Here is a 57,173-nt window from a genome sequence, read left to right as displayed (position 1 = left end):
ACACCGCCGTCACACCGATCGCCTTCGAGTCCAGCCGCGGACTGTCCCCCGGCAGGTCGTGGACCAGCGTGGCCTTCCCCGCGTCGATCCGCTCCGGGTCGAAGAGGACCAGGTCCGCGTGCCAGCCCTCCTGGATCTGGCCGCGCTCACGCAGTCCGAACAGCCGCGCCGGGTCGTCGGTCAGCATCTTCACCGCCTGTTCCAGCCCCACCAGCTTCCGGCCGCGCAGACAGTCGCCGAGGAACCGGGTGGTGTACGGCGCCCCGCACATCCGGTCCAGGTGTGCTCCGGCGTCCGAGCCGCCCAGCAGGACGTCCTCGTGCTGCCAGGTCTCGGCGCGCAGCGTCCAGGAGTCCGGGTCGTTGTCGGTGGGCATGGGCCACAGGACCGTCCGCAGCCGGTCGTTGGCGCAGATCTCGACGAGGCAGGCGAAGGGCTCCTGGCCGCGTTCGGCGGCGATGTCCCGTACGACCCGGCCGGTCAGGCCCTCGTTCGCGGCGGAGTAGGTGTCGCCGATGACGTACCGGCCGAAGTCGGTGAGGCGCCGGAAGACGCCGGCTTCCTCGCTGGCCGCGCGCCGCAGCATCTGCGCGCGGACCGCGGGGTCACGGAGCCGGGCGATCCGCTCGTCGACCGGCAGCCCGAGGATCTCGCCCCAGCCGGGGATCAGGTTCAGCGCGCAGAAGGTGCCCAGCGACATGTTCATGGGCGTGAGGATCGGCATGGTCAGCGCGACGATCCGGCCGCCCGCCTTGCGGGCCCGCTCGCTCGCGGTCAGCTGCCGGGGCACCCGGTCCGGTACGGCGGCGTCGATGGTCAGGACGTTCCAGTTCAGCGGGCGCCCGGCCGCCGCGCTCATCTCCACCAGCAGGTCGATCTCGGCATCGCTGAACCGGTCGAGGCAGCCGGCCACGATCGCCTCGATCTGGGTGCCCTCGTGCTCGGCGACCGCCCGTGAGAGGGCGAGCAGTTCGTCCGGCCCGGCGTGCCGGGAGGCGACCGGCCGGCCGTCACCGTCGGAGTGGGTGGAGGACTGGGTGGTGGAGAGTCCCCAGGCGCCCGCGTCCATGGCCTCGTGGAAGAGGGCGAGCATCTCGGCCAGCTGCCGGCCGGTGGGCTGCCCGCCCACCGCGTCCGGCCCCATCACATACCGGCGCAGCGCGCAATGTCCCACCATGAAGCCGGCGTTGACGGCGATCCGGCCCTCCAGGGCGTCCAGGTACTCCCCGAAGGAGTGCCAGGTCCACGGCGCGCCCTCCTCCAGTGCCACCAGGGACATGCCCTCCACTTTGGACATCATCCGCCGGGTGTAGTCGGCGTCCTCGGGGCGGGCGGGGTTCAGGGGCGCGAGCGTGAAACCGCAGTTGCCGCCCGCGACGGTCGTCACACCGTGGTTGAGCGAGGGCGTCGCGTACGGGTCCCAGAACAGCTGGGCGTCGTAGTGGGTGTGCGGATCGACGAAGCCGGGGGCGAGGACCAGCCCGGTCGCGTCCTCCGCCGAGCGCGAGTCCTCGCGCACCCCGCCCGGTCCGGTGACGACGGCGATCCGGCCGCCCCGGATGCCGACGTCGGCGCGGTACGCGGGCGCGCCCGTACCGTCGACGACGGTCGCGCCCTTGATCAGGTGGTCGAGCATGGCGGCAGTGCCTCCCCTCATTGCCGGCGCGCTGCCGGTCCCGTCAGTGGCCTGGCAGCGCGCCGGCGTCAGTTCCGGTTCGTGGCCGGCTCAGTTGCCGGCCGCCTGGCGGAATCGGGTCGTCCGGTGCACCGGGTCGGTGTCGATCTTCGGGATGACGTGCTCCCCGATCAGCTTGATCGTGTTCATGGTGTCCTCGTACGAAATGCCGATCGGCAGACCGAAGCTCAGCTGGTCGGCACCGGCCTGCTCCCAGCGCTTGCACTGCCGGAGCACCTCGTCGGGGTCGCCGCAGATCATCAGCTCCTCGGCGATCAGCAGCTCGATGATCTCGGCGGTGTAGTCCGGCAGCAGCTCGGGCCACTCCGGGATGCCGTCCGGCCGCGGGAAGGTGTCGTGGTAGCGGAACACCAGCGACTGCAGGTAGTTGAGCCCGCCGTGGACGGCGATCTGCACCGCCTTCTCGTGCGTCTCGGCGCAGATCGCGGTGGACGTCACCATCACGTTGTCGTTGACGAAGTCGCCCACCGGCTCGGCGTCCCGGATCGCGGTCTTGTACTGCTCCAGCACCCACTCCATGTCGGCGACCTTCTGGACGCTGAAGCCGAGCACGCCCAGCCCCTTCCGGGCCGCCATCGCGTACGAGGGCGGCGACCCGGCCGCGTACCACATCGCGGGGTGCGAGGCCCCGTACGGCTTGGGGAAGACCTTCCGTGGGGGCAGCTGCCAGTGCTTGCCCTGGAATCCGGGGTACTCCTCCTGGAGCCACATTTTGGGGAACTCGGCGATGGTCTCTTCCCAGATCTCCTTGGTGTGGTTCATGTCCGTGATCCCCGGCAGGAAGCCGAGGATCTCGTGCGAACCGGCGCCCCGCCCGCTGCCGAACTCGAAGCGCCCCTCGGAGAGGTGGTCAAGCATCGCGACCTTCTCGGCGACCTTCACGGGGTGGTTGACCTGCGCCAACGGGTTGAAGATCCCGGCCCCGAGGTGGATCCGCTCGGTCGCGTGGGCGAGGTATCCGAGGAAGACGTCGTTGGCGGAGAGGTGGGAGTACTCCTCCAGGAAGTGGTGCTCCGACGCCCAGGCGTACTTGAACCCGGAGGCGTCCGCCTGGATGACGTACTCGGTCTCCTCCATCAGCGCCTTGTGCTCCGCGAGCGGGTCGGTCCTGGCCCGCTTGCCCACGTATCCCTGTACGAAGAGGCCGAATTCCACAGTGGATCACCGTCCCTGTATCCGCCGCCCGGCGTGCCCCGACGCGCGTGCCCGGGCGCCCGCCCGACGACTATCTGACGAACCGTCAGCTCTCGATTGCGCCGACTGTTCCACCACCGCCCAGCACCGTCAAGAGCACCGGACGGCATTACCTGATGCTGCATCAGATGAGCTGCCTCAGAGGACGCTCACCCCGGCCAGCCAGCCCCCGTCCACCACGAACGGCTGGCCCGTGATGTACGCCGAGTCCTCCTCGGACGTCAGGAACAGCGCGAGCCGCGCGACCTCCTCCGGGCGCCCCACCCGCCCCAGCGGCACCAGCTTGCGGTACAGCTCGTCCAGCGCCGCCGCGGCCTCGTCAGCGTCGGCCGTGGGGTCGAGCTGGGCGGGGTTGCTCATGGCGGTGTCGATCGCGCCCGGGCAGACGGCGTTCACCCGGATCCCCTTCGGCGCGAGCTCCAGCGCCGCGACCCGGGTCAGCCCCACGATCGCGTGCTTGGTCGCGGTGTACGCCCCGACGTACGCCATCCCCGTCACGCCCGTGTACGACGCCGTGTTCACGATCGTGCCGCCGCCGGCCGCCGCTATCTCCGGCGCGGCCGTCTTGATCCCGAGGAACGCCCCGACCTGGTTGACCTGCACGATCTGCTGGAACTCGGCCAGCGGGGTGGCGGTCAGCTCGTTGAACCGCAGGATCCCGGCGTTGTTGACCAGCCCGTCGACCTTCCCGTACGCCTGCCGGGCGGCCGCCACCGCCGCCACCCACTGCTCCTCCTGGCTCACGTCCAGATGGACGTAGCGCGCGGCCTCGCCGATCTCCTTCGCGACGGCCTCGCCCTGCTCGTCGAGGACGTCGGCCAGCACGACCCGCGCCCCCTCCGCCGCGAACAGCCGCGCCTCCTGCTCACCCTGCCCACGCGCCGCCCCGGTGATGAGAACGACCCGCCCGTCGAGCTTGCCCATGCCGGTACTCCCTACTGGATGAAAGTGCGGAGCCATGTGTCACTGCCGAAGGTGCGGATGCCATGCCCTTGCCGAAGGTGCGGAGTCACGTCACTACCGAAGGTGCGGAGTCACGTCACTGCCGAAAGCGCGGAAGCCATGCCGCTGCCGAAGGCGCGGAGCCCTGTCCCTGCCGAAGGCGCCTGTCACACGCAGAGGTGCGGGGCGACCTCCGCCCCGAACGCCACCATCTGATCGACGAGTTCGGCCCGACTCCGACTGCGGAACCGCACCTGGAGCTGCCGCACGCCCATCTCCCCGTACGCCCGCAACGACTCGGCGACCGCCTCCGGCTTGCCCCGGACGGTGTGCCGCCCGACGTCCCAGCCCGGCTCCCCCACGTACACCGGCTCGGCGATCGCCCCGATCACCACCGGTTCGGTGACCCCCGCCGCCTCCCGCGCCGCCCGGAGCCGCGCGATCTGCCGGGGCAACCGCTCCCGCCGGTCCCCCTGTGGCAGCCAGCCGTCCCCGCGCTCCGCGGCCCGGCGTACGGCGGCGGGCGAGGAGCCGCCCACCCAGATCGGCGGCCGGGGCGTCTGTACGGGCCGCGGCGCCTGCCCCAGCCCCTCGAACGCGAACCGCTCGCCCGCGAACTCGGGGAACTCCTCCGGCCCGAGCGCCGCCTTCAGCGCATCGATCGTCTCGTCGAGCACCGCGCCCCGCCGCGCGAAGTCCACCCCCAGCGCTTGAAACTCCTCGGCCACATGCCCGGCGCCCACCCCGAGAATCAGCCGCCCGCCCGACAACCGGTCCAGCGTCGCGTACTGCTTCGCCGTGAGCAGCGGATGCCGGAAGGCGACCACCGCCACATGGCTCAGCAGCCGCACCCGCTCCGTCACCGCGGCCAGATGCGCGAGCGTGGCCACCGGGTCGTACCAGACGGTACCCATCGCCTCCGCCAGCCGCCGCGGAATCGCCAGATGCTCGCAACAGGCGACATACGCGAACCCGCACCGGTCCGCGACCCGCGCGATCTCCACCAGGTCCGCCGGCCCCGCCCCGGCCTCCCACTCCTCCGCAAACACCCTGCTCTGCGCCTGCACCGGCAACTGCATCCCATACGCCAGCCGCCCGCCATCCCCAGGCCGCCACACGCCGCCCTCACCCATCGCCGCCTCCGCCCGAATGTCTCCCATAGCTGACACTCCGTCAGTTCGGACTCGCGCGGACATCGTCGTGCCTGGCGCTTCATCAGGCAAGGGAGGGGGACAGTAGGCCGGCAGCCGCGCTCGCCCGGGCACGCAGAACGCGCCGAACGAGCGCGGCAGGACCCCGAAGGGGGTTGATCACTCGCCTACCGTCTCGTTGTCACCGGCCAACCGTTCTCCCCGGCTGACGGCGACACGGTGGACATCGACCAATGTGGCCCGCAACTGGCAGCACAGGAACCGCAGCTCCTTGTCCGTCGCCTCGCTGTCCGCGAGCAGGTCGGCGGCGTGCTCGATCAGCCCCCGTGCCATCTCCAGTTGCACGGCTTCAAAGCGGTCCACCAGGAACGAGAAGGCGCCCCGGGGTCCGCCGTCACTGACGAGAAGGCACGTCTTCCCCTCGGGTGTCGTATGGCAACAACTTTCGTCAGGTTGGCCATGCCCCGGGCCGCCCTGCATGCGGCCGCGGGGGTCCTCATCGGTCGTACGAGGAACGACCGTAGGACCCCGAAGGAGGGTGAAGGGGCACAGTTTGCACCCCTCTGTTCACGCGGCCAATACCCCCGTCTTCACGGCCAGTTCGCTGGCACGACGTCGCTGCGCCGGGCTCTTCGACTCCGTCTCTTCCAGCACGATGCGTCGCGCGTAGCCGTTGTAGCGGACGGTCTCCGGTGCCGCCTCGTGCGCATTGCCGAGAGCGGCGAGGGCGGCCCCCCGCTGGCCGTCGAGCTGATTGCCGCGGGCTTCCTCGATGCGGTGCCGCGCCCGGCGCGGCCGGGACGGAATCGTCGTCGCGTCCGCCGCAGATGCCTGACGTACGCTCTCCGCTCCCGCATGCAGCTCGACCGCGACCGTGACCGCGTGGGCTCCTATGACGGCTCGGGAGAACGAGGTCATGGGGTGGTAGTAGTCGGCGGGGAGCCGCTCCGCCACAGCGCGGGCCGTGTCCCAGTACCGCCAGGCGGTTCCGGTTTCGCCCCGGCGCGCCGCGGTGTACCCCGCTTCGAACTGCAGCGCTCCGGCGATGGCGAGAACGTCGTCGCTCGCCTCGGGCAGGAAGCGTTCGAGATGGCGGAGGGCTTCCAGATTCACTGCATCCGCGGCCTCGAAATGCGCATGCCCGCTGTCGCGGTGCGCCTGTGTCGCCAGCCAGGCGGCCATCCCGATGACGTGCGGGTCCTCCGATTCCTGGGCTGCGATCATTCCGCGCTCCACCACTCTGTGCAGCCGTCCGCCCTCGACCTGCTTGACCCAACTCGGCTACTTCCCCAGCAGGCCGGCCAGGACAGTGCGGCTCATCCCCCTCCGGGTCCGCAGGATCTGCATACGCTGCCCGAAGACCAGCGGCTCGGCGTACGGGTCCGGAGTGGCATCTGACGTCACGGCCTTGCCCCTCTCTGTCCATCTCGTGACTCTCAGAGTACGGGCGGGTCGCCGTGCGTGGTGATCCCTGTGGAAAAACCTGCCGCGCTGCCCGAACCGCTCACCGGCCCGGCCCTCAGCGCGACGGTCTGCGGGGGTGGGTGGCGGGGGTGGACCCCTCCGGTAAGGTCGCTCTCTTCGCCCGGTGGGAGCCGGTGTGCGGAGTCATGAAAGCCGGTTGACGGTGTTCATCAACGGAACCGATTCCTGCCCGCCCCTCCGGCTGGAGGTCGCGCTGGAGCGCCTGACCGGCGCCTTTCGTGGGATGACGGCCCACCCCGACGAGAGCAACTGTGAGTGCCACTGGGGCAGCGCGGAGGAGCTGGCGCAGCTGAAGGTGGCGGATGTGGTGCTGGAGCCGGATCTGCTGCGGCGTACCTGGAAGGCGGTCGACTGGGCGTTTCCCGGGGAGGTGCTGCGGCGGATCCTGCCGCAGTTCGCCGCGGAGATCGTCGCCGGGCGGGCCGAGCCGCTCTTCGGCATGGAAGAGGTCGGCAAGGCGTTCGCCCGCGGCCGGTGGCAGGCGTGGCCGGACGGGCAGGCCGCGGCGGTACGGGAGTTCCTGCGCGCCTGGTGGGCACACACGCTGACCGACCCCCGCGCCGCCGTACCCGCGCACGAGGTCCTCGCCTGCTGTGCCGAGGCGTCCGGCACGCTCACCCCGTGGCTCGCGGCATGGGCGGCGCAGAGTGGCCCGGTGGCCGACCGGCGGCTGGCCGAGGCGGTGGAGGAGTGGGAGTACGACCTGCTCAGGGACGAGCTGCCCTGGCACGCCTGGGAGGGCGAGGACGAGCTGTGCGCCGAACTCGCCGGCTGGCTGGTCCGGCACGCACCGGCCCGGCTGCGGTCGCAGGGCGCTCCCGAGGAGCTGTTGCAGCACGTGCGGCTGCTCGGCCTCACCGGCGAGGACCGCTGGGACGATCCGCACTGGCCTTGGCAGACGTACTGATCCCGGGCCGGTGCCTGGTGTCGTACCGCGGGTCGCGCGAGCAAGCTCAAGCGGCCCCAGGTGCCCGCGCGAGCAAGCCCCAGCGGGCCCAGGTGCCCGAACCCACGGAGTCCGCGCCCCGGCTCAGCCCACCCCACGGCGCCCCGCCCCCGCTCAGCCCACCCCTCGGCTCAGCCCGCCCAGAGGCCCTCCGCCGTGAGGCCCAGCAGGTCGATCGCGTTGCCGCGGACGATGCGTTCCACCACGTCCGGCGGCAGGTGGCCCATCTGGGTCTCGCCGACCTCCCTGGACTTGGGCCAGGTGGAGTCGGAGTGCGGGTAGTCCGTCTCGTACAGGACGTTGCCGACGCCGATCGCGTCCAGGTTGCGCAGGCCGAAGGCGTCGTCGAAGAAGCAGCCGTGGACGTGCTCGGCGAAGAGTTCGGAGGGCGGGCGGAGGACCTTGTCGGCGACGCCGCCCCAGGCGCGGTTCTCCTCCCAGACGACGTCGGCGCGCTCCAGGATGTACGGGATCCAGCCGATCTGCCCCTCGGCGTACATGATCTTCAGTCGGGGGAAGCGGTCGAACTTGCCGCTCATCAGCCAGTCGGTCATGGAGAAGCAGCAGTTGGCGAAGGTGATCGTCGAGCCGACGGCGGGCGGCGCGTCGGCCGAGGTGGACGGCATCTTCGACGACGAGCCGATGTGCATGGCGATGACGGTGCCGGTCTCGTCGCAGGCCCGCAGGAACGGGTCCCAGTAGTCGGTGTGGATGCTGGGCAGCCCCAGGTGGGGCGGGATCTCGCTGAAGCAGACCGCGCGTACGCCGCGGGCCGCGTTGCGCCGTACTTCCGCGGCGGCCAGTTCCGCGTCCCAGAGGGGGACGAGGGTGAGCGGGATCAGCCGGCCCTGCGCCTGCGGGCCGCACCATTCCTCCACCATCCAGTCGTTGTACGCGCGCACCCCCAGCAGCCCGAGCTCGCGGTCCTTGGCCTCGGTGAAGGTCTGGCCACAGAAGCGGGGGAAGGTGGGGAAACACAGGGCGGACTGCACGTGGTTGACGTCCATGTCTGCGAGCCGCTCGGGGACGCTGTAGGAGCCGGGGCGCATCTGCTCGTACGTGATGCCTTCGAGCTTGATGTCGTCGCGGGCGTACCCGACGGCGGTGTCGAGGCGGGTCAGCGGCCGGTGCAGGTCCTCGTAGACCCACCAGTCGGCTATCGGCCCGTCATCGCCCGGGGCGCCCATCCTCGGGGCGAACTTGCCGCCCACGAAGGTCATTTCCGCGAGCGGTGCCCGGACGATGCGGGGGCCGGTGTCCTGGTATTTCGACGGGAGCCGGTCCCGCCAGACGTGAGGGGGCTCCACCGTGTGGTCGTCCACCGAGATGATCCTGGGGAAGGTCTCCATGCGGTCACGGTAGCGTGGAACTGACGACCCGTCAGCTACCCGAAGAGGGCCCGCCTCCCACCAGGGGCGCACGGAAGGCCGCACTCCGCGCCCTCACCGTGCGCCCCCGGCGCCCCCGGCCCCGTCAGCCGGGGAGGCTTTGTGCACGGTCCGGACCCCTACTGACGTAAGGGGCCGCGACAAGGCAGACTGGCCGTTGCGCACAGCGAGAAGGTGCATACAGCGAGATGGCGCATACAGCGCGGACGGATGCCACAGGGCAGGGGGACACCATGGACGACGGTCCGGGGCGGGAGCGGCTCCGCTTCACCGTGCTCGGTCCCGTACGGGCCTGGCGCGGCGCAACGCCGCTGGCGGCGGGCTCCCCGCAGCAGCGAGCGCTGCTGGCCGCACTACTGCTGCGCGGCGGACGGACCGCCACCGCGCCCGAGCTGGTCGACGCCCTGTGGGGCGACGAACCACCGCACGCCGCGCTCGCCGCGCTGCGGACGTACGCGTCCCGGCTCCGCAAGGCCCTGGGCGACGACGCCGAGGCCCTGGTCAGCGAGTCGGGCGGCTATGCGCTGCGGCCGGTGGACGGCCTCCCGCTGGATCTCGACCACGACCACGCGGAGCAGTACGCCTCCGAGGCGGAGAAGGCCAGGGCGGCCGGCGACCGGGCCCGGGCCCGGGAACTCCTCGACAAGGCCCTGACGTTGTGGGACGGCGAGCCGCTGGCCGGCCTGGCCGGCCCGTACGCCGAGACCCAGCGCACCCGCCTCCACGAGTGGCGGCTGTCCCTCAACGAGGCCCGCCTCGAACTGGACCTGGAACTCGGCCACCACGCCGACGCGGTCTCCGAACTCACCGCCCTGACCGCCGCCCACCCGCTGCGCGAGCGCCTGCGCGAACTGCTGATGCTGGCCCTGTACCGCAGCGGCCGCCAGGCGGAGGCACTCGCGGTCTACACCGACACCCGCCAGCTCCTCGACCGCGAACTGGGCGTGGACCCGTGCGCCTCGCTGGCGGAGCTGCAGCAGCGGATTCTGCGGGCCGATCCGGAGCTGGACCTTCCCGTCGTGGTCCAGGACGGCGCCGACCCGGCGGAGCCGGTCTTCGTCCGTCCGCATCAGCTTCCGGCCACGGTGTCGGACTTCACCGGCCGGGCCTCGTTCGTCGCCGAGCTCAGCGACCAACTCGCCACCGCCGAGGGCCGCGTGATGGCGGTGTCCGCCCTCACCGGCATCGGCGGCGTCGGCAAGACGACGCTGGCCGTCCACGTCGCGCACGCCGCGCACCGCCACTTCCCCGACGGACAGCTGTACGTCGACCTCCAGGGAGCCGGGCACGCACCGTCCGACCCCGAGGCGGTCCTCGGCGCCTTCCTCCGCGCCCTGGGGACACCCGACGCCTCCATCCCGAACGGTGTCGAGGAACGCGCCGCCCTGTACCGCTCGTCCCTCGCCGGACGCCGGGTGCTCGCCCTCCTCGACAACGCCCGGGACGCGGCCCAGGTACGTCCCCTGCTGCCCGGCACGGAGGGCTGCGCCGCGCTGATCACCAGCCGTACCCGCATGATCGACCTCGCCGGTGCCCATCTCGTCGACCTCGATGTGATGAGTCCGGAGGAAGCGCTGACGCTCTTCACGCTCATCGTCGGCGAGGAGCGGGTGAACGCCGAACGCGAGGCGTCGATGGACGTCGTCGGTGCCTGCGGCTTCCTCCCGCTCGCCATCCGCATCGCCGCCTCCCGGCTGGCGGCCCGCCGCACCTGGACGGTCTCCGTCCTCGCCCGCAAGCTCGCCGACGAACGCCGCCGGCTGGACGAACTGCGGGCCGGCGACCTCGCCGTCAAGGCCACGTTCGAGCTGGGCTACGGGCAGTTGGAGCCCGAGCAGGCCCGGGCGTTCCGGCTCCTGGGCCTCGCCGACGGACCGGACATCTCGCTGGCCGCGGCCGCCGCGCTGCTCGACATGGACACCGACTCGACGGAGCTGCTGCTGGAGTCCCTCGTGGACACCTCCCTGCTGGAGTCGGCGGCTCCCGGCCGGTACCGCTTCCACGACCTCGTACGCCTCTACGCCCGTTCCTGCGCGGAGCGCGACGAGCAGCCCCCGGAGGAGCGCGACGCGGCGCTCTCCCGGCTGCTGGACTTCTACCTGGCCACGGCGGCCCACATGTACGAGCTGGAGCGGCCCGGCGACCGTCTCGTCGACCAGATGGAGACGCCGCACTACCCGGGGCTGTCCTTCACGGACCGTGCGGAGGCGCTGGGCTGGCTGTTCAGCGAGACCCGGTGCCTGATCGCCTGCGCCTTGCAGAACACCGGCCCGGACACCCTGCGGCGGGCCGTGGACCTGCTGCTGCTCACCCGCGACATGGCCGAGTCCGGTGCCAACAACCGCCAGTACGAACAGGCCAGTCTCGCCCTGCTCGACGCCGCCCTGAAGGCGGACGACAAGCACGCCGCCGGGCGGGCCCACTGGTCGCTGTCGCCGTTCTACACCCAGTCGGGCATGCTCACCGAGGCGGACGAGCACGCCAAGCTCGCCACCCTGCTCGGGCTCGCTTCAGGCGATTCGTTCTCCGCCTCCCAAGGGCCCAACGACCGGGGCATCATCGCCAGCATCCGGCACCAGCACGAGGAGGCGGAGGGCTACCTCAACCAGGCGCTGGTGGCCTTCCGGGAGAACGGGAACAAGCAGTCCGAGGCGAGCGCGCTGTGCAACCTCTCCCGGGTGCACCTCGACACCGGCCGGATCGACAGCGCGATCCAGCTCGCCGAACAGGGCACCGCCTGCTACCGCGAAGCCGGCGCCTCCCGCCGGCTGGGCAACGGCATGTACGCGCTGGGCATGGCGCTCACGCTCGCCAACCGGCTGGACGAGGCGACCGAGCAACTGACCCATGCGCTCACCATCTTCCGGGACAGCCGGCAGCGGTTCTGGGAAGGCATGACCTATCTGCGGCTGGCCGAGGTCGACCTCGCAGCACACCGCCCGGCCAACGCCGCCAACTACGCGGAGCAGGCCCTGACCGCTCTCCGGGGAATCGGCGGCGGCCGCTGGCGGGCGAGCGCGCTGACGACTCTCGGGCACGCGCTGCACCAGATCGGGCACTCCGGGCGCGCGAAGGTGTGCTGGCAGGAGGTCCTCTCCATCCACGAGCAGCTGGGCCTGCCCGTGAACGACGAGCTGCAGCGCCTCCTCTCCCTGGCGGCCATCGCATAACGCCTGGTCAGAGCCCGCAGCGTCGGCGTTTATCGATCGTTCATCGTCGCGGGCCACTCTCTTACGTACCGATCCGCCGCCTCGGGGGGCAAGCGGCTCGGTGACCAGGCCCCACCGTAAGGTGATCGGCCCCGGTCCATCCGTCCGGCGACCCACGGGGGAGTTGCCGGCCGGATGGGCCTTCAGCGCCTAGCCACCAGGAGTTGCCACCGTGAGCACCGAGAACCAGACACGGGTGAGCGATGACAAGGACATCGTCAAGCCGCTCGACAGCAACCGCCCCATCCTTCCCATGGACAGCAACCGTCCCATCATCCCGATGGACAGCAACCGTCCCATCCAGCCGACGGACACCCGCCCGGCCACTCAGCCGGGGCACGACGGCCGTCCGGTTCAGCCGATGGACAGCAACCGCCCGATCGTCGACGGCGCACTGACGCCGAACGACAGCACCCGCCCGGTACAGGGCTCGGGCACGGTGACGGCGAAGGACAGCAACCGCCCGATCACCGACCCGAAGTAAGACGATCTCCGGCCTCACAGCCGGAGGTTACGGGGGTACGGGGGACAACGGGGGAACAGAAAACGGGGGAGCAGGAAACGGGGGAACAGAAAACCGGGGGAACCAGGGGGAATCACAGGGGAACGTCGGGACCGGCTTCGATGACATTCCAAGGGGGGAGTCATCGACGCCGGCCCCTTCGGCCTTTTGCAGCGGAAGTCGTTCCGGGCAACGCCAATTCCCCTCATGCAGCAACCATTTCCGGACACTTGCTCGAACATGCACCCCATGGCGGGCAAGCTTCTCTCGTCACCAGACACCCTCTCAAGGAGTTCGCATGACCCGACGCACCCGTGCGCTCGTCACGGTCGCCCTCGCCGCCGCCGTTGCCGGTATCGCCGCCGCCCCGGCCATGGCGGACAACCACATCCCGACGGCCCCCGGCTTCACCGCCCAGGACAGCCACACCCCGATAACCGGCGCCTTCACGACCGACGACAGCCACATACCGATCGCGCCCGCGGGCGCCACGCAGCACTAAAACCTGCCGACAGGCGAGGCGCGGGACCGAACTCCCGCCCCTCGCCTGTCTGTTGTCTGCTGTCCGCGGCCTGCTGCCCGCAACCCCGCCTCCGTCACACATCTGACGTTCCGTCAGTTCCGCTGCTACAGTGCGCCCCACCCGTCCCCGGTGGTCAGGAGGCGCGTCGTGTTCGAGGTCGGTCGTGTGCGGTCGCTCTGGGAGCTGGTGGAGTATCGGGCGGAGGCGTCACGGGGGGCGCCGATGTTCTTCGACGCGGAGGGGCGGAGCCTCAGCTTCGACGGGGTGCGGGACGAGGCATTGCGGGTGGCCGCCGGATTGCGGCGGCTGGGGATCGGGGCCGGGACGCGGGTGGCGTGGCAGTTGCCGACGCGGATCCGGACGGTGGTCGTCTCGCTGGCACTGGCCCGGCTGGGAGCCGTGCAGGCGCCGGTCATCCCGCTGCACCGGGAACGCGAGGTCGGCTTCATCCTGGCGGAGTCGGCGGCGGAGTACGTGCTCGTACCGGGCGAGTGGCGCGGGTTCGACTACGCGGCGATGGCCCGGAAGGCGGCCGGGGACGGTGTGCGGGTGGTGTCGGTGGAGGGCGGGTTGCCCGTAGGGGATCCGTCCGGGTTGCCGGCCGGGACACCCGATCGCGACGGGACGCGGTGGATCTACTACACCTCCGGTACGACCTCGTCGCCCAAGGGCGTGGAGCACACCGACGCGAGCCTGATCGCCGGCGGGGTCGGGCTGGCGACCGCGCTCGGGATGTCGGCTCAGGACATCGGTTCGATCGCCTTCCCCTACGCGCACATCGCCGGGCCGGACTACGTCATCGCCATGCTGGTCAGCGGATTCCCCGCAGTCGTGCTGGACACCTTCGCACCGGATCGGGCGGCCGCGGTCTACCGGCGGTACGGGGTGACCATGGCCGGCGGCAGCACCGCGTTCTACCAGGCGTTCCTGGACGAGTCACGCCGCTGCCGACGGGCCCGCCCGGACGCCGGGCGGCTGATCCCTTCCCTGCGGCTGCTGTCGGGCGGCGGCGCCCCGATGCCGCCGGAACTGTACGCCGCGGCCGGGCGGGAGCTGGGGTGTGCGGTGGTGCACGGGTACGGGATGACCGAGTGCCCGATGATCGCGATGGGCACGCCGTACGACAGCGACGACCAGCTGGCGCGGACGGTGGGCCGGCCGGTGACGGGCGCCCGGATACGCATCGTCCGGACGGACGGGAGCGAGGCGGCACCCGGGGAGACCGGCGAGGTGACCGTGAAGGGGCCGATGCTCTTCCGGCGGTACACCGACCCGGCACTGACCGCGGAGGCGTTCGACGCCGACGGGTACTTCCGCACCGGCGACCTGGGCCGGCTGCGCCCGGACGGGCACCTCGTGCTCACCGGGCGGCTCAAGGACATCATCATCCGCAAGGGCGAGAACATCTCGGCCCAGGAGGTCGAGGAGCTGGTGCGGACCCATCCGGCGGTCGCCGAGGCGGCCGTCATCGGACTCCCGGACCGGGCACGCGGCGAGCGGGTCTGCGCGGTGATCACGCCCGCCGACCCGGCCGCTCCACCGCTCACCCTCGACGCGCTCACCGCGCATCTGCGGGCGGCCGGGGTGATGGCCCAGAAGCTGCCGGAGCAACTGGAGACCACCGCGGAGCTGCCGCGCGGCGGCCCGCTGAACAAGGTGCTGAAGGCGGCGCTGCGGGAGCGGTACGGGCGGGAGTGAGCCGCTCGACCCGCCGCCGCCCGTACCGCGTGCGGGTCGCCCCGCGTTCGTCCTCGTCGGACGTCCGGTGTGGCGAGGGTCCTTACGGGCGCGGAGTCTGCACTGTGGAGGGGCCGGCGGCACGACGGATACGGCAGCCGGCCGGCAGACGGACGACAAGGGCTCCGCAGGACGGAAGGAACCGCACGATGACCGAGATGATCGACTTCGCGGCGCAGGCCCGGGAGGTGTCGCGGCTGGCCTCGGGGACGGCCGAGCAGCAGCTCGACGCGCCCACGCCGTGCGAGAAGTACGCGGTGCGCCATCTGCTGGGCCATCTCGTCGGTCTGGCCGCCGCCTTCCAGGACGTGGCACGCAAGGACCTCGGACCGGCGACCCGGCTGTCCCCCGACGCGATGCGGCCCGACGTGGACCCCGGCTGGCGTGCGGAGCTGGACCGGAACCTGGCGGGGATGGCGGCGGCCTGGCGGGCCCCGGAGGCGTGGCAGGGCGAGACGCAGGCGGGCGGCTTCACGCTCCCGGGCGCCGTCGCGGGCCGGGTCGCGCTGAACGAGCTGGTACTGCACGGCTGGGACCTGGCCCGCGCCACCGGCCAGGAGTACGTGCCCGACCCGGAGGCCCTCCAGGTGTCGTACGAGCTGCTGTCCTCCTGGGCCGAGGACAGCGCGAACGGCCCGTTGTTCGGCGCGATCGTCCCCGTACCGGACGACGCCCCCCTCCTCGACAAGGTAGTGGGCCTCGCGGGCCGCCGCCCATCCTGGCAGCGGCCCGTTCGTTAGCTCCCCACGTAGTTGGCCGTCCCGCCGCGTACCTGCGGGGGCGCCGCACAGCGCAACGGCGCGCGACAACCGCGGCGGGCCGGCCGGGTACGTGGGAAGCCAGCCTCACCGCAGGTTCCGCTTGCACAGCTTGCCGCTGGCGTTGCGTGGCAGCTCGCTGACGAAGACGACCTCGCGCGGCACCTTGTAATTGGCCATTTCGCGGCGGGACCAGGCGATCAGGTCGTCCGCGGTGAGGGCCGCTCCGGGGCGGCGGACCGCGTACGCCTTGGCGACCTCGCCGAGGCGTGGGTCGGGGATGCCGATGACGGCGACGTCGGTGATGTCCGGGTGGCGGCCGAGGAGTTGCTCTATCTCGGCCGGGTAGGCGTTGAAGCCGCCGACGATGAACATGTCCTTGATGCGGTCGGTGATCCGGAGGTTGCCCGCCGGGTCGAGGACGCCGACGTCGCCGGTGTGCAGCCAGCCGTCCGCGTCCACGGCCTTCGCGGTCTCCTCCGGGTCCTCGAAGTAGCCGCGCATGACGTGGTGGCCGCGCACCAGCACCTCGCCGGGCCGGCCCGGTTCGGCGAAGACCGGCGCCTCGCCGGGCCGGCCCGGCTCCGCGAGGACCCGCACCTCCGTGTCCGGGATCGCGCGGCCCGACGTCGCGGCGATGACCGCCGGGTCGTCGCCGCGCCGGCACATGGTGACGAGGCCGCTCGCCTCGGAGAGGCCGTACGCGGTCAGCACGGTCCGGATGCCCAGTTCGCCGCGCAGCCGCTCGACGAGTTCGAGCGGTACGACGGCCGCGCCGGTCACCACCAGGCGCAGTGCGCTCAGGTCGTGCGCGCCGCGGGCCGGGTGGTCGAGGAGGGACTGGTGCAGGGTGGGCGGGCCGGGCAGCACCGAGATCCGTTCGGCGGCGAGGTTGGCCAGCGTGGTCTCCACGCTGGACACCGGTTGCGGCACCATCACCGCGCCGCGCAGCAGGCAGGCGAGGATGCCCGCCTTGTAGCCGAAGGTGTGGAAGAACGGGTTGACGATCAGGTAGCGGTCGTCCGTGCACAGGCCCGCCAGCTCGCTCCAGACGCCGTAGCAGCGCAGGGATTGCTCGTGGGTGATGACGGCGCCCTTGGGGCGGCCGGTGGTGCCGGAGGTGAAGATGATGTCGGAGGGGGCGTCCGGCCGGATCGTGTCGGCGCGGCGCCGGACTTCCTCGGTCGTGATCCGGTCGCCGTCGGCGAGGAATTGCTTCCAGGTCCGGTACCCCTCGGGGGCGCTGTCCGAGAGCACCACCACCTGGTCCAGGTGCGGGAGTCCGCCCGTGGTCTCCGCGGTCGCGCGGCGCAGGGCGGCCACGTAGGACGTGCCGAGGAAGGTGCCGGTGACGAAGAGCAGCCGGGCGCGGGTGCGGTGCAGGAGGTGGGCGGCCTCGGTGCCCTTGAAGCGGGTGTTGACGGGGACCAGGACCGCGCCGGCGGTGACCGCGCCGAGGGCCGAGACGATCCAGTCGAGGGTGTTGGGTGCCCAGACGGCGACCCGGTCGCCGGGTGCGATCCCGGAGGCGAGGCAGGCGGCGGCCGCCCGCTCGACCCGTTCGCCGAGTTCCGCGTAGGTGACCCGGGTGCGGCCCTCGACCACCGCCTCGCGGGGGCCGTACCGCCGGGCGGCGGCGCGCACCAGGCGGGGCAGGGTGCCGTGCTCCAGGTCCGCCCGCACCGCCGCGTCGTCGCCCATCGTCCTGCCTCCTGCGGAAGAAGATCCGGCCGCCCCAGTAGCTGACTACCCGTCAGATTAGCGGTAGCCTCCTCGGCTGTCAGTACGGACGACGGACTTCGGAGGTGGCCATGGGGGCGACCCTCAAGGACGCGACGGCGATAGCCGGCATCGGACAGACCCCGTTCGCCAAACGTCTCCCGGACTCCGAGAAGACGCTGGCCTGCCGGGCGATCGTCGCCGCACTGGACGACGCCGGGATCGCCCCCTCGGAGGTGGACGCCTTCGCCTCGTACACCATGGAGGAGACCGACGAGGTCGAGACAGCCAAGGCGATCGGCGCCGGGGACGTCACGTTCTTCTCCAAGGTCGGCTACGGCGGCGGCGGTTCCTGTGCGACGGTGGCCCATCTGGCCGCCGCCATCGCCACCGGCCAGGCACACGTCGGCGTCGCCTGGCGCTCCCGCAAGCGCGGCTCGGGACCGCGGCCCTGGAAGAACACCCAGGTGCAGCTGCCGACCCCGGGGCAGTGGACCCGGCCCTTCGGGCTGCTGCGCCCGGCCGACGAGATCGGCATGCTGGCCCGCCGCTACATGCACGAGTACGGCGCCACCCGCGACCACCTCTTCAACGTCGCGCTCGCCTGCCGCAACCGGGCCAACCAGAACCCCGCCGCGATGATGTACGAGCGCCCGCTGACCCGCGACATGTACATGACCTCGCGCTGGATCAGCGAACCGCTCTGCCTCTTCGACAACTGCCTGGAGACCGACGGGGCGTTGGCCCTGGTCCTCGTCTCCGCCGAGCGGGCCCGCGACTGCCGCCACCGGCCCGTGTACGTCCACTCCGTCGCCCAGGGCCTGCCCGCCCAGCACCACGGCATGGTCAACTACTGGAACGACGACCCGCTGACCGGCCCGGCCTGGACCGCCGCCCGGCAACTGTGGAAGCAGGCCGACTTCGGGCCGCAGGACGTGCACGTCGCGCAGATCTACGACGCCTTCACCCCGCTCATCCCGCTCTCCCTGGAGGGCTACGGCTTCTGCGGGCGCGGCGAGGGCGCGGCCTTCACGGAAGGGGGCGCCCTGGAGATCGGCGGACGGCTGCCGCTCAACACCGGCGGCGGCGGCCTCTCCGAGGCGTATGTGCACGGATTCAACCTGATCAACGAGGGCGTCAAGCAGCTGCGCGGCACCAGCACCGCGCAGGTGCCGGACGCCGCGACCTGCCTGGTCACCGCGGGCGAGGGCGTGCCCACCTCCGCCCTTCTGCTGAGGAGTTGAGATGCTGCTGACACCTGTCGTCGACGACGACGGCGCACCCTTCTGGGAGTACGCCGCGCGGGGCGAACTCCGCGTCCAGTGCTGTACCGACTGCGACCAGCTCCGCTTCCCGCCCCGGCCGTGCTGCCCGCACTGCCAGTCCTTCGGCAGCCACTGGCGGAAGATGAGCGGCCGCGGCCGCATCTGGTCGTACGTCGTACCGCACCCGCCGCTGCTGCCCGCGTACGCGGACCTGCCCGGCTACAACGCGGTCGTCGTGGAACTGGCCGAGGCCCCCCGCATCCGCCTCGTCGGCAACCTCGTCACCGCCGCGGACGCCCCGCTCAACTCCGTCGCACCGGAACGGCTGCGGATCGGCGCCCCCGTGAAGGCCGTCTTCCACACCCCGCCCGAGGGCATGACCGTGCCGCGCTGGGTCCTGGAGCGGCCATGACCCTGCGCACCGAGATCAAGGACGGCGTCGCCCTGGTCACCCTGGACCGGCCGGAGCGGCACAACGCGATCGACCTGGCCACCGCGCGTGAACTGGCGTCCGTGTGGCGGGAGTTCCGGTTCGACGACACCGTACGGGCCGCGGTCGTCACCGGCGCCGGCGGCCGCGCCTTCTGCACCGGCATCGACCGCGGTGCCGACGTTCCCCAGCCGCCCTCGCCCTACTCCCTCGACGACCCCCTGCTCACCGTCGGCCCGAAGGCCAACGACCTGTGGAAGCCGGTCATCGCCGCGGTCGACGGCATGGCCTGCGGCGGCGCCTTCTACCTCCTGGGCGAGGCCGAGTTCATCGTCGCTTCCGAGAACTCCACCTTCTTCGACCCGCACACCACCTACGGGATGGTCAGCGCCTACGAGTCGCTCACCATGGCGTCGCGGATGCCCTACGGGGAGGCCGCGCGGCTGGCCCTGATGGGCACCGCCGAACGGCTGGGCGCCCCGCGCGCGTACGCGATCGGCCTGGTCTCCGAGCTGACCGCGCCCGGCGCCGCCGCCGAGGTCGCGCTGCGTCGCGCCGCCGTCCTCGCCGCCCAGCCGACCGAGGCGGTCCAGGGCACCGTACGGGCGCTGTGGGCGGCCCACGAGGCGGGCGGCCGGGCGCAGGCGTGGGCGCACGCGCCGGCGCTGATCGCGCTGGGCAATCTCCCGCCGGACCGCCAGGCGGAACTGTTCGCCGCCCGGAAGGAGCGGGCGCCCGGGAGCGGGCGGAGCAGCGGTCCGGGCGGCGGCCCCGCAGGGGCGGACCCCTGCCCGCTCGTCCGATGACCGTGCGCACGAGGGGTGTGCGTCCGGGCCCGCGTCCCGGCCGGGCCCACCTCTCGGCCCCGGCCTACATCTTGGTCTTGTGCGCCCGGGTGATCTGGCAGGTGAACCAGAACTGCCCGATGGAGGACTGGTTGACCGTGTACTTGGCGGTGTAGGTCTCGGTGGCGCCGGGACCCACGACGATGGACCGCTCGTGCAGCCCGTACGCCTTGCCGTCGGCCGGCTTGGCCTTCATCCAGTTCACGGCCATGTCGTAGGAGTACGAGGAGGTCGTCGACGGGTTGGTGATGGACACCGTGTAGGTGAACTGGCGCAGCGAGCTGGAGAAGTCGCAGTTGCTGCCGGTGGCGTCGGCCCGCCCGTCCGGGTCGTAGGTCTCCTCGGTCGGCGAGGGCGAGTACGACGGCGAGTAGCTGTCCGTCGGGTAGCCCGTGGGGGACGAGCCGTACCCGGTGGGGCTCGCGAAGGACGTCGGCATCGCGACCCGCGGGCGGCTGAAGGCACACCCTCCGACCGTGGCGACCGTGGCCAGTGCCAGCGCGCTCGCCACCGCCACCCTCGTCGCCCTGCGGGCACCGTCGCCGGCCGTGCCCGTACGCATGCGCTGCTTCATGATCGCCGATCCCCCGTGGAAACTTCCTGGCCCGCCGGACTGCGGGTTGACGCGTGCACGGCACCCTAGCAAGAGGCCCGGACACCCCGTAGGGGCCCCGCCCCGCGTCCGGCCCAACCTGTCTAGCGGGTGCCGACGGGCAGGCGTAGCGTCGGTCGCGGAGGATGACCGAACGACCCGAAGCGAGGCGACGCCCGTGGTGCGCAACGTTCTCGGGTCGCTGATCGCCCTCATCGGAGCGACGGCCGCCGTCTGGAGCCCCTTCCGTCCCTGGTACGACGGCCGTCACGGCAGCGACATCCGGATCGAGGACCTCTTCAACGGCATCACACCCAACAGCGCCGCGCTCTTCGGCTCCGTCCTGCTGCCCATGGGCTTCGCGGCGCTGCTGGCGCTGATCGGCGTGGCGCTGCGCTCCCGGGCGCTGGTCGCGGTCGCCGGGGTGGTGGTGCTGGGCTTCACGATCCTGTGGATGGTCCGCCAGGGCCAGGCCGCGAGCGAACTCACCGCCGGCGCCCGCGGGCTGGGCGTGGGCGTGGCCAACGCGCTCGGCGGCGGCGCGCTGCTGCTGCTCGGCGCGCTCGTCATGCGGGGCCGCGACCGGCGGGTCTACGAGCGCGGCTACGACGACCGCCGCTACGACGACCGCCGTTACGACGACGGCTACGGCCCCTACCCGCCCGACGACCGCTACGACGCGCCCTCCGGCTACCCTCCGGGCGCCCGTCCGCCTGCCGCCTACCCGCCCGCGGCCTATCCGCCCGGCCCGCCCGAGCCGTGGGACGCCGGCCGCCCCGGCGCCGAGGAGTGGGACCCCGAGCCGTACACCGGCGGACCGGCGGGCACCGGGGCGCCGCCCCCGCCCCCGGGCCGCTCCGGCGTTCCGTACCCCGCCGAGGACGACACCCCCACCACACCGCTGCCGCCGGTCGCCCCGGCTCCCCCCTCCCGGCAGCAGCCGCCGGCACCCCAGCAGCCCCGTACGCCGCAGCAGGATCCGTACGGGCACGAGCCGCCGCCACCGACCATGCCGTCCCGCCGGCCGCCGCCCACCCCGCCCGTGGAGTGGGGCAGGGAGCAGCGGCAGCCCCGCCCTCCGGAGGACGAGGAGTAGGACGAGCGGCCGGGGCGGGGACCGGGCCTACGAGGACGAGCGGCCCGGGCGGGGACCGGGCCTACGGGGGCCGGACCGGTGGTCAGGACCGCCGGGCCTGGCCCGTTCCCTTCGCCGCGTCCAGCGCGTACACACAGCGGTCCTTGCTGCACGCGTAGACCACGCCGCCGACCGCCACCGGGGAGCCGGTGATCTCCCCGCCGGTCGCCAGTTTCCAGCGCAGCTGGCCGCCCATCGCGTCGAGCGTGTACAGGCAGTGGTCGGCCGATCCGAAGTGCACCCGGCCCTCCGCGACGACCGGGGAGCCGACGACCTCGGCGCCCGCCTGGAACCGCCAGCGCGGGGTGCCGGTCACCGCGTCCAGGGTGTAGAGCGCCTTGCCGCTGCCCAGGTGGACCGCGCCGTGCGCGACCAGGACCGGTTCGGTGGACTGCCGGGCCTCGGTGGCGATCCGCCAGCGGTCGCGGCCGTCCGCCGGGTCCAGCGCGTAGACCGTGCCGAGGTAGTCCGCCAGATAGACCCCGCCGCCGGTGACCGCCGGCCCGGAGGCGAAGGCGGGCGGGCTGAGGAACACCGCGGGCGCCTCGAAGTGCCAGCGGAGGTCGCCGCGCGCGATGTCGAGCGCCAGCACGCGGGTGCCGGCCACGACGTAGACCGCCCCGTCCGGCGCCGGCAGCAGCCGCACCGGCACCCCGCCGCAGGCCGCCGCGTCACCGACCGGGTACGACCAGCGCTCCGCGCCGGTACGGGCCTCCAGTGCCTTCAGCCGGGCGTCGGCCCAGACGAACACCGTGCCCTCGTGGATCACCGGCCCGGCCTCGGCGGTCTCGAAGTCGGTCTGGACGCCGGTGGTCTCCCACAGCAGTTCGCCGGTGGCGGCCTCCCAGGCCTGGACGCCGCCGCCGCGGGTGCTGGTGACGACGGTCCCGCGGTCGACCTTGAGGGCGTAGACCCAGCCGTCGGTGTTCAGCCGCCAGCGGTCGGTGCCGTCGGCGGCGTCCAGCGCGTACAGGCTCGGGCCGTCCGAGGCGTGGATCCGGCCGTCCGCGACCGCCATCGCCCAGGCGACGTCCCGGGTCTTGAACCTGCGCCGCCCGCTGGCCACGTCGAGCGCATGCACCTCGAAGGAGGTGACGTAGAGCAGTTCGCCGTCCACGGCCGGGGTGCCCCAGACGTCGTTGGACATCCGGAACCGCCAGGGGCGCCAGCGGCCCGCGTCGGCGGGCGGTGCCTCGGCCGGAGCCGCGGCGCCCTCGGGCGACGGCGCACCGCCGGGCTGGCCCTGCTGCGGCACTCCGGTGACCGGCCCGCCACCGGGCGGCCGGACCCAGTTGGTCGCGGCGCCGGCCTGCCCGCGGGGCTGCGGTTCCCGGGTGTCGGCGCGCGGACCCGGCCCTATCGGGGCGGACGAGCCAGCGAGGTGGACGGGACCGGCGGCACCCTCCGCGGGCGCCGCGGAGAGCGCGGCGGCCGGGGACGGCGCGGCGGCGGGCGGTGCCGCGGAGACCGGGGTCACCCGGGCCGTGGAGACGTCCGGGCCGGCCGCCGGCGGCATCGGGCCGGGGTGCGCACCGCGCGGATCGCTGCCGCGGTGGGCGCCGGGGCCGGCACCGATCCGGCCGGGCCAGCCGGCGTCCGCGGCGCCGCCCGCGGGCGCGCTCTCCGGCAGCGGCGGGGCCTGGGAGGGCTGCGGCGGGGCCGCCACGGGCGCCCGGGGCGGGGCCGGCGGGGCGGCGGGCGCCGGGCGGGCGGAGCCGCGTCCGGGGGCGGCCTGCCGGCTCTCCTGCGGTACGGCGGTGCGGCCGCCGCGCCGGCTCTCGATGAGCGCCACCGCGCCGGGCGGCAGCCAGGCCGACGCGGTACCGCTGTCGTCGCTGCCGGAGCCGAAGAGGTGCGGGGCGAGCTGGGACTGCAGGTCGGCGGGGGACGGCCGGTGGGCCGCCTCCATCTGCATGCAGGACTCCATGAGCGGACGCAGTTCGTCCGGCAGCCCGGTCAGATCGGGGCCCTCGCGCAGCAGCATGAAGACCGTCTCGACCGGGTTGGCGCCGTGGAAGGGCGCGTGTCCGGTGGCGGCGAAGACCAGCGTCGAGCCGAGGGAGAAGACGTCGCTGGCGCCCGTGACGCTGCGCGAGTCCCGGGCCTGCTCGGGCGACATGTAGGCGGGGGTGCCCACCGCCACGTTGGTCATGGTCAGCCGGGTGTTGGACACCCCGGAGGCGATACCGAAGTCGATCACCCGCGGGCCGTCCTCGACGACCAGCACATTGGACGGCTTCAGGTCGCGGTGGACCAGTCCGGCGCCGTGGATGGACTGCAGCGCCTCGGCGATCCCGGCGGCCAGCCAGCGCACCGCCTGGGCCGGCAGCGGTCCGCACTCATTGACTATTTCCTCCAGGGAGGGCGCGGGGACGTAGGCCGTCGCCAGCCACGGCACCGCCGCGCGCGGATCGGCGTCCACCACCGCCGCGGTGTAGAAGCCGCTGACCGCGCGGGCCGCCTCGACCTCGCGTGTGAAGCGGACCCGGAACAGCTGGTCCTCGGCGAGCTCGGTACGTACCGTCTTGATCGCCACGCGCCGGCCGGACGCCGAACGGGCCAGATAGACCAGTCCCATGCCACCGGCCCCGAGTCGGCCGAGCACTTCGAACGGCCCGATCCGCCGGGGATCGTGCTGCGTCAGCTGCTTCAGCTGCTCCACCACTTGTCTGCCACCTCCCCGTGGGGCGTAAAAAAGAGACTCTCAAAAGCCACGGGCCGCCGAGAGCCACTGCCCCGTGCAGCGTCTCCCCGCCTGCGGCGAGGAGTATCGAAACGGCCGTACGCGTGCTGATTCTTCCTGGCCGCGCCGATGGTTGCGAACCCGGGGCCCGTCCGTCGTGTCACGGCATGCCCCCCGCGTCCCGCCCCGGGCCCGTTACCCGGCGTCACCCCACCCGGCCTGACGTGCGCCGATGCGGCCGCCGGTGCCTGACCGGTCCGCGGGTTACCGACGGGTTGGCCACTCGCTTCGCGGGCGTTCCGGCGACCGGCCAATTCTGCGCCGGCACAGGTCACTTCGGGGCCACACCTCTTCCCGACGGCGATCAACGGTCCGGAAGGAAGTCGTCCGTGCATTCTTCGCACGGCTTTCTCCCCCGGCCGTCGTTGCGGTCCACCGCAGCAGCTATATGTCCACGCTAGTACCGGTTCGTACGTGTGCGGCGAAGGGAATTCAAAATTCCGGTCGACACCCGGCATTTTCTGCACGGAGCGTGACCGCTTATCCACCGAAGTTGTCCACAGGCTGTTGATAAGAGCATTCACCGGTTCGGACCAAGCCGCGTCCCGCACATCTCGACCACGAGCGGGTTCCCCACCGGTGCGGCAACAGGGGCCGCGGAGGCCGAACTCCCGCATCCCCATTTGCAGGCAGCCAAATCGCGCTCCGATCACCCCTCGGTAAGCTGACGGCATGACAGGACAAGTACGAACCGTCGACGGCAGAGTGGCCGGCCGCCGCGGACAGGCGACGCGGCAAAAGCTTCTCGACTGCCTCAGTGAAATGCTCAGTTCGTCCCCCTACCGGGACGTCAAGGTCATCGATGTGGCCCGAAAAGCGGGGACTTCGCCCGCTACGTTCTATCAGTACTTCCCGGACGTCGAAGGTGCCGTCCTTGAAATCGCCGAGGAGATGGCCAAAGAAGGCGCCACTCTGACCGATCTTGTCGCCGAACGCTCCTGGGTGGGCAAGTCCGGCTGGCAGGCGGCGGAGGAGCTGGTCGACGGCTTCCTCTCCTTCTGGCGCAAGAACGATGCGATTCTGCGCGTCGTCGACCTGGGTGCCGCCGAGGGCGACAAGCGGTTTTACAAGATCCGCATGAAGATCCTCAATGCCGTCACCAACTCGCTCACCGACTCCATCCAGGAGCTCCAGAGCAAGAACAAGGTCGACAAGGACGTCAGCCCGGCAGCCATGGCCGGCTCGATCGTCGCGATGCTCGCGGCGGTCGCCAGTCACCAGAAGGGCTTCCAGAGCTGGGGCGTGAAGCAGGCCGAGCTCAAGCCCAACCTGGCACTGCTGGTGCACTTCGGCGTCACCGGCAAGAAGCCGACCAAGTAGACGGAGCACGCCGTCCGAACCATGAGCCGAACCACCGAGCCGAGCGAGCAAGAGCCGAACGAGTAGGCCACCTGAGCCATCCGACCGGGCACCCGGCAACCGGCACCACGTCGAGGAAGCGGCCCGAGAAGCGCCGCGCCTCCAAGCCCCGTTGCACTCCGGCCCGTTCCGCCGTCGGTCCGTTATCCGTCCTGCCATAGCTGTACTGCACACACAGCGGGTGCCGGCCGTCCCCTCCCAGGGGCGCCGAGGCACCCGCTGTGTGCATGCGGGCACGGAACGCGCACACCACGGCCGGGCGCGCGATCCGTCGGTCCCTCAGCGCCGCTCCAGCCGGAACAGCCGGATCTCCCGCTCCACCCGCGCCTGATAGGCGGCGTACGGCGGCCAGAAGTCCAGCGCCGCCCGCCAGGCCCGCGCCCGCTCCGCACCACTCAGCAGCCGGGCCCGTACGGCGATCTCCTCACCACGCCAACTCACCGTCGCCTCCGGGCACTTGAGGAGGTTCCCGGTCCAGGCGGGGTGGCCCGGCCGTCCGAAGTTACTACCGATCAGCAGCCAGCCACCGCCCTCCTCCGGCATGCAGGCCAGTGGCGTCCGCCGCGGCCGTCCGCTCCGGGCGCCGGTCGCCGTCAGGACCAGACCGGGCAGCATCCGGGTGCTGAGCAGCGCCTTGCCCCCGGTCAGCCGGTGCACCGCACGGTCCAGGGCCGGGACGACGTGCGGCGCGATCCGGGCGAACGTCCGGGTCGCGGAGGCCTTCTGCACCAGGCGGCGCATCAGCCGCCCGCCCCCCGCCGTCGCCGGTTCGGCGCTTCTCCCCCGCATCAGGCGTCGACCGCCGTCGGCAGGCCCGTCGCACGGCACACGGCGCGCCCCGCGCCCGCGCACAGTCCCGCTTCCTCGGCGGCCCGGGCCCGCAGCCGGTGCGCCGGGCCCAGCAGCAGTTCGTCACCGGCCGCACGCTGGAAGTACACCTGCGCCGCGCGCTCCCAGGGGAAGCCGATGCCGCCGGACGACTGCACCGCCTCGGCCGCCACCGCGCGCAGCGCCTCCTGCGCCTGCGCAAGCGCCAGCGCCGCCACCCCGGGCCCACCGGCCCCGTTGCCGAGCCGGGCGTCACCGTCCCCGTCCGTACCGGAGGACCCGTCCGCCCCGGAAGGCCCGCGGCCCGCCCTCCAGGCCGCGTAGTACGCCGCCGAGCGGGCCGCCTGGAGGGTCGCGTAGAGGTCGGCGAGCCGGTGCCGCACCGGCTGGAAGGACCCGGCGGACCGGCCGCACCGTTCGCGCTCCCTGACGTGGGCGACGGTACGGGCCAGCGCCGCACCGGCCGCCCCGACCGCCTCGGCGGCCAGCACGGTGGCCGCCACCACACCGGCCGCGGCCAGCGCCGCGCCGACCGCACGCGCCTGCTCCCCCTCCTCCTCACCCAGCAACTCGGCCGGTACGTCGCGCAGTTCGAGCCGGGCCCGCGGCCGGGTCTCGTCCACCACGGCCTGCCGCATCCGCCGCAGCCCGGCCGCACCGGCCGCCCGGACCAGGAAGAGCCGGGTGCTGCTGCGCGCGAACCCGCCGGTGTGCGCGGCCACCACCAGCACCTCGGCGGTGTGCCCGTTCAGCACCTGCCCGGCCTCCCCGTACAGCCGCCAGCCCGCCCCGTCCGCCTCCTGGTGCGCCTGGATGCCGCCGGCCCGGCCGCCGCCCGCCCAGTCGCCGTCGTTCGGCCCGGTCAGGGCCAGCGCGGTGGCGAGCCGGCCGTCCGCTACGGCCAGCGTGCCGGTCAGCTCGCCGGAGGCGAGGGACGGCAGCAGCCCGGTGCGCTGCCGCTCGCTGCCCAGCGCGAGGATCAGCGGGGCGGCCAGCGCGGCGGTGGCGAACAGCGGCGAGGGCAGCACGGTGCGGCCGGTCTCCTCACAGGCCAGGGCGAGTGCGGTGGGTCCGCGGCCGGCCCCGCCGTACGCGGTGGGCAGGGCCAGCCCGGGCAGTCCGAGGCCGGCGAGCTGCCGCCACAGCTCCTCGTCGTAGCCGGGTGGGGTCCGCACCGCCGCCTCGGCCTCGTCCGGGCCGCAGCGTTTCTCCAGCAGGGCGCGCAGTGTGCGGCGGATCGTGTGCTGCTCCTCGGTGAACGCGGCATCCATCGGCGGGCTCCTCCCGGCCGTACGACCCCGCCCGCCGGGGTCCGGCGGGGGGGGCGCCAACGCGATCTGACGGCCCGTCATGGTAGGGAGGGCCGCCGCAGTTTCCCAGAGCCGGGCGAGGCGATTCCCGTGGCGGGCGAGCGGGTTGGGCGAGCGTCGGGCCACGGCCCCGGCCGGACGACCCCTGTGGGCGAGCCGCGGGCCACGGCCCCGGCGCCGGACGACCCCTGCCGCGCGCCCAGATATCTGATGTACCGTCAGATTCATGTCCTCACCAGCTTCCGGCCCCCGCCCTCCCGGGAACCGCAAGGTCGCCGTCGCCGGGGTCGCCCTGTCCGACTGCGGCCGGGTGGACGAGGCCACCCCGTACGCGCTGCACGCCCAGGCCGCCCGCCGGGCGCTCGCCGACAGCGGCCTGGACCGGTCGGTGATCGACGGCTTCGCCTCGGCCGGCCTCGGCACCCTCGCGCCCGTCGAGGTCGCCGAGTACCTGGGACTGCGCCCCACCTGGGTGGACTCGACGTCGGTGGGCGGCGCCACCTGGGAGGTGATGGCCGCGCATGCCGCCGACGCGATCGCCGCGGGCCACGCCGAGGCCGTGCTCCTCGTCTACGGCTCCACCGCCCGCGCCGACATCAAGGCCCGGCGCCGCACCGCCAACCTCTCGTTCGGCGCCCGCGGCCCGCTCCAGTTCGAGGTCCCCTACGGGCACACCCTGATCGCCAAGTACGCCATGGCAGCGCGCCGCCATATGCACCAGTACGGCACGACGGCGGAACAACTGGCCCAGATAGCGGTGCAGGCGCGGGCCAACGCGGCGGCCAACCCGGACGCGCTGTACCGCGACCCGATCACCGTCGACGACGTCCTGGCCGGCCCGATGATCGCCGACCCGTTCACCAAACTGCACTGCTGCATCCGCTCCGACGGCGGCTGCGCGGTCCTGCTGGTCGCCGACGACCACGTCCCCGACCTGGCCAAACCCCCGGTGTGGGTGCTCGGTTCCGGCACCGCGGTCTCGCACACCACCATGTCCGACTGGGACGACTTCACGGTCTCGCCGGCGGCGGTCTCGGGACGGCTGGCCTTCGAGCGGGCGGGCGTCCGGCCGTCCGAGATCGATCTCGCCCAGATCTATGACGCCTTCACGTACATGACCCTGGTGACACTGGAGGACCTGGGCTTCTGCGCCAAGGGGGAGGGCGGCGCGTTCGTCGAGAAGGGCCGGCTGCTGCGGGACGGCGCGCTGCCGGTGAACACCGACGGCGGCGGCCTGGCCGCCTGCCACCCCGGAATGCGCGGACTGTTCCTGCTGGTCGAGGCGGTACGCCAGCTCCGTGGCGAGGCCGGCCCGGACTCCCAGGTCCACCGCCCCGACGGCACCCTCCCGCAGCTCGCGGTTGCCTCCGGCACCGGCGGCTGGTTCTGCTCGTCGGGGACGGTGGTACTGGGGCGGGCATAGCGGCAGCGGGACCGGCCCGGGGGCCCGGCGGCGGTGGGGCGGGGGTGGCCGCCGGGGCCGTCCCCCGCCCCACCGCGTGGCACCCCACGCGGTGGCGCCCCGCCGCGTCAGCCGGCCAGCCGCTCCTCGATCAGGTCGGCGGCCCGGCGGGCGCCGCCCTCCGCGCGGGCCTCGGCCCGTAGCGCGGCCGAGCGGGCCGCCACCCGCGGATCGGCGGTCAGCTCCCGCAGGGCCGTACGCAACGCCTCCGGGGTGGCGTCCGCGGTGTCGATCCGGCGGGCAACACCCAGCTCGACCAGCCGGTCGGCGTTGAGGGGCTGTTCGGCGCCCTGCGGCACCGCGATCATCGGCACACCGGTGTACAGCCCCTCGCTGCTGCCGCCCATCCCGGCGTGCGTCACGAACGCGTCCGCCTGCTCCAGGATCGCCAACTGCGGTACCCACGACCGCACTTCGATGTTCTCCGGCAGGTCCGGGCCCAGCTCCGCCGGATCGACGTACGCGCCGATCTGCAGCACCACGTGCCACCCCGGCAGGTCCCCGAAGGCCGCCACGCAGCGCCGGTAGAACTCGGGCTGCCGGGTGTACGCCGAACCCAGCGACACCAGCAGCACCTTCTCCGCGCCGGCCGGCCGGGCCCAGCCGCCCTGCTCCGCGCGGGAGCCGAGGCACGGACCGACGAAGGTCACCGCGGTGTCGTCCACCAGGTCCGCGTGCGGCTGCATCGCCCGCGGGATCGTCGCCAGCGCCCGGCGCGGGCGGCCGGAGAACTCCGCGACGTCCGTGGTCACCGCCCCGCACCGCGCCAGCCAGGCGGCGAACCGGGCCTGGTACGCCTCGGCCCCCGGCAGCCCGGCGAACGCCGCCCCGCTCTCCTCCTGAGCGCCCTCCCAGGCCACGAAGGTCGGTGACAGCTGGACGACATCGCGGCCCTGCGCCTCGGCCAGCGCACGGGCGGCGTACGCCCCGACGTCGTAGAGGTAGAGGTCGGCGGGGTCGTCCTCGTAGACGGCGCGCAGCTGCGGCAGCACGGCGATCGCGTCGTCGAGGAAGAGCGAGGCCGCGGCGACCGGATCCTGCGGCCAGGCGTTGTCGGCGACCGGCAGGCCGGAGGTGTAGCGGACGAGCGTGGCGCCCGTGGGGGCGATCAGCGCGGCGGCGTGGTCGGTGTTGGCGTACGTGACGCGATGGCCGCGGGAGACCAGCTCCCGGATGATCTCCAGGCTGGGCAGCACATGACTGACCATGGGCGTGCCGACCATGGCGATATGGGCAGAGCGCGACATACCGATACTTCCTTCTTCGCAGAACTACGGCGACAGGGCCGCAAAAGGACAGGGAGAGACCGCGGGACGGGAGACCGTCCGACGTCGCGTCAGCCGTAGATCTGAAGGAAGTGCATGCGAGGAGCGTAATGCGGCCGGCGTCGGGCGGTCGAAGGGTTTTCCCGGGCCGGGGGCCGGACCGCACCCGATCTATACATCCGTCATAGACAAGCGTTTAAGACGCTCGTATAGTCGCGGTGTCGGGTCCTCACCGCCCCGCCCACGCACCGCCAACGCACCGTTCCTGTAGGGGGATCCGCCATGACCAAGACCGTCCTGATCTCCGGCGCGAGCATCGCCGGCCCGGCGCTCGCTTACTGGCTGCACCGCCACGGCTTCGCCGTGACCGTCGTCGAGCGCGCGCCCGCGCTGCGGACCGGCGGCTACAAGGTCGACATCCGCGGCGCGGCGGTCGAGGTCGCCGACCGGATGGGGATCCTGGAGGACATCCAGCGCGCCAGTACGGACATGCAGAACGGCGCCTACGTGAAGGACGACGGCACCCGCATCGCCACTCTGCCCGCCGCGATCTTCGGCGCCCGCACCGGCCGGGACGACGAGATCATGCGCGGCGACCTGGCGCGCATCCTGTACGAACGCACCCGCCCGGACGTCGAGTACGTCTTCGGCGACTCGATCACCTCCCTGACCCCGATCGACTCGACCACCTCGATCAACTCGACCACCCCGACCGACCCGACCACCCCGATCGGCTCGACCACCCCGGCCGCCGACGGTGGCGGGGTCGAGGTGACCTTCGAGCGGGGCGCGCCCCGCCGCTTCGACCTCGTCGTCGGCGCCGACGGACTGCACTCGAACGTCCGACGGCTGGTCTTCGGCCCCGAGGAGCAGTTCCTGCGCCACCTCGGCGCCTACCTCTCGGCGTTCTCCATGCCGAACGAAATCGGTCTGGACCGCGAGGAGTTGTACTACGCGGAGCCCGGCCGGCTGGTCTGTGCGTACAGCTCGGCCGGAGACCCGGCGGCCAAGGGCCTGCTCACCTTCCGCTCGCCCCGGCTCAGCTACGACCACCGGGACCGGGCCCAGCAACTGGCCCTGCTGGAAACCGCCTTCGCCGGCACCGGCTGGCGGACCCCGCGGATGCTGGAAGCGGCCCGCTCGGCGCCGGACCTCTACTTCGACGGGCTCCACCTGATCGAGATGGACCGCTGGTCCCGCGGGCGGGTGGTGCTGCTCGGCGACGCCGCACACTGCGCCTCACCGGCGTCGGGGCAGGGCACGGGGATGGCGCTGGTCGGTGCGTACGTCCTGGCCGGCGAGCTCGCGGCGGCGGGCGGCGCGCCGGAGGTGGCGTTCGCCCGTTACGAGGAGGAGATGCGCGGCTATGTCGCGGTCAACCATGAGCTGGCGCGCAAGTTCGCGCGGGAGATGACCGTGGGCAGCCGGTGGGGCATCCGGCTCCGGCATCTGATGCTGCGGATGCTGCCGCACATGCCGTGGAAGGACGCCGTCGCGAAGAAGATCGCCGAGGACGTCCAGCGGGGCGCGCGGGCGATCACGCTCAAGGACTATGACGCTCCGGCGGCGGAGTCGGCCGGGTCGGTGGCGGCGGCGGTGGCGGAGGAGTCGGCCGGGGCGGCGGCCGGGTCCGCAGCGGCAGCGGCCGGGTCCGCAGCGGCAGCGGCTGGATCGGTCGGCTCGGCGGTGCGCGGATCGGGCGCCGGGGCCCCGTACGCCGCTGCTTGAGTACGCCGTCGCCTGAGTACGCTGCCCGGCATGAGCGAGCACCCGGCCGGTTCCCCGCACGATGACACCTCCAGCGGCGCCGCGGCGTCCGGCGCCGCCGACGGCGCGGACGCAGCCAATGCCGCGGACGCCGCGGGCCGCGCGTTCCGGCAGCTGCTGCGCGGACTGCGGGTCTGGGATGTCGAGCTGCCGTCGTTCGATCCGGACGCGGCGCCGGCCGAACCGCTGCCGCTGTTCCGGCAGTGGCTGCGGGAGGCCGCCGAGGCCGGCCAGCCGGAGCCGCACACCATGGCACTGGCCACGGCGGACGCCACCGGCAATCCCTCCGTACGGACCGTGATGCTGCACGACGCCGATGAGCGGGGCTGGCACTTCGGCTCGCACCGCGGCAGCCGCAAGGGCCGCGAACTGGCCGCGCGGCCCCGGGCGGCACTCGATTTCTACTGGCCTGCGGTGGGCCGCCAGGTACGGGTCGGCGGAGCGGTCACCGAGGCGGGCCCGGAGGAGAGCGCGGCCGACCTGCACCGCCGTTCGACGGGGGCGCTGGCCGCGGCGCTGGTCGGCCGGCAGAGCGAGGTGCTGGGTTCGGTCGAGGAACTGGCGCGCGCCTCCGAGGCCGCATGGGAGCGCGCCCGGCGCGAGCCGACGGCTCCGGTGCCCAGCTGGACGCTGTACGTACTGGAACCCGACGAGGTCGAGTTCTTCCAGGGAGACGCCCGGCGCCGCCACGTACGCCTCAATTACCGGCGAGGCGAAGGCCACGGGGGAAGCGGAGGCCGTGGAGGAAGCGGGGGCCGGGGAACCGGGGGTTGGGAGCGGGAGTTGCTCTGGCCGTAGCCGTATGCCGCGCCACCGCGCGGCGTCCGCCGGCTGGAACTGCTCTGGTATCGGCCTGTTGGAACTGCTGGTACGGCCGGCTAGAACTGCTGGTACATGATGTGCAGCCCCACGTACCCCTTGGTGGGGTGGAGGAAGCCCTCCGGCAGCGTCGTCATGATCTTGAAGCCCAGGGACTGCCAGAGGGCGACGGCCCGGGTGTTGGTCTCCACCACGGCGTTGAACTGCATGGCGCGGTAGCCCTCGGCGCGGGCCCAGGCCAGGACGTGTTCGCCCAGGGCCCGCCCGACACCTCGGCCGGCGTACTGCGGGTCGACCATGAAGCTGGCACTGGCGATGTGCGAGGCGCCGCCCATGTGGTTGGGGTTCATCTTCGCGGTGCCGAGCACCGTCCCGGCGTCGTCCACGGCGACGACCGTGCGGCCGGGCGGCGCCGGCAGCCACATCTCGCGCCCGGTCACCTCGTCGAGGTCGCGCGGATAGCTGTACGTGTCGCCGGCGGCGACGATGGTGTGGAAGAACGGCCAGATGGCGGGCCAGTCGGCCGCGTTCGCCTCACGGATCAGCACCACCCCAGCATGGCGAACGACCGTCTCACCCCGCCACCGAATTTCCAGCAGGCCGGAACACGGGAACGGCGAACCCGGCACGGCCCGCCCCTGCACCACCCGAGGGATCGTCGCCCGGCCTGGCACCACCCGAGGGGCCATCGCCCGGCCCTGCGCCGCCCGGCCCGGAAGGGCCCAGGCCGTCATCGCCCGACCCGGCATCGCCCGGCCTGGCATCGCCCGGCCTGGCATCGCCCGACCCGCCGTCGGCCGGCCCGGCGTCGCCCTCCCGGCGGAAGTCCACGACCAGCGGCATTCCGATCCGCAGGTCTCCCTCCGGGCAGCCGACGATCTCGGTCATCATCCGGGGCCCCTCGACGAGGTCGACCACCGCCGCGACGTACGGGACCCGGCCCCCGAACGGCGGGAGGTCGTTGCGGTGCACGACGGACCAGGTGTAGAGCGTGCCGCGGCCGGCGGCCTGTTCCCAGCCCACGTCCTCGCTCCAGCAGTACGGGCAGAACTCGCGCGGGTAGTGGTGCGCCCGCCCGCACCCCTCGGCCCGGCAACGGCGCAGCAGCAACCGCCCCTCGGCCGCCGCGTCCCAGTACGGCCGCGTAAAGGCATCCACCTCCGGCAGATCCGACCGTGCGACACTCCTCGCCGCACCCCGCACCGTCCCCTCGGTCACCGGACCACCCCCACCAGCTCCGCCCGGCGGGCCTTCTCCCGACCCGCTCATCGCTTACTCGGCCTGCTTACTGACGGTACGTCAGTTCAGCTCAGCACGACAGCCGCAGCCGGCACAAGGGGGCCCGGCACCAGTCCTCGGCGGCCACCCACCCGCCCACTTCTCACAGTCGCCCCATTCCTGACAAGGCGTCAGTTCAGTAATCTGACTATGCGTCAGCTGACTGCCGCCAGGCACCCGACGCTGGTGCAGCAGCCAATGAGAGCCGTCACACAGGAGCGGGCGACTGCGATGCTTGGATCGACTCACGGCACCCTCACCACTCACTCCCGGCCGGCCCGCGTCGTGGCCTGTGGGGAGCAACCACCACACACCGTCCACGGTATGACCGACGCGCACCGCGACAGCGGCGGACCGAGCGGCCAAGGCGGCCAGGGCGGCCAGGGCGGCCGGAACGACCAGGGCGGCCGGGAACCCGGCGGGGCGGTCGCCCGGGACGTCAGCGGCCGCCCGCTGTACGCCCCGGTGCCCGACCTCGACCGGTTCTTCCGGCCCGAGTCGGTGGCGGTGATCGGCGCCTCGGACAGCGAGGGCCGCCCCAACACCGGCATCACCCGCCAGCTGATCGCCTGGGCCGAGCGGGTCGGCGCCCGGCTGCACCCCGTGAACCCCGGACGCACCCGGGTCTTCGGGCTGCCCTGCCACGCCACCGTCGCCGATCTCCCCGAGACCGTCGACCTCGCCGTACTGCTCGTCAGCGACCCCCTTCCGGTCATCGAACAACTTGCCGCTGCCAAGGTGAAGTTCGCGGTGGCGTTCGCCTCCGGCTTCGCCGAGACCGGGGAGGAGGGCGCGGCCGCCCAGGCGCGGCTGGCCGAGGCCGTGGCACGCTCCGGGCTCCGGCTGCTCGGTCCCAACACCAATCTCAACGCCTTCGAGAAGTTCCGTGACGATCTCGACGGCCCGGCCATCGCCCTGATCACACAGTCAGGCCACCAGGGCCGGCCCGTCTTCACCCTCCAGGAACTGGGCATCCGCCTTTCCCACTGGGCCCCCACCGGCAACGAGGCCGATCTGGAAACCGCCGACTTCCTCTCCTACTTCGCCACCCGCCCCGAGGTCGGGGCCATCGCGGCGTATGTGGAAGGGCTCAAGGACGGCCGCAGCTTTCTGCTGGCGGCCGACCGCGCGGCCCGTCACCGGGTGCCCGTCGTCGCCGTCAAGGTCGGCCGCACCGAGACCGGCGCCCGGACGGCCGCCTCGCACACCGGCAAGCTCACCGGCGCGGACGAGGTCGTGGACGCCGCGATGCGCCAGTTCGGGGTGATCCGGGTGGACGGGCTCGACGAGCTGCAGGACACCGCGGCGCTGCTGGCCCGCGCCAGGAAGCCCACCGCCGAGGGCATCGCGGTCTATTCGATCTCGGGCGGCACCGGCGCCCACTTCGCCGACCTGGCGAGCGCCGCCGGCCTGCGGCTGCCCACCCTGGATGCCGCCAAGCAGGCCGAACTGCACCAATGGATACCGGACTACCTCTCCGTCGCCAACCCGATCGACAACGGCGGGCACCCCGTCGGCGACTGGCGCGGCCGCAAGATCATCGACGCGATCCTCGCCGACCCGGCCGTCGGCGTGCTGATCTGCCCGATCACCGGCCCCTTCCCGCCGATGAGCGACAAGCTCGCCCAGGACCTGGTGGACGCGGCGGAGCAGACCGACAAGCTGGTGTGCGTGGTGTGGGGCTCGCCGGTCGGCACGGAGGACGCGTACCGCCGCACGCTGCTCGGCTCCTCGCGCGTGGCGACCTTCCGGACCTTCGGCAACTGCATCACCGCCGTACGCGCCTATCTCGACCACCACCGCTTCACGGCCGACTACCGCTCGCCCTTCGACGACGCCCCGCGCGTACCGTCCCCCTCCGCGCGCAAGGCGCAGGCCCTGCTCCGCCCGGGCCAGCAGCTCAGCGAGCACGCGGCGAAGCAACTGCTGCGCGCCTACGGCATCCGCGTACCCCGCGAACAGCTGGTGACCAGCGCGGCGGCGGCCGTGCGGGCGGCGAGCCTGGTCGGCTATCCCGTGGTCATGAAGGCCTCCGGAGCCCAACTGGCGCACAAGACGGAGCTCGGGCTGGTCAAGGTCGGGCTGACCTCGGCCAGCCAGGTCAGGGACGCCTACCGCGAACTCACCGACATCGCCCGCTACGAGGACGTCCCGCTGGACGGCGTGCTCGTCTGCCAGATGATCGAGCGGGGCGTCGAGATGGTCGTCGGGGTCACCCCCGACCGTCTCTTCGGGCCGACCGTGACCGTGGGGCTGGGCGGGGTGCTCGTCGAGGTGCTGCGGGACGTCGCGGTGGGCGTGCCGCCCTTCGGGGAGGACCAGGCGCGCGCGATGCTCGCCGAACTCCGCGGCCGCGCCCTCCTGGACGGTGTGCGCGGGGGTCCGCCCGCGGACGTCGATGCGCTGGTCGAGGTCGTCCTCCGGGTCCAGCGGATGGCCCTGGAACTGGACGGCGCCCTCGCCGAGCTGGACATCAATCCGCTGGTGGTCCTGGAGCGCGGGCAGGGCGCGGTGGCCCTCGACGCGCTCGCCGTCTGCCACTGACCCCGACCGCACCCCCGGCAGCCGGCCCCACGCCCGCAACCACCGCCGTAATCCGCGCCGCGCACCGCGCCGTAGTCCCCGCCACAGCCACAGCCACAGCCACAGCCCCGACCGCACCCTCTGGAGCCGTTCCCCCATGACAACCTCCGAGCCTTCCCCGTTCCCCCCGCCGTCCTCGTCCGACCGTTCCGCCGATCCCGCCGTTTCCGCCGATCCCGCCGATCCCGCCGATCCGGCCGCCTCCGCAGAACCCGTCGTCGACGCGCTTGATTCATTGGTACTGCACGCCACTGACAACGGCGTCTCGTGGATCACCCTCAACCGCCCCGACGCGCTGAACGCCGTCACCTGGGACCAGCGCGAACGCATCATCGGGCTGCTCGCGGACGCGTCGGCCGACCCGGACGTACGGGCCGTGGTCATCACCGCGACCGGCAAGGGCTTCTGCGCCGGCGCCGACCTGCGCGGCGGCACGGGCTCCGGCGAACGGGCCGGTGGTGAACGGGTCGCCGGTGTACGAGCCGGTGGTGAACGAGCGGCCGGTGAACGAGCCGGGTCCGAACGGACTTCAGGCGACGTGGCGCGGATGATCCGGCGCGGTGCCCAGCGGTTCATCGCCGCGGTGCTGGACTGCGAGAAGCCGGTCATCGCCGCGGTCAACGGCACCGCGGCCGGGCTCGGCGCCCATCTCGCGTTCGCCTGCGATCTCATACTGGCCGCCGAATCGGCCCGTTTCATCGAGGTGTTCGCCCGCCGCGGCCTCGTACCGGACGGTGGCGGCGCCTACCTCCTGCCCCGGCTGATCGGCCCACAGCGGGCGAAGGAGCTGATGTTCTTCGGCGACGCGGTGCCGGCCGCGGAGGCCGAGCGGCTGGGGCTGGTCAACCGGGTCGTCCCCGACGGTGAATTGGCGAAGACCGCCCGGGAGTGGGCGGAGCGGCTGGCGGCCGGCCCGACCCGCGCACTGGCACTGACCAAGCAGCTGGTCAACGCGTCGTTCGAGACCGACCGGGCCGCGGCCTTCGCCGCCGAGGCCACCGCCCAGGAGCTCACCATGTCGACGGCGGACGCCCAGGAAGGGGTCGCTGCCTTCGTAGAGCGCCGCAGCCCGACGTACCGGGGTCGCTGACGCCCCCGGCCCGCCGACCGGCCCCGCCGACCGGCACCGCCGACCGGCCCCCGAACCCTCGCCCCTCTCCGTTACTCCATTACTCCATTACTCCATTACTCCGTCACTCCGTCACTTCACGTCATCGGGGCACACCGGCACCTCATGGGTGTTCCGCGTCCGCACCCCCGGGAGCCATCCGCGCGTCCCCTGCGCGTTCGTCACCAGGTACCAGCGGGTGGAGGTGATGCCCGCCTCGTCACGGACCATCCGTCCGTCGGTCACGACGCAGCGCGCGGCCAGCGCGTCGCCGTGCCAGACCCGGCCCGCGGAGTTGTCGCGCGCGGCGTACGCGGCGTACGGGTCCTTGGCGAGCCGCAGCGCGCACTCCAGGGAGCGGCCCGTACGGCAGGCGCGTTCGCTGTTGTAGACCGTGATCTTCACCGTCGGGGGCGGCCCCGCGGGTTGCAGCGTGACGGGGCCGGGCCGCACCAGCCACCACACCCCCAGCGCCACCGCGGCCACCGCCGCCGCCACCGCGCAGACGATCGCGTACGGCCGCCTCCGGGGCGGCGCGGAGAAATGCGGCCACCTACGAGGCGAACGGGCCTCGGGCGCCTGCTCGTTGTCCGTCTGCCGGATGCGTTCCCACAGGCCGGGTGGTGTCTCGATCTGCTCGTCGGCAAGCCGCAGCCGGGCGCGCAGCAGGGCCTCGGCGTCGTCGCCGGATTGATCGCCCCGGCCCCCGCCGCCGAACGGCCGGCCGCCGCCCGCACCACCGGTACCGCCCGCACCACCGGTACCGCCGGTACCGCCGACATCGCCGACATCGCCGACATCGCCGTCGTAGCGTGGCCCCACGCCCACCGTGCCGCTCACCTCCCGGCCTGCCCGTGCTCCGATTCAACGAGGTACGCGCGCAGCCTGTCCAGGGCGCGGGCCCGATGGCGGGCGGCCGTACCCCGATGCACCTTCATGATCTTGGCGGCCTGGTCGAGGGTGTAGCCGTCGAGGTCGACGAGGATGACGATGCCGGCCTGCCGGTGCGAGAGCCTCCCCAGCAGGCGGACCGCCTCGATCTCGGCCTGCCGCCGTTCCACCCCGCCGTCCCAGCCCCCTGGTTCGGCACCGGGCCCGGCTCCCGCGCCCCGGCCCGCACCGGCCTCCTCGACGCCCTCCATGCCGTCCACGAGGACCTGACGGCGGTCCCTGCGGTAGGCGTCGCGTGCGACGTTGAGCACGGCGGTGAAGGCGTAGGCGTACGGCTCAGGATGGGCGAGGAAGCGCTGCGGACGGGCGGCGAGCTTGAGGTATGCCTCGTGCACCACATCCTCCGCGGACTGTCTCGAACCGGCCAGCATCACCGCCCTGCGGTAGAGGCGGGGCAGCAGGCCGCAGAAAACCTCGTCGAAGGTGGGCGACGCGGCGGACGACGTTGATGACGGTGGCGACGGTGGTGACGGTGTTGCATCGGCCATGTACCGGAACTCTCCCCCGTGCTCGGCTACGGACGCGGCCGACGTGGACGCTACCCGCGCGGGCGGCACACAATCAGGAACCCCTCCGCCAATCTCCTCCCAATCCGCCGCCAATCCGCCGAAGATCATCGTGTACGCCACGAAACCACACGTGCGGGTGGTCGCCGGCCCACACGTCTTCCTATCTGACGGGGCATCAGATTCAATGATGGGGGGCGAAGCCGGGACGCACGCCCACTGAGGAGGCCGAAGCGATGATGGGGCACGCAGGGATGGCAGCCACGGCCGTGCGGTACCTCCGCTCGGTCGGCGCACCGACCACGGCCGCCGCACCCGCCACTCCTGCCGCACCACTCCCGCGGCCTGCCCTGCGCGCCGTACGCGAGGGCGAGCGCGCCCCGCTCGATCCGGCCGCCTTCCGTTCCGTCCTGGGCCACTTCGCCAGCGGCGTCACCGTCATCACGGCACCCGGCGGGTCAGGCCCGGCCGGCTTCGCCTGCCAGTCCTTCGCGTCCCTCTCCCTCGACCCGCCGCTGGTGACGTTCATGGTGGCGCGTACGTCGACGACCTGGCCGCGCATCGCGCGTGCCGGGGTGTTCTGCGTCAACGTCCTTGGCGCGGAACAGGGCGAGCTGTGCCGGGGGTTCGCGGTCAGTGGTGGCGACAAGTTCGCCGGTGTCTCCTACAGGCCCGCGCCGGTGACCGGCTCACCGCGGCTGGCCGATGTCCCCGCCTGGATCGACTGCACGATCCAGGCCGTGCACACCGGAGGCGACCACCTCATCGTCGTCGGCCGCGTCGAGGCCCTGGGCACGGATCCGGCGGCCGCCGAAGCCGGCCCCCTCCTGTTCCACCGGGGCTCCTTCGGCCACTTCACCCCCTGAGCCCGGCCGGGGCAGCAGCCCCGACCGGAGCGGTCAGTCCGGTCGGAGCGGTCGGAGCGGTCGGAGCGGTCCGTACGGTCCGAGCGGTCCGTACGGTCCGAGCGGTCGGTCCGGTCGGTCCGATCGATGCGGCATGCCACTGGACCGCACCGCCGCTCAGGGACCGACCGCAGCCCAGAGACCGACCGCAGCCCAGCGACCACACCGCAGCCCAGGAACCGCACCGCCGCTCACTGTCCGCCTCCCCGCCGGGTCAGTACATGCCGGTGCCAGTCGTCCGGGTCGCCCAGGAAGGAGTAGAGGGTGGGGTGCTTCTCGGTACCGCCCACATACCACTCCTCGCCGCAGCCGCCGGTCACCTCGACCCGCGACTCCCCGTCCGACACGAAGCGGTCCAGCTCCCATCTGCCGACGCCGCTGCAGCTGTCGTCCTCGTCCTTCAGACCGCGCACCGACGCCGTGCCGTCGGCGTGCAGCTCCAGAGTGCCGCCGCTGTCGTCCCGCCAGACCCCGACGAGCCCGGCCAGGTCCGGCTTCGGCGGCTCGTACGCCGGCAACACCCCGGTGGCGAAGGCGCTCACCCCGAGGACGCCCACCGCGAGGGCGAGCAGGAAGCCGCCGCCCGCGACCGTGACGGTCAGCCGCACGGTGCGCCGCTTCCCCGTGCCGCGGGCGGCGACCGCGGCCGACAGGGCGGCCGGTACGGCGGCCGCCGTGAGCGCCGGCCAGCACATCAGGTAGGCCAGGGGCGGCCCCACGGAGCCGGTGAGGAGCGCACCGCAAGCCCCGTAGGCGAGCGTTGCAGCGGCTGCCGAAAAGGGAGCGGCAGCCGCTATGCACCACCACGTCATCCCTCCCCGCCACCCACGACGCCGACCGTCGCGCACATCGCCTCGGCCAGCAGCGCCGCCATCGACACCAGAACGGCCCGCCCGCTCCAGACGTCGCGGAGCCGCCCGGCGGCCGCCCTGCCCCCGGATTCCGCTGTCATCCCCGTCTCCCCGTTGCTCGTATCACGGGGATCATGCACCGTACGGCGGTACGCCCCGCCACCGGGGGCAGCTCACGCGGCGGCCGGCTGTCCCTGGGCCGCCCCGTCCGGCGCTCCCGGATGACCAGGGCCATCAGGGCCGCCAGTGCGCACAGCGCGCCCGAGGTGTACCAGACCGGGTTGTACGTGCCGAAGACGTCGCGGGCCAGGCCGCCCAGGAAGGCGATCAGGGCGGCGCCCACCTGGTGGGCGGCCAGGACCCAGCCGAAGACGATCGCGCCGTCCTCGCCGTAGTGCTCACGGCACAGCGCGATGGTCGGCGGGACCGTGGCCACCCAGTCCAGGCCGTAGAAGACGATGAAGAAGACCATCGGCGGGTGGACGGTGTCGGCGAGCAGCAGCGGCAGGAACATCAGGGACAGACCGCGCAGACCGTAGTAGACGGCCAGCAGCCGGCGGGTGTCGAACCGGTCGGTGAACCAGCCGGAGGCGATCGTTCCGGCGATGTCGAAGACGCCGATCACCGCGAGCAGTGAGGCGGCCGCCGTCATCGGCATGCCGTGGTCGTGCGCCGCGGGCACGAAGTGCGTCTTGACCAGGCCGTTGGTCGTGGCCCCGCAGATCGCGAAGGTGCCGGCCAGCAGCCAGAACGGCCCCGTGCGCGCCGCCGAGAGCAGCGCCCGCAGCGCGCGCCGGGCAGCGCCCCGCTGCGGCGGCGGTTTCGGTACGAACGCGTCCGCCCCGTAGGGCGCCAGGCCCACGTCCGCCGGGTGGTCGCGCAACAGCAGCCAGACCAGCGGGACCACGGCGAGCGCGGCCAGGGCGACGGTCACCGCGGCCGGCCGCCAGTCGTGCCGGTCGACGATCCAGGACAGCACGGGCAGGAAGACCAGCTGGCCGGAGGCGCCGGCCGCGGTGAGGATGCCGGTGACCAGCCCGCGCCGGGCGGTGAACCAGCGGCCGGTGACCGTGGCCGCGAAGGCCAGCGCCATCGACCCGCTGCCCAGCCCCACCAGCACGCCCCAGAGGAGCACCAGTTGCCAGGCGGCCGTCATGAAGACGGTCAGTCCGGCGCCGACCGCGATGACCGTCAGGGCGACCGCGACCACTCGCCGGATCCCGAACCGGTCCATCAGGGCGGCGGCGAACGGCGCGGTCAGCCCGTACAGCCCGAGGTTGACCGACACCGCGAAACCGATGGTGCCGCGCGACCAGTGGAATTCGGCGTGCAGCGGATCGATGAGCAGGCCGGGGAGGGACGCGAAGCCGGCCGCGCCGATGATCGTGAGGAAGGTGACGGCGGCCACCGACCAGGCGCGGTGCGGGCGCCGCCTCGGCCGGGCCTCGGCGGCGACAGGTGCGGGCATGCGGTCGTCCGCCGCGGGCGGGCGGAGTTCGGGGGTCTGTGGCGTCTGGGGCACCCCAGCAGCTTCGTCCCCGCCCCTGTACGGAACGAGTGGCCGGAGGGCCAGGGTTCATCAGGATCGGGCCACGCGGGGCCACCACCCCGGCGAACCCGGCGACTTCGACTACCCGAACGTCAGCACCGCCCGCGCCACCCGCCCGTGATGCGCGTCGTCCGCCGCCTCCGCGAAGTCCTCCACCGGGTACGTCCGGGTCACCAACTCGTCCAGCAGCAGCCGCCCTTCGCGGTACAGCCGGGCGTACAGCGCGATGTCCCGCTGCGGTCGGGACGACCCGTAGCGGCAGCCGAGGATCGACTTGTCCAGGTACATCGCCGACACCGGGAACGACGCCTCCGCGCCGGCCGGCGGAACCCCCAGCAGGACCGCCTGGCCGTGCCGGTCCAGGAGGTCGATCGCCTGCCGGATCAGCCGCGTACTTCCCACGCACTCGAAGGCGTGGTCGGCGCCGGCCGGCAGGACCTCCTTCACCGCCTTGCCGGCGTCCGCCACCGCGGACGCGTCGACGAAGTGCGTGGCCCCGAACTGCCGCGCCACGGCCTCCTTCGCCGGATTGGCGTCCACCGCGACGATCACCGACGCGCCCGCGAGCCGCGCCCCCTGGAGCACGTTGAGCCCGATCCCGCCCGCCCCGATCACCACGACCGAGTCCCCGCGGTCGACCTTCGCGCGGTTGAGCACCGCGCCGACCCCGGTCAGCACCCCGCATCCGATCAGCGCGGCCGACGGCAGCGGAATGTCCCGGTCGACCTTCACCGCCTGCACCGCCTTGACGACCGTACGCTCCGCGAACGACGAGTTCGACGCGAACTGGAACAGCTCCGCTTCACCCCGCCGGAACGGCCTGCCGGGCATCCCGATCGCCTTGCGGCACATCGTCGGCCGCCCCCGGTCGCACTCCGCGCACACCCCGCAGTTGGCCAGCGTCGACAGCGCCACGTGGTCGCCGGGCGCCACATGGCCGACGCCCGCGCCCACCGCCTCCACCACGCCCGCGCCCTCGTGCCCCAGCACCACCGGCACCGGAAACGGAATCGTGCCGTCGATCACGGACAGATCGCTGTGGCACAGCCCCGCCGCCCGGATCCCGACCAGCACCTCACCCGGCCCCGGATCCCGCACGACCAGATCGTCCACGACCCGGGCCTGCTCCCCGTCGAATATGACCCCACGCATCACTTCTCCCTCCCACCCGTCCGCTGCGCTGTGCGGTGCCCCCACGTACGTGGCTTTTCCGCCGCGGGTGTTGCTCGCCGTCGCGCGCTTCGCGGCGCCGCGTACGTACCTGGCCGACCCGTCGCGGGGCTCTCGCCGTTGCGCGCTTCGCGGCGCCGCAGCCGGCTACGCGGGAAGCCACCGGAAATCAACGCTTCGCGCGCCGCGCCGCCGCCGCCATCGCGGAGACCTGCGCCAGCATCGGCATCGGGTCGACGCCCACCGCGCTCGGCACACGTTCCGCCACCCGTTCCGGCGTCCAGCCGCCCTCATCCGCATGTACGGAGCGCAGCTCCGCCGGTTGGGCCCAGACGGCGATCTTGGGGCCGGCCACCGTGTAGACCTGGCCGGTCACCTCGCGGGCGTGCTCGCTCAGGAGGTAGACGACGAAGGCCGCCACGTCCTCCGGTTCGCCGATCTCCGTCAGTTCCATGGGGACGTTCGCCGACATCCGGGTACGGGCCACGGGGGCGACCGCGTTGGCCGTCACGCCGTATTTGTGCAGGCCCAGGGCCGCGCTCCGGACGAGCGAGATGACGCCGCCCTTCGCGGCGGAGTAGTTGGCCTGGGAGACCGAGCCCTGGTGGTTGCCGCTGGTGAAGCCCACCAGCGTGCCGGAGCCCTGGCGGCGCATCACCGCGGCCGCGGCGCGGAAGACCGTGAAGGTGCCCTTGAGGTGGGTGGCGACCACCGGGTCCCACTCCTCCTCGGACATGTTGAAGAGCATCCGTTCCCGCAGGATGCCGGCCACGCAGACGACGCCGTCGATCCGGCCGTACTGCGCCAGGGCGGTGTCGACGATCCGCTGGCCGCCCGCCATCGTGGACACGTCGTCGGCGACCGCGGTCGCGGTGCCGCCGGCCGCCTCGATCTCCTTCACCACCGCCTCGGCGATCTCGCTGCTCGGTCCGTCGCCGTCGATGGCGACCCCGTAGTCGTTGACCACCACTCTGGCGCCCTCTTGTGCGCAGGCCAGTGCCACCGCCCGCCCGATGCCGCGCCCGGCCCCGGTGACGGCGACCACCTTGCCGGCCAAGAAGTTCCCCATGCCGCGCCCCTTCCCGCAGTTTCTGACGGACCGTTAGATTTTTGGGCAGGCGCGAGCCGAACACAAGACCCCGGAGGCCCCATGCCGCTGCCGCAGGAGTTCCACGAGATCGCCCGACGCGTCAACAACTGGGGGCGCTGGGGCGCGGACGACGAGATCGGCACGCTCAACCTGATCACCGAGCAGGTGGTACGGGAGGCCGCCGGCTGCATCCGCAGCGGACGCCGCGTCCCGCTCGCGCTGCCGCTGCGGCAGGACGGGGTGCAGACCGGGATGATCCCGGGCCGGGTCAATCCGCTGCACACCATGACCGCCGTCAATCAGGAGATCTTCGGGCCGGGTACGGTCGCCACCTCCGACGACGCGGTCACCATGGGCCTCCAGGCCGCCACCCACTGGGACGGCCTCACCCACGTCTCGCACTCGGGGCGGCTCTACAACGACCGCCCCGCCGCTTCCGTCACCGCCCACGACGGCGCCGCCGTCCTCGGCATCGAGAAGGCCACCCCGATCACTTCCCGGGGTGTGCTGCTGGACGTGGCCCGGGCGCACGGCACCGAGCGACTACCCGGTGGGCACGCGGTCACCCCGGAGGACCTGGACGCCGCCGAGGAGCTGGCCGGGACGAGGGTCCGGGCCGGGGACGTCGTCCTCGTACGGACCGGGCAGCTGCAGCACTATCTCGCCGGCGACCGGCAGGGCTACGCCTTCCCGTCACCGGGCCTGTCGGTGCGCACCCCGGAGTGGTTCCGGGCCCGCGACGTCGCGGCGGTCGCCAACGACACCCTGACGTTCGAGATCTTCCCGCCGGAGATCGAGGGCCTGTGGATGCCGGTGCATGCGCTCCACCTCGTGGAGATGGGCATGCTGCAGGGGCAGAACTGGAACCTGGAGGAGTTGTCGGCGGCCTGCGCGGAGGCGGGCCGCTACGCCTTCTTCCTGTCCGCGATGGCCGAACCGTTCGTCGGCGGCGCGGGCGCCCCCGTCGCGCCGGTGGCGATCCTCTGACCGCTCCGGCGCCACCGCGACGGGCCGGCCGGGTGGCGGTACGCGCATGCGCGCCCCGAGCACGGCACCGCGGACCGCCACCCCCGGCCCCCACCGGGCCGCGATCCGCACTCGTCGAGGCCGGAACCGGGTGCGCAGACCCGGCCGCGTGCCGCCCTCGGCGTCCCCTCACGGCGCATCGCTCGTCCCAGCGTGATCAATCGGGCACGTTACGTCAACACCGCGCCCCGGCTTGGTGGTGCACTGCGCACCGCACGGTTCATCCCCGGCGCGGTACGGCGCACTGGGCTTCGTAGGCCCCCAGATCGGACCCGGCCGCCATCAGCAGCGGCCGGCTGCGGTCCACCTCGCACCAGATCCGCTTGCCGGCGCCTTCCGGCTGCCAGCCCCAGCGGTCGGCGAGGCCGTCGACCAGTTCCAGGCCGCGCCCGTTGGTGTCGTCCCCGTCGGCGTGCCGCTGGCGCGGCGGACGGGCGCTGGTGTCCGTCACCTCCACCCGGACGGTTCCCACCACGGCGCCGGACCCGGAGAAGCACATCCGCAGCGAGGCCGCGGCGCCGGTGTGAACCACGGCGTTGGTGACGAGTTCGGAGATCAGCAGGATCAGTGTCTCCGCAAGCGGTTCGTCCGCCCCTATACCGGAACCCAGGAGCCGCGACCGGGCCCACCGCCGGGCCCGCCCCACCTCCGCAGGGTCGGGCCGTACGTCCAACTGCACCTGAAGCACCTGCACCGCTCACACCATCCGAACCGGCGGAAACATCGCCTCGCGCCTCCATGGAGTCACAGTGCGTGACCCCAGCGACGCACAGCATGGTTGACGTTCAGTCACCCCAACAAGCGCTTCGGGCATATTCCAGCGCAAGGGAGTATGCGTCCTGCATACTGTGCGACGCACTTTGCGGGGAGTCGAACAAGGGGGGTTGGCCGGCGCTCGGCCAAGGCGGGCGGCGCGCAGTCCGTACGCCGGCACCGTCAGTCCGACGGCACCGGGTTCGTTGCGCCACAGAACCACTCGCACCCAACGGAGCGTACCCGAGCAGGCCGCCGACTCCCGCCTGTGACGAGTCACACCTAGGACACAACCCGATATCGACCCTCCGTGACCGCTTCTGTGTGGTGAGTCCGACGTTTCGCACACGGGTTGCCAGAGTCTGACATCGGCCCTCATCCCTCGTTCCCCCGCCTTCCGGGCCCGCCGGCCGTCAGCCGACCAGGTCCGCCGCCAGCAGTTCTTCCGCCTCGGCCGCGGCACCCCAGGACGCGGCCCGCAACCAGGCCCGCTTGAGGTGCAGATGGACGTCGGCTTCCCAGGTGAAGCCGGTACCGCCGTGAATCTGCAGGCAGTCGCGGGCGTTGCGCACCGCGGCCTCGTCGGCGAGCAGTTTGGCGCCCGCCACATCGAGGGCGCGATCCGTTACTGATGCGGCATATACGGCACTTCTGGCGATTTCTGCCCGTACGAGCATCTGTGCGCACAGATGCTTGACCGCCTGGAAGGAGCCGATGGGCGCGCCGAACTGGGTGCGGGCGCGGGCATGACCGACCGCCATCTCGACGGTACGGAGCGCACTGCCCAGTTGCTGGGCGGCGGTCAGCAGGGCGGCCTCGCGGCGCAGCCGGGTCACGTCCGTGCCGTTGAGCGGAGTCGTCCGGGGGTGGCCGGTGACGCGGGCGAGCGGGGTGAGGGGGTCGACGGAGGCGAAGGGGGCGCGGGAGATCTTTCCGGCAACGCTCCGGTACGCGCCGGCCGCGCGCCCTTGTGCGCCCCCGGCTCCCTTCGCACTGCCCGGGACACCACCTTCCAGCAAGATCAACTCGTCGCAGGCGCCAGGGTGTTCCCACAGCACCGGCGCACCGTCCCCGTCGCACAGCCCGACGATCTTCTCGCCGTCCGCCACGCCGTCCACCGCCCCGGCGAGCAGCTGGCAGGCCACCAGCGGCCCCGGCAGCAGCACCCGCCCGGCCTCCTCGAAGACCAGGACCGCCGCCGGCAGCCCCAGCCCCACGCCGCCGGACTCCTCCGGCAGCCGCAGCGCGAAGAACCCGGCCGCACCCAGCTCCCGCCACAGCGCCCGGTCCGGGGCCGGGTCGCGCGTCGCCGCCCGCAGCCGGTCCCGGTCGAACCGGGCCGCCAGCAGCTCCCGCGTCGCCCTCTGCAACGCCTTCTGGTCATCGGTGAGTTGGAAGCGCACCGGGCCGGTCACCGCCCCTTCGGCAGGCCGAGGATCCGCTCGGCGATGATGTTCTGCTGCACCTGCGACGTACCGGCCGCGATGGTGTACGAGAGGGACGACAGGCGGTCCGCGGTCCACTCCTCGTCCGCGTCCAGCGCACCGGCCCCCAGCACCTCGGCCGCCGCGTCGTACAGCTCCTGACGGGCGTGCGAGTAGCGGAGCTTGAAGACCGAGCCGCCGGCCCCGGGCACGCTGCCCCGTAGTTGCGCCTCACTGACGTTCCACTGGATCAGCCGCCACAGCGCGGCGAACTCCGCGCTCAGCCGGCCCAGTCTGCGGCGCAGCACGGCGTCGTCCCAGCGGCCGTTCGCCCGGGCCCGGCGGGCCACCTCCGTCAGCACCCGCCGGCAGGCCACCACCTCGCCGACGAAGGCGGTGCCGCGCTCGAACGAGAGCGTCACCATCGTCACCCGCCAGCCGTCGTTCTCCGCGCCGACCCGGCAGTCCACCGGCACCCGCACCTCGTCGAGGAACATCTCGGCGAACTCCGCGGATCCGGCGAGGGTGCGCAGCGGCCGGACGGTGATGCCGGGCGCGTCCATGGGCATCGCGAGCCAGGTGATGCCCCGGTGGCGGGGGGCGGCGGGGTCGGTGCGGACGAGCAGTTCGCACCAGTCGGCGACCTCGGCGTGCGAGGTCCAGATCTTGCTGCCGGTCACCACGTACGCGTCCCCGTCGCGCACCGCGCGGGTCCGCAGCGACGCCAGGTCCGAGCCCGCCTCCGGTTCGCTGAAGCCCTGGCACCAGATCTCCTCGCCGCGCAGCACCGGGGGGAGCCAGCGCCGCTTCTGCGCTTCGGTGCCCTCGGCCGCGATGGTCGGCCCGGCGTGCAGCAGCCCGACGAAGTTCGCGCCCACGTAGGGCGCCCCGGCGCGTTCGGTCTCCTCCAGGAAGATCAGCCGCAGGGTGGGGGCGGCCTCCCAGTGCACGTTGGCGTATCCGGCGTCGTGGAGCATCCGCTGCCAGGCGGTGTCGTAGGCGCGGCGCCCCGGCCAGTCGAGCGGGTCGGGGCGCGGGGGCAGGGTGGGGAGGACGCCCGCGAGCCAGCGGCGCAGTCCGGCGCGGAAGGCCTCTTCCTCCTCGGTGTACGCGAGGTCCATCGTGTCCCCTCACCTCGTGCCGCCGGATTCCTGATGGCCCGTCAGATACAGCAGTCAGGCTAGACCCCGCCCCCTGGACCGACAAGGTGTCCGCCCCTAACCTCGGTCCATGGACTGACGATCCGTCAGATGGTGTACGCGGGAGGGGACATGGCCGGTGGCACCCTCTGGGACCTGGTGGTCCGGCGGGCCGCCCGTAGTCCGGACGCCACCGCTCTCGTCCAGGGGGCGGAGTCGGCCCGGCGCGAGCGGCGGATCAGCTTCGGGGGGCTGCGGCGGCGGGCCGAACGGGTCGCCGCGGGACTGTACGCGCGCGGCGTACGGCCCGGCTGCACGGTCGTCTGGCAGCTGCCGACCCGCATCGAAACGGTCCTGGTCAGCCTGGCGCTGGCCCGGCTCGGCGCGGTGCAGAGCCCGGTCGTCCCGGGCTACGGCGCCCACGAGGTGGGGCAGGTGCTGCACCGCACCGGCGCCGCCTTCTTCCTCGTGCCCGGGCCGGCCGGGAACGACCGCGCGGACTGCCCGGCCACCGTCATCGAGGCGTACGACCAGGCCAGCGGCGGCCTGCCGGACGGCGACCCGGCGCTCCTGCCACCGCCGCCCACCGACGCCCACGAGGTCCGCTGGATCTACTGGACGTCCGGCACCACCGCCGGACCCAAGGGCGTCCGGCACACCGACCACTCCCTGCGCACGGCCGGCCGCTGCCTGGCCGAGGCGCTGCGGCCGGCCCCGTCCGACATCGGCTCGATGGCCTTCCCGTACGCCCATGTCGCGGGCCCCGACTACACCGTCATGCTCCTGCAGTGCGGCATCCCGGCGCTCCTGCTGGAGCGCTTCGCGCTGCCCGCCTCCCTCGCCGCCTACCGCCGGCACGGCGTCACCCTCGCCGGCGGCTCCACCGCCTTCTACACCCTCTTCCTCGCCGAACAGCGCCGACTGCCGCCGGGCCGCAGGCTGCTGCCGGCGCTGCGGCTGCTGGCCGGCGGCGGCGCACCCAAACCGCCCGCGCTGTACCACGAGGTCGTCGCCGAACTGGGCTGTCAGCTCACCCACGGCTACGCGCTGACCGAGGCCCCGATGGTCACCATGGGCGACCCGTACGACAGCCCGGAGCACCTCGCGACCACCGACGGCCGGCCGCCCGCCGGGATGGAGATCCGGATCACGCCCGGCAGCGGGGAGATCAGGCTGCGCGGCCCGGCGGTGTGCCGGGGCTATCTCGGCGAACCCGATCCGTTCGACGCGGACGGGTTTCTGCCCACCGGTGACCTCGGCCGCCTCACGCCCACCGGGCACCTCGTCGTCACCGGCCGCCTCAAGGACATCATCATCCGCAAGGGCGAGAACGTCTCCGCCCAGGAGATCGAGGAGCTGCTCTACCGGCACCCGGACGTGGCGGACGCCGCCGTCATCGGGCTGCCGGACGACCGGCGCGGTGAACGGGTCTGCGCGGTCGTCGAACAGCCGCCGGGTGCACGGCGGTTGACGCTCGATGCGGTCTGCGCGCACCTCCTCGTCCAGGGGCTGGCCCGGTACAAGCTTCCCGAGCAGCTGGAGGTGGTGGCCGCGCTGCCGCGCGGGGCGACGCTGCGCAAGGTGCGCAAGCAGGAGCTGCGGGAGCGGTTCGGGGGCCCGGCGGCGGCCCGCCCGGGCCCGTGAGGGTTCGTGAGGTTTCGTGAGGTCGTGAGGTGCGTAAGGGAGAACGCCAAGGAGGACACCAAGGAGGACACCCGCTGTCCTCGGTCTCCCGTACGGTCGCCCCATGAGCCACTCCCGCCCCCGTATCGACACCGCCGGTCGCCGGGCCCGCCTCGGACGGCGGCATCTGCTCGCCCCCGCGTGCCGCGCCGCCCGCCCCGAGGAGGTCGCCGACGCGCTCGTCGCGCTGCACGCCAGCGACGCGGCGACCGTGCACCTGGCGGCCTGCGCCCGGCTGGCCGGGCCGGACCCGGCCGAGGTCGAGCGGGCCCTCTACGACGACCACACCCTGGTCCGGCTGCTGTCCATGCGGCGCACCCTCTTCGCGGTCGGCGCCGGCCTCGCACCGGTCGTCTCCTCCTCCACCGGGCGGGCGATCGCCGCCAAGGAGCGCGCCGGCCTGATCGGCTGGCTGGCCACGGGCGTCGGCTGGGACCAGCGGCGGCTGGCCGAGGTGGAGGAGGAGACACTGGCCGCGCTGGCCGCCCGGGGCACGGCGACCGCGACCGAACTCGCCGCGGACGTGCCCGCGCTGCGCGAGAGCGTCGTGGTCTCGCCCGGCAAACCGTACGAGGCCACCGTCGCGGTCTCCAGCCGGCTGCTGCGGACGCTGGCCGCCGAGGGCCGGGTCCGGCGCGGCCGTCCGCGCGGCGGCTGGACCAGCAGTTCCTTCCGCTGGACGCCCGGCACCGCGTTCGCCGGCCTGTCCGCGCCGCCGGCCGCCGAGGCCCGGGCCGCGCTCGCCCGCCGCTGGCTGGCCGCCTACGGCCCGGCGACGGTCGAGGACCTGAAGTGGTGGACGGGCTGGACGCTCACCGACACCCGCCGGGCGGTGGCCGCCACCGACGCCGTCGAGGTGGCCCTCGACGACGGCACGACCGGGCTGGCCCTCCCGGACGACCTCGACCCGGTCCCCGGACCGGAGCCCTGGGCCGCCCTGTTGCCCGCCCTCGACCCCACCGCCATGGGCTGGAAGGCCCGCGACTGGTACCTCGACCCGGACCACGTACCGCAGCTCTTCGACCGCAGCGGCAACATCGGCCCGACGGTGTGGTGGAACGGCCGGATCATCGGCGGCTGGGCCCAGCGCCCGGACGGCGAGATCGTCTGGCGGCTGCTGACCGGGGACGGCGGCGGCGAGGCGGCCGCGGCGGTGGCGGCCGAGGCGGCGCGGCTGGCCGCCTGGGTCGGCCCGGTCCGGATCACGCCCCGCTTCCGGACCCCGCTGGAACGGGAGCTGTCCGGGCGGGCCTAGCCCTCCGGGCGGTCCCGGTGCGCCGGGCGGACCCGGTGCGCCGGGCGTTCCTGGTCGTTCCTGGTCGTTCCGAGCCGAGCCGGACCCGCCTCACCGCGGCCGGTACGAGCTGGTCGCCTGTTCGTAGAGCCGGTCGACCTCGCGGCGCCCGGAACCGTCCGGACCGATGACCAGGACCAGGTGGTAGCGGCCCTTGTGGATCATGGCGAGGTTGCGGACGTAGACCTCCCGGCCGCTGCGGTCGCGCCAGGTGAACGTGCCCTCGGCCATCGCCGTCCGGCCGACGTCGATCCGCCGCAGCCCGGCCGCGGTCGCCCAGCTGGAGCTGCGGTAAGGAGCCAGCTCGGGCTCCTTGTTCTGGAGGTAGGCCATCGGGTCCGCGCCGTACCGGGCCGTGCCGTCCCGGCCGGGCACGACCAGCAGTTCGTAGTCGCCGCCGAGATAGCGCACCTGGCCCTGGGCGTTGGCGCCGCGCCGCTGCCAGCCGTCGCGGACCGCGATCTGGAAGCCCCGGGGGTCGCTGCGCAGCGCGAAGCCGGGGGCGACGTCCGCGGGCGCGGTGGGCTGCGGCCCATCCGTGTCCGGCGCACCGCCGTCCTTGGCGCCCGAGGGCGTGGGGGCCGGTCCGGTGGCGGGTGGGGCACCGGAGGTCGCGGTCCGGTCCGCGCCGCGCCGCCCCTCCTTGGCGTCCTCGCCCGCCTTCGGCAGGAACGCCATGGCGTAGGCGACCGCACCGACGAGGAGCAGCAGGATCGCGCCGAGCAGCAGCCGGCCGAGGTTGCGCGGCGCACCGCGGCGGGGCCCGGCCGCCCGCGGCCCGGAGGCCAGCAGGTCCGGCTCGTACCCGTCCCGGTGCGGGGCGGCGGTCTGCCGCGGCGGCTTGGCGGGCCGGGCCGCGCGGGACGGCTTCGGCTGCCGGAGCGGCTTGGGCTGCTTCGGCGGACGCGGCAGCCGGGCCGGAGGTGCCAGGGGGGCTGCCTGCTCCTCGGCCGGCGGCGTCCGGCGCGGGTGCGGAGGGCGCGCGGCGGGCGGTGCCGGGGCGCCGGCAGCCGGGGCCGGCTGCGGTGGCCGCCCGGCCGGCCGGCCCTTCTTGTGCCGTCCCTTGCGGACGAGTTCGCCCCGCCGCCGCACGATCGGCAGCCACCGCGGGGCGCCGCCCTGCTCCAGCGCCGGCACGGTCACCAGCCGGCGCTCGGCCTCCGGCTCCGGTGCCGTACGGATCAGCGCGCGGAGCACGTCGCACACCTCGGCGAGGTCCGGGCGCTCGGCGGGATCCCGGCGCAGCAGGGCCTCCACGACCGGGCGCAGCGGTCCGCACCCCGCCGCGTCCAGGGGCGGCCCCGAGCGGACCAGCCGGGCGAGTTCGGCAGTGCTGTCCTCGGGGAACGGCGGATGGCCCTGCACGCTCCGGAACAGCAGCGCGCCGACCGCCCACAGATCGGCGGCCGGGCCCGGGCGCGGGGCCGGCGCGTCCTCGCCCACCGGCCCGGCCTGCTCGGGCGCCCAGCGTTCGGTGACCGGGCCGACTACGGTCAGCCGCGCCTGCCACGCCCGTTCGGCGGCGAGCCCGGTGCGGGGCCGGGCCTCGTCGGCGTCGTCCCCGGCGGGCGCATCGTCTCCGCACAGCGCTTCCTGGGCCGCTCCCGCGGCCAGACCGGTCAGGATGGCCCGGCCGTCGTCGCAGACCAGGACCGTACGGGCGGTGATGTTGCGGTGCGGCCGGCCGTCCGTGTGCAGCATCCGCAGTGCGGTGAGCAGGTCGGCGCCGATCTCCGCGGCGCGGTGCGGGGTCAGCGGCCGCTCGGCGAGCAGCGCGGACAGCGGGCGGGCGGCGAGAAGTTCGCCGACGATCCACAGGCTGCCGTCCTGCGCGAAGACGTCGAAGACCTGCTCCAGCCGGGGGTGGTCGGGCAGTTGCGCCACGGCCGTGGCGGCCTGCAGCGCACGGCGTACGGCGGGGTCGCGGGGACTGCGGTCGGCCACTCCCGGCGCCCGGAGGCCGCCGAAGCGGCCGCCTCCGCTCCACTCGCCGGAACCGGCCGGTCCCGCGCCCACCGCCTCCGCTTCGAGGACCTCGGCCTCCACGACCTCCGGCAGCGGGACCTGACGGACCAGCACCTCCTGCCCGCTGAACGTGTCGAACGCCCGGGACTCGGTGAAGTCGTCGTCGCCGAGGGGGCGCACGGGCAGGCGGTAGCGCTCGGCGAGCACTCGCCCTGCGTACTCGTCCACGACGCCTCCCCGCAGCGCGTGCAGTGGTACCGCCCCGCCTCCGCCGCCCTCCGGCGCGGACGCCGTCGGTCACTTCCGGTCGTGTGGCCGTCGAATGCGGATGCGTACGGTCTTCGATGTCTCACGATACGTGCCCGGGCCGGACGGTGCGCCCGCCCGGCCCGTTGATGCGTCCGTCCGCGCCTCTCACCGGCCCGCGGTCGCTCAGTCCTTCACCGCGAAGGTCTTGAACGCGGTGGCGATGACCTGCTGGCACTCCTTGCCCGACCAGCTGTCCGCCTTGCAGGTGATCATGATGGCGTAGCCGTGGTCGTCATCGGCCCGGAAGCCGCGGTTGAGGACCCGTACCTTCTGGCCGTCCTGGGTGCGGGTGAACGACCAGTCGGCGACGGTCGGATAGCCCCGCCACTTCACCGTCTTGATGCCGATGAGGTGGTAGTCCTCGCTGGAACCGCGCACGCTCGGCTCCAGGCTGCGCCAGGCGGCCGCGGCGTCCTTGCCGGGATGGGCGTTGTAGTCGACCTGGACGCGCGGGAATCCGTCGTCGGAGGCGCTGTATATGGCGCCGGAGCCCTGCCCGGCGGTGCCGGTCTGCCGGAAGCCCTTGGGCATGGCCATACGGAAGTGGAACGTGCCGTTGGTCTTCTGCGCGTAGCCGTCCGGCAGCTTCGCGCCGTCCTTCCCGTCGCCGCCGCCGTCACCGCCGTTGCCGTCCGCGCCGCCCTTGTCGCCGGCCTGGTCGACGCTCGGCGCCGGGCCCGGCTGGCCGGGGCCGTCGCTGTTCGCGTCGCCCGCGTTCGCGTCGTCCCCGTTCGCCTCGGCCGCGTCGGTCGAGGGCTTGCCGCGGGCCGCGGAGGATCCCTTGCCGTCCTTGCCCGGCGACCCGCTGCTCTTCGTGCCGGTGTCGTCGCCGCCGAGGGAGAGCGCCAGGACGGTGCCCAGCACGGCGAGGACGACGACCACGGCCACGGTGATCAGGGTGCGGCGCGGGACGACATCGGTCAGCGACGCGCGCGCGGCGGACGAGCGGTCCCCGTCGCCGGGTCTGGAGTCGGCACGGGCCGTGGCCGCGGCGGCGGCGTTGCGCACGGACGCCAGGGCGGCGCGCACCCGCTCCTTGGCGGCCTCGCCGTCGAAGCCGGGCCGGCCACCGGACGGACGGTCCGCCGCCGTACCGCCCGCGGCCCGCCGCTCCGTCGCGACCGCGGCGGGCTTCTGCTCCGGCCGGGCCGGTGCCTTGGCGGAGGCAGCGGCGGACGCGGTGGCACCGGCCGCAGCGGCGGCCGCGGTGTCGGGCTTCTTCTCCTTCGGCTTGCGCGCCGGCCGCGCCGGGGGGCCGCTCTTCGCGGGCTTGGGCTTCGGGGCCGCCTTGGGCTTCGGGGCGTCCTTCGGCTTGGCCGGGGTGCGCTCGCCGGGCACGGTCGGCAGCGCCATGGCCCGGGTCGCGTCCATCGGCGGCTCGGTCTTCTCCGGCGCGTGGATGACGTCCAGCAGCATCGACCGCGCACCGGCGTCGTCCAGCCGGGCCTCGGGGTCCTTCACCAGCAGCCCGAAGATGACCTCTTCCAGCGCGCCGGCGCTCTTCGGCGGCTCGACCGGCTCGGTCATCACGGCGGTGAGCGTGGCGATCGCCGAGCCCTTGTCGTAGGGCGGGACGCCCTCGACGCAGGCGTACAGCAGGCCGCCCAGCGACCACAGGTCGGCCGGCGGGCCGGGCTTCTGGCCGCGGGCGCGCTCCGGGGAGATGTACGAGGGGGCGCCGACGAGCATGCCGGTCGAGGTCACCGAGGGGTCGCCCTCGACCTGGGCGATGCCGAAGTCGGTCAGCACGACCCGCCCGTCGTCCGACATCAGGACGTTGGACGGCTTCACGTCGCGGTGCAGGATGCCGGCGTCGTGCGCGGCGCGCAGCACGTCGAGCACGGCGAGACCGACCTCGGCGGCGCGGCGCGGGGTGAGCGGGCCGTCGTCCCGTACGACCTCGGCGAGCGAGCGGCCCTCGACCAGTTCCATCACGATCCACGGCCGGTCGTCCTCGTCGACCACGTCGTAGACCGTCACCGCGCCGTTGTTCCGGATCCGGGCGATCGCCTTGGCCTCGCGCAGCGTGCGGGTGATCAGCCGGCGCTTCTCGTCCTCCTCGACCCCGCCCGGGAAGCGCAGTTCCTTGACTGCAACCGTACGGCCCAGGACCTCGTCGCGTGCCCGCCAGACGGTGCCCATGCCACCCCGGCCGAGAACATCGGCGAGCCGGTACCGGCCGGCGAGCAGCCTGCCCTCCTTGCCGTCCATCTCGACCTCGTCGCCCACTGAATCCCCTCGGCAATCCAGCCGAGTTGGCAGCCTTGACATCGCATCGATCGCCAAACTGACCCAACTCGGACAACCCACCCTGGCAGAGCCTTCATTCTCCCTCATCCGCGGCCGTGCGGAAGGCCCGGGTCGGTGCCGGGCGGTACCGCACACCCGTCATGATGGCCCCGACGAACGGGAGTCGCCATGACGATGCGTCCGCCCCGGCCGGCCGTGGCGGCGGCGCTGGCCGCAGTGGCCGCGCTGGCCCTGACGGCCTGTGCGGGCCGGGCCGCCACCACCCGTGT

General features: G+C 73.3%; 46 protein-coding genes and 2 pseudogenes (2 of these 48 cut by a window edge). 21 read left to right on the top strand and 27 right to left on the bottom strand.

What is annotated here, in order from left to right; all coding sequences use genetic code 11:
• The 6 genes and pseudogenes from AB0G35_RS18530 to AB0G35_RS18505 form a co-directional block, all read right to left on the bottom strand.
• Nucleotides 1–1,636, bottom strand: the 5' portion of a protein-coding gene (locus tag AB0G35_RS18530; RefSeq protein WP_360949951.1) for a D-aminoacylase. 104 nt of this gene lie to the left of the window's left edge; only the first 1,636 of its 1,740 coding nucleotides appear in the window; it begins with the start codon at nt 1,634–1,636; its stop codon lies off the left edge, out of view.
• Nucleotides 1,637–1,726: 90 nt separating this feature from the next.
• Nucleotides 1,727–2,851: an LLM class flavin-dependent oxidoreductase gene (locus AB0G35_RS18525; protein ID WP_360949948.1), complete on the bottom strand. Its 1,125-nt coding sequence runs from the start codon at nt 2,849–2,851 to the stop codon at nt 1,727–1,729.
• A 177-nt stretch (nt 2,852–3,028) separates the two neighbouring features.
• Entirely contained in the window at nt 3,029–3,814 is a 786-nt protein-coding gene (locus tag AB0G35_RS18520; protein WP_360949945.1) for a glucose 1-dehydrogenase, read from the bottom strand.
• A 185-nt stretch (nt 3,815–3,999) separates the two neighbouring features.
• Complete coding sequence (locus AB0G35_RS18515; RefSeq protein WP_360949991.1) at nt 4,000–4,965, bottom strand: TIGR03619 family F420-dependent LLM class oxidoreductase; 966 nt, start codon at nt 4,963–4,965, stop codon at nt 4,000–4,002.
• Between the two features lie 177 nt (nt 4,966–5,142).
• A complete protein-coding gene (locus AB0G35_RS18510; RefSeq protein ID WP_360949942.1) occupies nt 5,143–5,346 on the bottom strand; it encodes a hypothetical protein in 204 nt (67 codons plus the stop codon).
• Between the two features lie 204 nt (nt 5,347–5,550).
• Nucleotides 5,551–6,387, bottom strand: a pseudogene (locus AB0G35_RS18505) (helix-turn-helix transcriptional regulator).
• A 223-nt stretch (nt 6,388–6,610) separates the two neighbouring features.
• Here AB0G35_RS18505 and AB0G35_RS18500 point away from each other — a divergent pair.
• Nucleotides 6,611–7,375 (top strand): hypothetical protein, encoded by a 765-nt coding sequence (locus tag AB0G35_RS18500; RefSeq protein WP_360949939.1) that lies wholly within the window; start codon nt 6,611–6,613, stop codon nt 7,373–7,375.
• Nucleotides 7,376–7,545: 170 nt separating this feature from the next.
• Here AB0G35_RS18500 and AB0G35_RS18495 read toward each other — a convergent pair whose 3' ends face one another.
• On the bottom strand, nt 7,546–8,763 hold the full coding sequence (locus AB0G35_RS18495; protein WP_360949936.1) for an amidohydrolase family protein: 1,218 nt from the start codon (nt 8,761–8,763) through the stop codon (nt 7,546–7,548).
• 272 nt (nt 8,764–9,035) lie between these two features.
• Here AB0G35_RS18495 and AB0G35_RS18490 point away from each other — a divergent pair, with 272 nt between their 5' ends.
• The 5 genes from AB0G35_RS18490 (at nt 9,036) to AB0G35_RS18470 (ending at nt 15,513) form a co-directional block, all read left to right on the top strand.
• A complete protein-coding gene (locus tag AB0G35_RS18490) occupies nt 9,036–11,972 on the top strand; it encodes a BTAD domain-containing putative transcriptional regulator (protein ID WP_360949933.1) in 2,937 nt (978 codons plus the stop codon).
• A 211-nt stretch (nt 11,973–12,183) separates the two neighbouring features.
• Complete coding sequence (locus AB0G35_RS18485; protein WP_360949930.1) at nt 12,184–12,495, top strand: laminin G; 312 nt, start codon at nt 12,184–12,186, stop codon at nt 12,493–12,495.
• A gap of 316 nt (nt 12,496–12,811) precedes the next feature.
• On the top strand, nt 12,812–13,015 hold the full coding sequence (locus tag AB0G35_RS18480) for a hypothetical protein (protein WP_360949927.1): 204 nt from the start codon (nt 12,812–12,814) through the stop codon (nt 13,013–13,015).
• A gap of 168 nt (nt 13,016–13,183) precedes the next feature.
• Nucleotides 13,184–14,734 (top strand): AMP-binding protein, encoded by a 1,551-nt coding sequence (locus AB0G35_RS18475; protein WP_360949924.1) that lies wholly within the window; start codon nt 13,184–13,186, stop codon nt 14,732–14,734.
• A 188-nt stretch (nt 14,735–14,922) separates the two neighbouring features.
• A complete protein-coding gene (locus AB0G35_RS18470; RefSeq protein ID WP_360949921.1) occupies nt 14,923–15,513 on the top strand; it encodes a TIGR03086 family metal-binding protein in 591 nt (196 codons plus the stop codon).
• Between the two features lie 105 nt (nt 15,514–15,618).
• Here the strand turns inward: AB0G35_RS18470 and AB0G35_RS18465 are convergent, their stop codons facing one another.
• Complete coding sequence (locus AB0G35_RS18465; RefSeq protein ID WP_360949918.1) at nt 15,619–17,232, bottom strand: FadD3 family acyl-CoA ligase; 1,614 nt, start codon at nt 17,230–17,232, stop codon at nt 15,619–15,621.
• Between the two features lie 110 nt (nt 17,233–17,342).
• On the opposite strand from AB0G35_RS18465, the gene AB0G35_RS18460 reads away from it, so the two are divergent.
• Genes AB0G35_RS18460 through AB0G35_RS18450 form a run of 3 tightly spaced genes read left to right on the top strand, consistent with a single transcriptional unit; the run spans nt 17,343 to nt 19,751 of the window.
• Nucleotides 17,343–18,494 (top strand): lipid-transfer protein, encoded by a 1,152-nt coding sequence (locus tag AB0G35_RS18460; RefSeq protein ID WP_360949915.1) that lies wholly within the window; start codon nt 17,343–17,345, stop codon nt 18,492–18,494.
• 1 nt (nt 18,495) lies between these two features.
• The gene (locus tag AB0G35_RS18455; protein WP_360949912.1) at nt 18,496–18,927 is read left to right on the top strand and encodes an OB-fold domain-containing protein; all 432 of its coding nucleotides are present in this window, start codon (nt 18,496–18,498) and stop codon (nt 18,925–18,927) included.
• On the top strand, nt 18,924–19,751 hold the full coding sequence (locus tag AB0G35_RS18450) for an enoyl-CoA hydratase/isomerase family protein (RefSeq protein ID WP_360949909.1): 828 nt from the start codon (nt 18,924–18,926) through the stop codon (nt 19,749–19,751). Before AB0G35_RS18455 ends, AB0G35_RS18450 begins: the two co-directional genes overlap by 4 nt.
• Before the next feature lie 64 nt (nt 19,752–19,815).
• Here the strand turns inward: AB0G35_RS18450 and AB0G35_RS18445 are convergent, their stop codons facing one another.
• Nucleotides 19,816–20,364, bottom strand: coding sequence for a hypothetical protein (locus AB0G35_RS18445; protein ID WP_360949906.1), 549 nt, complete (start codon nt 20,362–20,364; stop codon nt 19,816–19,818).
• Nucleotides 20,365–20,560: 196 nt separating this feature from the next.
• On the opposite strand from AB0G35_RS18445, the gene AB0G35_RS18440 reads away from it, so the two are divergent.
• Nucleotides 20,561–21,478 carry a hypothetical protein gene (locus AB0G35_RS18440; protein WP_360949903.1) on the top strand — a complete coding sequence of 306 codons (918 nt, stop codon included), beginning with the start codon at nt 20,561–20,563 and terminating at the stop codon, nt 21,476–21,478.
• An 82-nt stretch (nt 21,479–21,560) separates the two neighbouring features.
• Here the strand turns inward: AB0G35_RS18440 and AB0G35_RS18435 are convergent, their stop codons facing one another.
• Nucleotides 21,561–24,182: a PQQ-binding-like beta-propeller repeat protein gene (locus tag AB0G35_RS18435; protein ID WP_360949900.1), complete on the bottom strand. Its 2,622-nt coding sequence runs from the start codon at nt 24,180–24,182 to the stop codon at nt 21,561–21,563.
• Between the two features lie 750 nt (nt 24,183–24,932).
• Here AB0G35_RS18435 and AB0G35_RS18430 point away from each other — a divergent pair.
• Entirely contained in the window at nt 24,933–25,580 is a 648-nt protein-coding gene (locus AB0G35_RS18430) for a TetR family transcriptional regulator (RefSeq protein WP_360949897.1), read from the top strand.
• 318 nt (nt 25,581–25,898) lie between these two features.
• Here AB0G35_RS18430 and AB0G35_RS18425 read toward each other — a convergent pair whose 3' ends face one another.
• Together AB0G35_RS18425 and AB0G35_RS18420 are read right to left on the bottom strand one after the other, a co-directional pair.
• Nucleotides 25,899–26,360: a nitroreductase family deazaflavin-dependent oxidoreductase gene (locus AB0G35_RS18425; protein WP_360949894.1), complete on the bottom strand. Its 462-nt coding sequence runs from the start codon at nt 26,358–26,360 to the stop codon at nt 25,899–25,901.
• 47 nt (nt 26,361–26,407) lie between these two features.
• Complete coding sequence (locus tag AB0G35_RS18420; protein ID WP_360949891.1) at nt 26,408–27,718, bottom strand: acyl-CoA dehydrogenase family protein; 1,311 nt, start codon at nt 27,716–27,718, stop codon at nt 26,408–26,410.
• 265 nt (nt 27,719–27,983) lie between these two features.
• Between AB0G35_RS18420 and AB0G35_RS18415 the strand changes: the two genes are divergently transcribed.
• Nucleotides 27,984–29,180 carry an acetyl-CoA acetyltransferase gene (locus AB0G35_RS18415; protein ID WP_360949888.1) on the top strand — a complete coding sequence of 399 codons (1,197 nt, stop codon included), beginning with the start codon at nt 27,984–27,986 and terminating at the stop codon, nt 29,178–29,180.
• A 107-nt stretch (nt 29,181–29,287) separates the two neighbouring features.
• On the opposite strand, the gene AB0G35_RS18410 is transcribed toward AB0G35_RS18415, so the two are convergent.
• Entirely contained in the window at nt 29,288–30,466 is a 1,179-nt protein-coding gene (locus AB0G35_RS18410) for a macrolide family glycosyltransferase (protein WP_360949885.1), read from the bottom strand.
• A gap of 300 nt (nt 30,467–30,766) precedes the next feature.
• On the opposite strand from AB0G35_RS18410, the gene AB0G35_RS18405 reads away from it, so the two are divergent.
• Nucleotides 30,767–32,212, top strand: coding sequence for an FAD-dependent monooxygenase (locus tag AB0G35_RS18405; RefSeq protein ID WP_360949882.1), 1,446 nt, complete (start codon nt 30,767–30,769; stop codon nt 32,210–32,212).
• 30 nt (nt 32,213–32,242) lie between these two features.
• On the top strand, nt 32,243–33,049 hold the full coding sequence (locus tag AB0G35_RS18400) for a pyridoxal 5'-phosphate synthase (protein ID WP_360949879.1): 807 nt from the start codon (nt 32,243–32,245) through the stop codon (nt 33,047–33,049).
• Nucleotides 33,050–33,129: 80 nt separating this feature from the next.
• Here the strand turns inward: AB0G35_RS18400 and AB0G35_RS18395 are convergent, their stop codons facing one another.
• Together AB0G35_RS18395 and AB0G35_RS18390 are read right to left on the bottom strand one after the other, a co-directional pair.
• Complete coding sequence (locus AB0G35_RS18395; RefSeq protein WP_360949876.1) at nt 33,130–33,618, bottom strand: GNAT family N-acetyltransferase; 489 nt, start codon at nt 33,616–33,618, stop codon at nt 33,130–33,132.
• A gap of 271 nt (nt 33,619–33,889) precedes the next feature.
• Nucleotides 33,890–34,273, bottom strand: a pseudogene (locus AB0G35_RS18390) (Zn-ribbon domain-containing OB-fold protein); the annotation flags it as partial.
• Nucleotides 34,274–34,579: 306 nt separating this feature from the next.
• On the opposite strand from AB0G35_RS18390, the gene AB0G35_RS18385 reads away from it, so the two are divergent.
• Nucleotides 34,580–36,892 carry an acetate--CoA ligase family protein gene (locus AB0G35_RS18385; protein ID WP_360949873.1) on the top strand — a complete coding sequence of 771 codons (2,313 nt, stop codon included), beginning with the start codon at nt 34,580–34,582 and terminating at the stop codon, nt 36,890–36,892.
• A 136-nt stretch (nt 36,893–37,028) separates the two neighbouring features.
• The gene (locus AB0G35_RS18380) at nt 37,029–38,021 is read left to right on the top strand and encodes an enoyl-CoA hydratase-related protein (RefSeq protein ID WP_360949870.1); all 993 of its coding nucleotides are present in this window, start codon (nt 37,029–37,031) and stop codon (nt 38,019–38,021) included.
• 111 nt (nt 38,022–38,132) lie between these two features.
• Here AB0G35_RS18380 and AB0G35_RS18375 read toward each other — a convergent pair whose 3' ends face one another.
• Both AB0G35_RS18375 and AB0G35_RS18370 read right to left on the bottom strand, forming a co-directional pair.
• Nucleotides 38,133–38,867, bottom strand: a complete 735-nt coding sequence (locus tag AB0G35_RS18375; protein ID WP_360949867.1) for a hypothetical protein — start codon at nt 38,865–38,867, stop codon at nt 38,133–38,135.
• Between the two features lie 8 nt (nt 38,868–38,875).
• On the bottom strand, nt 38,876–39,478 hold the full coding sequence (locus tag AB0G35_RS18370; protein WP_360949864.1) for an RNA polymerase sigma factor: 603 nt from the start codon (nt 39,476–39,478) through the stop codon (nt 38,876–38,878).
• A gap of 272 nt (nt 39,479–39,750) precedes the next feature.
• Here AB0G35_RS18370 and AB0G35_RS18365 point away from each other — a divergent pair, with 272 nt between their 5' ends.
• Nucleotides 39,751–40,362, top strand: a complete 612-nt coding sequence (locus AB0G35_RS18365) for a flavin reductase family protein (protein WP_360949861.1) — start codon at nt 39,751–39,753, stop codon at nt 40,360–40,362.
• A 230-nt stretch (nt 40,363–40,592) separates the two neighbouring features.
• On the opposite strand, the gene AB0G35_RS18360 is transcribed toward AB0G35_RS18365, so the two are convergent.
• The 5 genes from AB0G35_RS18360 to AB0G35_RS18340 all read right to left on the bottom strand — a co-directional run bounded on the left by AB0G35_RS18360 (nt 40,593) and on the right by AB0G35_RS18340 (nt 45,040).
• Entirely contained in the window at nt 40,593–41,120 is a 528-nt protein-coding gene (locus AB0G35_RS18360) for a hypothetical protein (protein ID WP_360949858.1), read from the bottom strand.
• Nucleotides 41,121–41,209: 89 nt separating this feature from the next.
• Nucleotides 41,210–41,353 (bottom strand): hypothetical protein, encoded by a 144-nt coding sequence (locus tag AB0G35_RS18355; protein ID WP_360949855.1) that lies wholly within the window; start codon nt 41,351–41,353, stop codon nt 41,210–41,212.
• Nucleotides 41,350–42,720, bottom strand: a complete 1,371-nt coding sequence (locus AB0G35_RS18350; protein WP_360949988.1) for an MFS transporter — start codon at nt 42,718–42,720, stop codon at nt 41,350–41,352. The genes AB0G35_RS18355 and AB0G35_RS18350 overlap by 4 nt, the downstream gene beginning before the upstream one ends.
• Nucleotides 42,721–42,882: 162 nt before the next feature.
• A complete protein-coding gene (locus AB0G35_RS18345) occupies nt 42,883–43,953 on the bottom strand; it encodes a Zn-dependent alcohol dehydrogenase (RefSeq protein WP_360949852.1) in 1,071 nt (356 codons plus the stop codon).
• 187 nt (nt 43,954–44,140) lie between these two features.
• Nucleotides 44,141–45,040 (bottom strand): SDR family oxidoreductase, encoded by a 900-nt coding sequence (locus AB0G35_RS18340; protein WP_360949849.1) that lies wholly within the window; start codon nt 45,038–45,040, stop codon nt 44,141–44,143.
• A gap of 81 nt (nt 45,041–45,121) precedes the next feature.
• On the opposite strand from AB0G35_RS18340, the gene AB0G35_RS18335 reads away from it, so the two are divergent.
• Nucleotides 45,122–46,048 (top strand): cyclase family protein, encoded by a 927-nt coding sequence (locus AB0G35_RS18335; protein WP_360949846.1) that lies wholly within the window; start codon nt 45,122–45,124, stop codon nt 46,046–46,048.
• A 259-nt stretch (nt 46,049–46,307) separates the two neighbouring features.
• Here the strand turns inward: AB0G35_RS18335 and AB0G35_RS18330 are convergent, their stop codons facing one another.
• From AB0G35_RS18330 to AB0G35_RS18320, 3 genes are all read right to left on the bottom strand, one after another.
• The gene (locus AB0G35_RS18330) at nt 46,308–46,781 is read right to left on the bottom strand and encodes an ATP-binding protein (protein ID WP_360949843.1); all 474 of its coding nucleotides are present in this window, start codon (nt 46,779–46,781) and stop codon (nt 46,308–46,310) included.
• A gap of 472 nt (nt 46,782–47,253) precedes the next feature.
• Nucleotides 47,254–48,243 (bottom strand): acyl-CoA dehydrogenase family protein, encoded by a 990-nt coding sequence (locus tag AB0G35_RS18325; protein ID WP_360949985.1) that lies wholly within the window; start codon nt 48,241–48,243, stop codon nt 47,254–47,256.
• Between the two features lie 8 nt (nt 48,244–48,251).
• Nucleotides 48,252–49,385 carry an acyl-CoA dehydrogenase family protein gene (locus AB0G35_RS18320; protein WP_360949840.1) on the bottom strand — a complete coding sequence of 378 codons (1,134 nt, stop codon included), beginning with the start codon at nt 49,383–49,385 and terminating at the stop codon, nt 48,252–48,254.
• 129 nt (nt 49,386–49,514) lie between these two features.
• Between AB0G35_RS18320 and AB0G35_RS18315 the strand changes: the two genes are divergently transcribed.
• Nucleotides 49,515–51,047, top strand: a complete 1,533-nt coding sequence (locus tag AB0G35_RS18315) for an AMP-binding protein (RefSeq protein WP_360949837.1) — start codon at nt 49,515–49,517, stop codon at nt 51,045–51,047.
• Between the two features lie 103 nt (nt 51,048–51,150).
• Entirely contained in the window at nt 51,151–52,341 is a 1,191-nt protein-coding gene (locus AB0G35_RS18310; protein WP_360949834.1) for a winged helix DNA-binding domain-containing protein, read from the top strand.
• Between the two features lie 90 nt (nt 52,342–52,431).
• On the opposite strand, the gene AB0G35_RS18305 is transcribed toward AB0G35_RS18310, so the two are convergent.
• The gene (locus AB0G35_RS18305) at nt 52,432–54,573 is read right to left on the bottom strand and encodes a protein kinase (RefSeq protein ID WP_360949831.1); all 2,142 of its coding nucleotides are present in this window, start codon (nt 54,571–54,573) and stop codon (nt 52,432–52,434) included.
• 204 nt (nt 54,574–54,777) lie between these two features.
• Nucleotides 54,778–56,865 (bottom strand): serine/threonine-protein kinase, encoded by a 2,088-nt coding sequence (locus AB0G35_RS18300; protein WP_360949982.1) that lies wholly within the window; start codon nt 56,863–56,865, stop codon nt 54,778–54,780.
• Nucleotides 56,866–57,072: 207 nt separating this feature from the next.
• Here AB0G35_RS18300 and AB0G35_RS18295 point away from each other — a divergent pair, with 207 nt between their 5' ends.
• On the top strand, nt 57,073–57,173 hold the beginning of the coding sequence (locus AB0G35_RS18295) for a serine hydrolase domain-containing protein (protein ID WP_360949828.1). 1,081 nt of this gene lie beyond the right edge of the window; 101 of the gene's 1,182 nt are visible here — the first part of the coding sequence; its start codon is at nt 57,073–57,075; its stop codon lies off the right edge, out of view.

Origin of the sequence: Streptomyces sp. NPDC021749, from assembly GCF_040640655.1 — a bacterium.
In the GTDB taxonomy this organism is placed as follows: Bacteria; Actinomycetota; Actinomycetes; order Streptomycetales; family Streptomycetaceae; genus Streptomyces.
Note: the sequence above shows the minus strand (reverse complement) of the source record. Positions and strands in the feature narration are given on the sequence as shown.

Excerpts from the sequence above, each read along its gene's own strand:
- AB0G35_RS18520 (WP_360949945.1), bottom strand. The coding sequence starts at position 3,814 with ATGGGCAAGCTCGACGGGCGGGTCGTTCTCATCACCGGGGCGGCGCGT.
- AB0G35_RS18515 (WP_360949991.1), bottom strand. The coding sequence starts at position 4,965 with ATGGGTGAGGGCGGCGTGTGGCGGCCTGGGGATGGCGGGCGGCTGGCG.
- AB0G35_RS18495 (WP_360949936.1), bottom strand. The coding sequence starts at position 8,763 with ATGGAGACCTTCCCCAGGATCATCTCGGTGGACGACCACACGGTGGAG.
- AB0G35_RS18490 (WP_360949933.1), top strand. The coding sequence starts at position 9,036 with ATGGACGACGGTCCGGGGCGGGAGCGGCTCCGCTTCACCGTGCTCGGT.
- AB0G35_RS18480 (WP_360949927.1), top strand. The coding sequence starts at position 12,812 with ATGACCCGACGCACCCGTGCGCTCGTCACGGTCGCCCTCGCCGCCGCC.
- AB0G35_RS18470 (WP_360949921.1), top strand. The coding sequence starts at position 14,923 with ATGACCGAGATGATCGACTTCGCGGCGCAGGCCCGGGAGGTGTCGCGG.
- AB0G35_RS18465 (WP_360949918.1), bottom strand. The coding sequence starts at position 17,232 with ATGGGCGACGACGCGGCGGTGCGGGCGGACCTGGAGCACGGCACCCTG.
- AB0G35_RS18460 (WP_360949915.1), top strand. The coding sequence starts at position 17,343 with ATGGGGGCGACCCTCAAGGACGCGACGGCGATAGCCGGCATCGGACAG.
- AB0G35_RS18455 (WP_360949912.1), top strand. The coding sequence starts at position 18,496 with ATGCTGCTGACACCTGTCGTCGACGACGACGGCGCACCCTTCTGGGAG.
- AB0G35_RS18450 (WP_360949909.1), top strand. The coding sequence starts at position 18,924 with ATGACCCTGCGCACCGAGATCAAGGACGGCGTCGCCCTGGTCACCCTG.
- AB0G35_RS18445 (WP_360949906.1), bottom strand. The coding sequence starts at position 20,364 with ATGAAGCAGCGCATGCGTACGGGCACGGCCGGCGACGGTGCCCGCAGG.
- AB0G35_RS18430 (WP_360949897.1), top strand. The coding sequence starts at position 24,933 with ATGACAGGACAAGTACGAACCGTCGACGGCAGAGTGGCCGGCCGCCGC.
- AB0G35_RS18425 (WP_360949894.1), bottom strand. The coding sequence starts at position 26,360 with ATGCGCCGCCTGGTGCAGAAGGCCTCCGCGACCCGGACGTTCGCCCGG.
- AB0G35_RS18420 (WP_360949891.1), bottom strand. The coding sequence starts at position 27,718 with ATGGATGCCGCGTTCACCGAGGAGCAGCACACGATCCGCCGCACACTG.
- AB0G35_RS18415 (WP_360949888.1), top strand. The coding sequence starts at position 27,984 with ATGTCCTCACCAGCTTCCGGCCCCCGCCCTCCCGGGAACCGCAAGGTC.
- AB0G35_RS18410 (WP_360949885.1), bottom strand. The coding sequence starts at position 30,466 with ATGTCGCGCTCTGCCCATATCGCCATGGTCGGCACGCCCATGGTCAGT.
- AB0G35_RS18405 (WP_360949882.1), top strand. The coding sequence starts at position 30,767 with ATGACCAAGACCGTCCTGATCTCCGGCGCGAGCATCGCCGGCCCGGCG.
- AB0G35_RS18400 (WP_360949879.1), top strand. The coding sequence starts at position 32,243 with ATGAGCGAGCACCCGGCCGGTTCCCCGCACGATGACACCTCCAGCGGC.
- AB0G35_RS18385 (WP_360949873.1), top strand. The coding sequence starts at position 34,580 with ATGCTTGGATCGACTCACGGCACCCTCACCACTCACTCCCGGCCGGCC.
- AB0G35_RS18380 (WP_360949870.1), top strand. The coding sequence starts at position 37,029 with ATGACAACCTCCGAGCCTTCCCCGTTCCCCCCGCCGTCCTCGTCCGAC.
- AB0G35_RS18370 (WP_360949864.1), bottom strand. The coding sequence starts at position 39,478 with ATGGCCGATGCAACACCGTCACCACCGTCGCCACCGTCATCAACGTCG.
- AB0G35_RS18365 (WP_360949861.1), top strand. The coding sequence starts at position 39,751 with ATGGCAGCCACGGCCGTGCGGTACCTCCGCTCGGTCGGCGCACCGACC.
- AB0G35_RS18355 (WP_360949855.1), bottom strand. The coding sequence starts at position 41,353 with ATGACAGCGGAATCCGGGGGCAGGGCGGCCGCCGGGCGGCTCCGCGAC.
- AB0G35_RS18350 (WP_360949988.1), bottom strand. The coding sequence starts at position 42,720 with ATGCCCGCACCTGTCGCCGCCGAGGCCCGGCCGAGGCGGCGCCCGCAC.
- AB0G35_RS18345 (WP_360949852.1), bottom strand. The coding sequence starts at position 43,953 with ATGCGTGGGGTCATATTCGACGGGGAGCAGGCCCGGGTCGTGGACGAT.
- AB0G35_RS18340 (WP_360949849.1), bottom strand. The coding sequence starts at position 45,040 with ATGGGGAACTTCTTGGCCGGCAAGGTGGTCGCCGTCACCGGGGCCGGG.
- AB0G35_RS18335 (WP_360949846.1), top strand. The coding sequence starts at position 45,122 with ATGCCGCTGCCGCAGGAGTTCCACGAGATCGCCCGACGCGTCAACAAC.
- AB0G35_RS18320 (WP_360949840.1), bottom strand. The coding sequence starts at position 49,385 with ATGGACCTCGCGTACACCGAGGAGGAAGAGGCCTTCCGCGCCGGACTG.
- AB0G35_RS18315 (WP_360949837.1), top strand. The coding sequence starts at position 49,515 with ATGGTGTACGCGGGAGGGGACATGGCCGGTGGCACCCTCTGGGACCTG.
- AB0G35_RS18310 (WP_360949834.1), top strand. The coding sequence starts at position 51,151 with ATGAGCCACTCCCGCCCCCGTATCGACACCGCCGGTCGCCGGGCCCGC.
- AB0G35_RS18300 (WP_360949982.1), bottom strand. The coding sequence starts at position 56,865 with ATGGACGGCAAGGAGGGCAGGCTGCTCGCCGGCCGGTACCGGCTCGCC.